Genomic DNA, 57,151 nt, shown 5'->3' with positions numbered 1-57,151 from the left:
CGCGGCGAGCAATTACGGCGGTTACCGGAACGGCTTGTCGCGCCACTACTCCCCGGTGAGCAATTGTTCGTCGTCCGGTGCCATGGAGGTCGATGAACTTCGTCGACGATCCGCCAGCACCCAACTGCCGTCGTACAACTGCAGCGGGAAACTCTCGGTCCTGCTCTGGCGTCGTTCGACAAAACCTTCGGATGTGCTCACGCCGGCTTTGGGTTCGCGCTCCATTCCCAGAAGGTCACAGACTGCACGGGCCAGTTCCGCCAATGGAAACGGCTTGAACAGGATATGGCTGACTCCCAGTTGCCGGGCCCGCTCACAGACTTCAGCGGTTGGGTGCCCGGTAATCAGCACAAAATGACAGTTCCTGTTCTGGCGGACGGCATCGAGCACCTCAAAGCCTTCCATATCGGGCAAGCGGTAATCGAACACCATCACATCGGGTGCAAACTGTTCGGCTTCGCCGATTCCCGTCGCACCGTCATGTGCAATCCGGACGTCCAGCGCTTGCGCCTGAAGGTAATCCTTGAGGTTTTGTGCAAGCAGCTGTTCGTCTTCGACAACCAGTACTTTGTTCAACAAGGTGGACTCCTTGAACCGCAGGTCCGATTTCCGAACCTGGCAGAGTGCGCGCCTTACTGAGGCTAACGCACACTTCATGCCAGGCTGAGTGGCGGTTGTATTACCGCTGCATGTAGTTGATTTCCATGGAAAAGCCTTTTCGCTCAGACACCCCGTCCCCCAAAGGCGGGGAAGCGTACGAATGTGCGTTGAAGCTTTTCCCCATTATTGGGGGGGAACCTTCAATCATCGTCAATCCGTTCGATTCGATGGCGCGATCTAAGCTGTGCCAGAACCTCAAGACGAACACGGGCCTGTTGCTGCCGGACAAGGTAGGCCCGAACCCAGTCAAGTCCCTGTTGCTCTGAGACATCGGCCCCCTCCAAGTGGTTCTGCACACTAATCAAGTGCCAGCCCAGCGGTGTGCGAACAGGCTCGCTGACCCCGCCGGGCGCCAGGGCAAAAGCTGCCGCTTCGAACTCAGGCAGCATACGCCCACGAGGAAAATAGCCCAGGTTTCCGCCTTGGCTTGCGGAAGCATCCTCGGACCCGGTCCGTGCCACGTCGGCAAAGTCGGCGCCCTGGCTGATTTTCACTTGCATCTCCACTAAGCGTAGCCGCGCCGCTTCGACTGTGGTGGTATCGGCGCCCTGAGGGACTTTGATCAGGATGTGCCGCGCCTGCACTTCTTCGGGCCGAGTCATTTCGGCACGGTGTTCTTCGTAAAACGCGCGGACCTGCTTTTCGTCCGGCCCGCTCACTTGGGTCAGCTCGGCAAACACCTGCTGCGCCGCGAGCTCACGGCGGGTGTATTCGGCAAAACCGGCTTCGTCGAAACCGGCGTCTTCCAGGCGACGAGCAAATTTTTCGGCACCGCCGATGGCTTGCCGGGTCTGTTCAACCTGGCGTTGCACCGTGGCGTCGCTGATCACCACCCCGCGCTTGAGCGCTTCCTGCCACAGCACCTCACGGTCGATCAACGCGTCCAGCGCCTTCTGGCGCAATTGCTTGTAAGCCTTGGGATTGCGAATGCTGCCCAGCGCCCGGCCCTGATCCTCCAGATACTCGGCGAAATAACGCTCGAGGCGGAACTCGGAAATTTCCTCGCCATTGACCCGCGCGGCAGCCGGGCCATTGCTGGCGAATGCCACGGGCACCCACATCGATATCAGGATCAGCAGAGTCTTGAGCTTCATGATCGAGGCCTCCGGTCAGGGTGTCGCGGCAATCGGTTTGTAAGGGGCAACCAGGTAGAAGCGCTGGTCGGGCAGGTCCACGGTGACGATATGCGCGCCGCTCAACCCCAGGCGTCGGCCCGGGCCGAAGCTGATCAGCGGGGTCAGCCCGGTATCGAAGTCATGCAGGCCTTCCAGCGCATTGATCAGCTTTTCGCGGCTGGCGTCACGCCCGGCCTGTTTCATGCCTTCGCTGAACAACAGCATCGAGCTGAACGCGCCGACTTGCAGCACCGCATGCTGGCCGCCGAGCCCCTGCTGCTCACGCACCTGGGTCAGGGCCAGGCGCCCGGCCAGCGTCCAGTCACTGGGCACGAACGGATAGGACAGGAACACCCGGCGGGAAAAACCGCTGGGCACCTGCAACAGGTCGCCGGCCACCTGATTCGACGTGGCAAACAGGTAAGGCACCTGCCCTGCTGTCTGCAAGCGTTCGGCAAGGCGGCTGAAACCACCGCCGCTGCCCAGGTAAAACACCGAGCGCGAGCCCAGCGGCAGTTCGTCTTGCATCGGCTCGTAGGCTTGCAGACTGACGTTTTGCCAGGCGCGATCTTGCAGATACCGGCTGAGGTTCTGCGCCGCCAGTCGCTGGCCGGGCTCATCCGGATAGGCGATGAGCGTCGGTCCCTGAAGCACACGCAAGCTGCCGGTGGCGTAATCGGCCAGGGCGATCAGTTGTTCACGCAAGCCCGGCAGTGGTTCGAAAATTTGCCGACTGCTCTGGGCCGTGCCTTGCAGGGAAAGCGGGCCGATCAGCGGAATGCCGGCCCGTTCCAGGCGCGTGACCAATTGCGTGTCGAGTGCCGGCACCAGTGGCGCGATCAGGGCGAACACTTGTTCCTGCTCGATCAGCCAGTCCAGCGCCTGCTCGGCACTGGCACGGTCCGGGCCCGGATCGAGGATGGTCAGGCGCAACTGCCGGCCATGAATCCCGCCGGCCTGGTTGATTCGCGCCACGCTGCCGTTGAGCACCGCCGCCACCGTCGCACCCTCCTCGGCCAACGCTCCCTGGCTGGGCAACAGCGTGCCCAGATGCAGGCTGTCCGGCGTCAGGCCAGGATCGCGCTCATCGGCCAGGCGTTTGAGGTAGGCCGTAAGGTTGCGCTGATCATTCATCGACAGCACGAACCGTGGCATCGCCGGGTCGAGACGATTGTTGCCGGGATCGCGCCCTTCCTGGATCGCCCGCGCCAACGTGCCTTCGGTGTACGCCGGATAATTGCGCCCATTGATCTGCTGCTGGCCGTAGGTGCTGGTCAGCCGCGACCAGCTCAGGTCAGGCGGTCGCACCCCGCCTTCGGGACGGCCGAGGCCATCGGTGCCGTGACAATTGGCGCACGGCAGGCTGGTGGCCGGCAGCATCATGCCCGCCGCCCCGACCCGCGCCATGATCGGCTCACCGCTGTTGGACACGCCCTCGCGATACAGCCGCTTCCCGGCACTTTCGTTGGGGTTCAAGGGCAACGCGCCGGCAGCGAAATGCACGCCACCGATCAGCAGCAAGCCAAGGATAAGGGCTGTTTTCATGGCGCAGGCTCAGCGGCCGGCCACAGGCATTGTCAGCAACTGCAAGCGCTGGGCAATGGCGGCGGCCGGGGCATCGGGACGGATTTTGCTCCAGCGCTTGTTGGCCACGTCACCCACGATCAGTTGGGTGGAATGTTGCTCGGGGGTCGGCACGATCTGACCGATGCGTCCGAGCACCAGGTCCATTTGCGCCTTGTCACCGGTGAGAAAAAGCCAGTGGGGCCCATCGACGCCCTGTTTCAAGGTGTAAGCCTTGAGTACCGCCGGGGTGTCCCGCAGCGGATCACTGGTAAGGGAGATAAAGGTGATGCCGTCCGCCTTGTCGCCCAGCAACTCACGCACTTCCTTGAGCTTGCGGGTGATCAGCGGGCAGGCATCATCGCAACGGGTGAAAATCACGTTCAGCAGCACGACGCGGTTTTGCAAGGCATCGCTGTAGAAACGCAGGGTTTCGCCGTTCTGGTCCTGCAACGGTGTGTCGGTGAACCAGGTTTTCGCATCCCGCGTACCGCTTGCAGGTTGTGCGGCAGCCACCGCAGGCGCAGGTTCTTCGTGGCCTTCGTGGGCGAACGCCATCGCGCTGAAAATCCAGAAGCACACCATCAGGGTGACCCAGTCGAGGGTTCTCATGGCTGATGCTCCATGGCGATGGCGGTGTGCTTGGCGTGCGCGTTGCGCTGGCCGCTGAGTTTTTCCACTTCACGGGTCAGCACGACCGGGTCGGTGAAGCCGTAATAGCGCGTCCAGTGGCGGCTATTGCCGTCGCCGACGAGGATCAGCGGTTGATGGTTTTTGAAGTCACCGCTGAAGTTGCCGAGGCCCTTGAGGGTGGCGTTGATCGATTGCGAACTGCCGGTCAGCCAGCTCCAGCCCGGACCGTTCTGGAAGGCGCGGGCGTAGTCGTTCAGACGCTTGGCGTCATCGCGCTGCGGGTCGATGCTGATCGACACCAGTTGCACCTCGGCGCCCACCCGCGCACCCAGCTGTTTCTGCACTTTGCCCATGATCGACGACACCACCGGGCACACCGTGGTGCAGCTGGTGTAGATGAAACTCATGACCACGATTTTGTTGTCCACCAGGTCTTTTTCCAGACGCACCGGCTGACCGTTCTGGTCCACCAGCGCCACGTCGGCGAATTTGACCTGGGCACTTTCCGAGCTGGCGTCTTTGGCCGGCATGTCGTGACCGGCGTGTTCATCCGCCGAGTGTGCCAGGGCTTGCCCGATACCGGCGGCCAACAGGCAGAACGTCAGCAGTCCACGGTGTGCGAATCGGTTCATGTCGATTTCCTCTTCAGTGGGCATCGCCGGGCAGGACCCGAACGCTGGCAAAAGTCTTGTTGTCGAAACTCGCGCCCAGGGATGCGGCGCGCACATGCAGGTACCAGGCGCCCTGCTGGTCGAGGTTCACTGGCGCTTCATAGACCCCGTTGCCGATCTCAAGGGCGGCGACTGCCCGGGCGCGCGAAGTCGGGGCGCGGAAGTAGCGCACCTGAACATCCTTCAGGCCACTGCGCTGTGCCTTCTGCTGGCCTTGAACGATGCGGAAGCGCACGGTGTAAGGACGGTCGAGGACAGCGGTGGACGTGTCGAGCATGAATTCGACTGTCGGTGCGCCGGGGAGCTTGGCAAGGCGTGTATCCGGCTCAACCAGTGCGGTGAAGCAGTGGATGATGTTTGGCTGATTCAGCAGAAACGCCACATCGAACCGGCCTGCGTCTGGCAGCCTGATACGCGCGCTGTACAGCCCCGGCTCGACTTCGCGCAGGCTGCGGTCGATGACCAGGGCCGCCCGCGCCACCTGCCCGCGATTGGGGTAACCGGACATCGGCGCGTTCATGCCTTCGGCGTAGAAATAAGTGGTGTTGTCCACCGGATTGACCACGAACACTGCGTTGTCATCACGCGACACCGCGAGACTCGAAGCCAGGGGCAAATCGCCGGCCAGTCGTGGCGCCTGCGGCCCGGCTTCGAAGCCTTGGCTGATCGGCACGCGGCCCTCGCCCAGCGACGACAGGTTGATCATGGTGACTTTGGCCGAGGCCAGGCCGCGCACGTAGGCGTAGGCCTTGGTGAACACCACCTGGTAGGGTTCGGCGGATACGTCCAGCTCATGGATCAGCGCGTCGGTGGCGGCGTCGATCACGGCAGCCTGGTTCTCCAGCGTGTTGAGCACGATGCCGAAACGACCGTCTGCGCTGAAACCCATCGGGCCCAGGCCCTGCCTGGTTTTGATCACCCGGCGCACATCAAGGCTGGCGCCATCGACCACGGTGACGGTGCCGTCCTTGCCGTCAGCGACATACACGGCCTGGGACAGCGGCGAATAGACCACCGACAGCGGGTTGGAGCCGGTTTGAAGTTTTTTGCTGATGGTCAGGCTGGCGATGTCGATGATGCTCAGCGTTCCGTCGTCACGGTTGCTGACGAAGGCGAAACGGCTGTCCGTGCTGAAGGCAATTTCGTGGTGCCCGCTACCAGTGGCCAGGTGCTTCAGGGCCTTCAGGCTCTGGGGGTCGATCACCGTGACCCCGGACTCCTCAGCCTTCGATGCGTTATTGCCGACCCACAGCAGGCGCTCGTCCGGTTGCAATGCCACGCGCACCGGGTGGCTGCCGGCGGTGACCGAGTCGATCAACTTGAATTGCTCGCTGTCGATCACCGCCACTTCGCCGGCAGTGGGCATGGAGATGAACACACGTTTGTTGTCTCGGGTGGTGACCCAATCCATTGGCGGTTGCTTGAGATCGATGCGCGCCATGGTGCTGGTGATGCCACCCACCGAAACCGAAGGATCGACCACCGAAACGCTGGCGTCGCGGTTCATCACCAAAAGGAAATAACTGTTGAGGTCGAGCAGCGGCCGCGCGCCGATGCTGGATTTGAGGAAGACCCCGACCCGGGATTTGCAGCTCTGCTCCCGGCCCTGGGCCTGATCGGCGGCGACGGTTTCCGGGTCCAGCCAGGCACCGGGATTGACGCCCGACAGCGGTTGACCCGACGCACTGTCACTGACCCGGAAGCGTACGTCGGCAAATTCGCCTTCGCGCAACACGCCGTCCTCGGCCAATGGCCGTACTTCCAGCGCGACCGACACGCCATCGCGCTGCAGCGTCTGGCCACTCCAGGTGTCCGGCAGCGCCACTTCGGTGAGCAGGGTCTGCGGTGTCGTGCGCCAGACGCCGAGCCAGACCAGCGCTATTGCGACAATCAACACACCGCTGGCGACCTTGATGGTTCTATTCATAACGCATCTCCCCTCAGTTACGCGTCACACCGGTCCTGTGGCGAGGGAGCCTGCTCCCTTGCCACACTATGTCTCGCAACTACGGCGTCGGTGCCGGTTCGGGTTCGTTGGTCACTCGCAGCAATCCCCACAACCCGGCGGTGTTGCCGTAGGCGGCGTAATCGCGGAACAGGTAATCGCCCGGTATCGCGTTGCTGCCCCCGGCGCTCGGGTGCATGAAGCTGAAGTGCGCCGCTGGCAGGATGCTTTCGTGGGCGCCGATGTACATCGACATCGGGTTGTAGCCGAACCGCACCGAACCCACGCCCGGCGAACTCATCGGGTAACCCCCGGTGTCGCTCTTCTCCGACTGGAACGGGTTGACCGACCAGACGTGCCCGTCGAGCTGGAAGGTCGTGCCGCGGCTGCCACCGGTAGGCATCAGGATGTGCGTGCGGAACGGTTGCCCCGGTTTCACATACAGCACCGGTGTCTGCGGATCGCCCCCCACCAGCGCATTGCTGTAGGCCATGTGGGCGTTGGGCACGTCACCATAACCATGGCCGTCGGCGTGACCGAACGGCGCATCCGGTGGCAGGCCGAAGCGGAACCACATTGGCTCGGTCTTGTAGTTGATGGCCATGCTGGAATTGTCCTGCGGATCGGTCGGAACCCCGGCCTCCGAGGCAATGCCTTCCACCGGACGCCCATTGGCCCAGCGCATATTCAATGCCTTCTGCCAGACCATCGCAAAGTCGCGGTAGGTAGTCTGTGCGGGCGCAGTGACGGTCGCGTTCACCTTGCGCGCATCCTCAACCCAGGTGGCGCCGACCGGCAGGACGCTCATTGCACCTCCCAGGCCTTTTTGCGGCTGCTTGATCACATCTGCCGGAGTGAAATTCAACCCGCCAAATTCCACTGCCGTAGCGTTGATGTTGTCGACACTGCGACCCAGCTGCGTGATCGGCTTGCCTTCACGTTCCAGGTGCCCGGCGTAGTACTGATAGGTACGCGTCGGGTACGCACCAACGGTGCCGACGCGTGGTGGCACGGTCTGGATCGGGTTGGTGCCGACGTTGGTGCCGTCGGACTTGGTGATGTCGTACGCCAACAGCTGCGCGTGCAGACCGACATGGCTGGACGGCCGCATCAGGTTGTTGCTGAAGGTGGTAGAGCCTTCGCCATTGTTGCGGTCTCGCTTGACCATGCCCATCACCGACGCCGTCTGGGTCAGGTCTGGCATGACCAGGGGCAGACGGTTTTCCAGGGTGATGTTGATGCAGTCCCCTGCCGTCGCGCGCAGCACCAGCGGTTCGACAGGCACACCGGGGTTGAGCTTTCCGGTGATCGGGTCAAGGTCGCCCTTGCGCACATAGAGGATTGCCGTCGGGTCATGCAACGGCCCGTTTTGCCCGCCGATGGTGAAGGTCGTTCCGTCTTCGGGGTCGTTCACTGTCACCTGAGGAATGCTCACTGGGCGTGAGTTGAACACCAGGGTGCCGCCTGCCGGGTTCAACGCCCCACCGACGTGTTGAGCGAGCCCGGCCGGATCGCCGATGGTCAGGCCCAGCGGGTTGCCGAGAATATCGTTCGCCAGTGCCGCGACCACTTCATACTTGCGTTGCACAGTTGGCCGTGTACCGATGCCGTTGGGGTTGGCGCTGTACCGTGGGCAGGAACCTTCGAACGCCACTGTGTTGCGCATCCCGGCCGGTTTCGGGTTGTTCGGCAGCGCGAACAGATCGCTGCGCTGGGCCGTGTAGTTGCGCATCACGCCCCAGATCCCGCTCCAATAGCCTTCCAGAGAAGCGTCCATCGAGTACAGGTAATCACCTGTGGTCGCCGCCGAACTGGAGAGCATCGAGACGGGCGCGATGAAGCCCATCTGCTCGGAGATCCCGATCATCTGCGACGAGCGCCAGCCGGAGTTGGAGCTGTTGCCAAATCCCGAGCCGCTTTGCAGCCACTTCACGCCGTGCAGGGTCACGTTGTGCTCTTCTTCGTGGCCACCGGCATGCACCCGCAGCCGCACGTTGTCACCGGTGTAGGTGCGCAGCATTGGGGTAAACGGATCGCCCGGTTCGGCGCCGCCACGGTTGATGTGCGGCGGGAACTGAGTGGTGCCGCCGGTCGGGCCGGTGGCAGCGGTAATCAGGTCCGGTGCCAGGTTCATCGCCGGGATCGCACGGTCGGTGCGGCTTTGCATGGCATACGCCAGGTCGCCACCGAGGCCGTCCGCCTGCATGCCGCGCTTGCCGTCCGGGCCGACCTTGTTCGGGTCATACACTCGCAGGGCCAGTGGTTCGTTGCGGTAATTGACCACAAACATGCCCGGGTCATCGACCGAGATGGCTTGTGGGCAAGGCCGGCTTGGACAGCCTGGCATCAAGCCCCCACGGGCTTCGACCACCTGCTCAAGCAGCGTCTCGGCTTCCTTGCGCACCGGCGGGTTGATCGCGTAGCGGAAACTGTCCGCGGTGGCCGGGAACGCTTGCGGGTTCGGCACGCCATTCGGGCCGGCGCCGACGTACACACCGGCTTCATAGGCGTGCTGGAAGTCGCTGTATTCGAGGAAGAACTCGCGGAAACTGTCGTTCTTGCCATCGCCGTCCAGGTCGCCGGTGGACACCACCGCTTGCCACGACGTCGGCCCGCCATCCTGCCGCGCGCCGCTGTACAACGGCTCGCCGGTTTCGGCGTGGAACCAGGTGGAACCGGCCGGTTCAGCCAGCACGGTGGCGTACAGTCCAATCTGTTGGTGAGTCGATGGGCCGAGGTGGTCGTGGGTGAAGATGGTCCCCAGCCCACGGTCGACCCCTTTGGCGTTCACCACCGGATCGACAAACCAGCGCTGCATCGCCGTGCGCGCACCGACCCAGTCAGCCCGGCCGAACTGACCGAAGTATGGGTGGTTTTTAGCCTTCGGACAGGCAGGTGTGCCCTCACGCGGGTCGCTGCCCGTGCATTGGTTGAACTCGCGAATGGCGTGGATACGCTCCTGCACAGCACCGGGGGAAAGCACGCCGTCTTCGTAGTTCCAGCCGTTGGCCGAGCCGTCGGCGGCCGTCAGGTCCCACTTCGGCAGGTGAATGTGCTGGCCGATCACGTCGGTCGGCGTGCGCACCTGATAGTCATCCATCTCATAGATGGCCGGCACCAGGTTGGTTTGCTGGTACTGGACGCAGTCGAAGGTGTTCATGCGCATCACCAGCGGTTCTGGCGGACGCTGCTTGGTGATCACCGGCCAGGCGTCTTCCCACAGCGCCAGGATGCGCGCCTGCGGGAAGTGGTAGCCGACCTTGTTGTAGACCGCGTCGAACTGGATGTTTGCCGCTTTGTAGACGCGTGGGCGGTCGGCGGTGAAGGTCGAGGCACCGGTGTAGGACATGCCGTCGATTCGCTCGCCGCTATTGAACTCGCCAGTGCCGGCGCTGCTGGTCAGGCGTTTTTGCCGGTCGTCCATGCACGGTTCGTAGTAAGGCGCACCCGCCATCGGCAAGGCGCCGTTGGTGCGGAAGTTGCGCGCAACGATTTGGTTGCCGGGCAGTAGGGCAAAGCTCGGGTGGTCTTTTTTGGCGTGGAAGGCCATGGCAGCCTGTTCGACTTCGGTGCCCTCTTCCGGCATGTAAATCGGTTTGGCGCGGGTCACCTCCTTGGAGAAATCCAGGGATGTGGTCACGGTGTGCGCCACGCCACCGGCAGAGAACCCGTCGAGGGAGTGACGCCCCAGACCGCCATCCCAACCACCGGACTGAGCCGGGTCGAGATTCGCCCACAAGGCATTGCCACTGGTCTTCAAGGCCTGCGCCTTGGTGGCGTCGAGCATGTCCAGCGGTGGGGTCGGCGGACGTTGGCCGACCGAACTTTCCATGCCACCGATCCAGAATGGATAACCCGGGTTTTTCAGGCTGCCGTCGGCATTGCGGTTGGCCTCGCTGCGATCCACCAGTGCCAGGGAACCGATGGCTTGCGGGCCACCGTTGCCGCCATGGTGTTCACCGTCGTCTTCATCATCGTCGTCATTGCCGGCGACGAGGGTCTCGCCGATTTTAGGCACCACCGCGACTTTGCCCGGCATCGGCGCCATGGCTTTGCCCGGCAACGGCACGACCGCTGGAATCGGTGTCCCGGCAACGATCTCGCCATCGGGCAAAGCCCGGGCACCAGCGGCCGGTTTGCCGCTGCGCAGTGCGTAAGGTTCGCTGTGAAAACCGTCGGCGCCTTGCTGGGAAACTTCCAGTTTGGTGCCCTCTTCAAACACGTCGTGCACTCGCCACATGCTCCACATGCCCTGGGCGAAGTGCGGGTAGAAGTGGCAGTGATAGATCGCATCGCCCGCAACACGGTTGCGGTTGCCCGAACCGCCGTTGGCGATTTCATAGGTGTAGCCGGCCCCCGGACCGATGCCTTGGGCATCCACATAGTCGGAGTTGTCATCGTTGGGGTTGAACAGCCACTGATGACCGTGCAGGTGGAAGATGTGCTGCTCGTGACCGTTGTGGGTGTTGCGGAATTTGACGAAGTCGCCGATGTAGCTGTGGTTGACGTTGGACGGCTCGGACGGATACAGCGCCATGGTCGCCTTGACCCCGACCTGATCGGCGCTCGGCACTTGACCGGGGAGAATGCCTTCCAGACCGGCGTTGGCCGGTACGTCCACCAGCATCGCTACGTCGCCGACGGTGTGTGAACTGAGGAAAAATTCTTCATAGGCACAGGACAGGCAGTCGTGCATCGGCCCGACGCCCAGTCGGTTGGCGACCACCTCGGCGCCCATGCCGCCGGAGCCGTAGTTGATCATGAACGAGTCGCGGGTCGGCTCCAGCACGTGAGCCATGACCGGGTCTGCCCAATAGGCGGGGAATGCCTGGGTCGCAGCGGTCTCATCCTGGAACTGCGAAGCGAAATCGCGGAACGGTTCCAGCCGGTTGGGCAGCGCCGGGTTGCGCTTGCCAATGGCTTCCAGCGGATAGGTCGACGGCGGGAAGCTGCCGTCGGCGTTGCTGCCCATCACGATCGCATCGCTTTCGCTGGAGATGATTTCGTTGCCGTTGACCATGCTGATGATCGGCGTGCCGGCCTTGCCTTCACGAATCCACGGTTCGCGCTGCGGGTAGCGAGCCTGGTAATCGACAATGGGTTGACCGGCCGGGGTGCGACCGCTGCTGGCCAGGCGCATTTCCTCTTCGGTCACGGTATTGCGATAGGTGCGGCCGCCCTTGGGCACCACCACCACTTGGCCGAACAGGCCGTTGGCGACGTTGCCCGCATCGCCCTCGCCACCGAACGTTGCACCGCGGCTGCTGGCGGCGAAGGCACCTTCGCGCTCGGCGTACAAGGTGTAGGAGCGGGTTGCACCCGGCGGGATCAAGGTGTTGGCATTGCGTCCGGTAAAGGACGCGATGTCATCGATGCTGTTGACTGCCTGCATCCCGTTGACCTGGAAGCCGACGTGGCGGTCGGTGACCTGCTCATCGACTTTGAAGTTCTCTGCAGCGCCGATGTTCACCTCTCCCTCAATCTCGCCCTCCTCCCCGTTGTCGTGGCTGCCGGGATTGGCCTGGTAGGCAAGCAGGTTCTGCAGATTGATGGTCAGGCAATCACCGGCAGCCACCCGCAGCACCAAAGGGCGCGGACGCTTGTCGGGCCGCAGCGAGACTTTGCCCGGTACGGCCGCACCGCCGTGGGCCAGGGACATGTCATGGTCATCGACCACGTCTCGACGCAGGGCGAACATCATGCCGTTGGCGTTCTGTGCGCCGAGGCGGTTGAACATCAGCGGCTGATCCAGCGCCACGACATTCGCCACCAGATTGCGCTCGCAGCGCAAGGCGGCTTCGGCCATCTCGACGCCCAGCATAGACGCCATCAACAGCAGCATTTTTAACAAGGACGGAGCGTGGTGCATGCCGGTCATGATCGCGGGCCTCGCTGTGGGTGCTCACAGGGAATAATTCTCGACAAATCCCCTTGAGCAATCCGCATGCCATAAATATTGTTGTTGTTTTTCATCAGGTTACATAAACGACTTGATAACTCGGGGGATATTCCCCACCCATTCCCCACTTTCCCGCCGGGGCCACCATGCCCCAGTGTTGGGGCAAGGTTCCCCACGTTCGCCAATCACAGCGGCGCATCCACGGCCAGGCCCTGCAAGCGGCGATATTGGCGCAGCACGCTCGGCACATAACGCTGGGTTTCGGCGAACGGCGGAATCACCCCGCCCCGGCTCAGCACCGCTTGCGGGCCAGCGTTGTAGGCCGCCACGGCGAGGGCGATGTCGTTGTCGAACAGGGTCATCAGCCGCTTGAGGTATTTGGCCCCGCCCTGGATGTTGGCCTTGGGGTCGTAGACGTTGGTCACGCCCATCTCCCGGGCGGTCTCGGGCATCAATTGCATCAGCCCTCCCGCCCCTTTGGCCGACCGCGCACGGGCGTCGTAGGCGGACTCGGCCTGGATCACTGCATGCAACAGCGCCGCCGGCAATTCATTGGCCGTGGCGGCTGCCGACACCAGCTCGGCATAGGGTTGCCGGGCAATCATCTGCGGCTGTTGATCGAGGCTGACCAGTGACGATTCGGGCTCGTGAATCACCCGTTCATAGGTACGACCGGGACGGTGGACATTGGACAAAACGTAGCTGCCCTTGCTGTCCACGGAAACGAACACATCGGCCTGAGCTGTACCTGCCAGCAGCACACAGCCGAGCAGTCCAGTGGTGAGTGTTTTCATTTTTTGTCTCCCCTGACCGGCCCCGAAAAATGGGGCTAATGCCCCAATGGCCGGTAGTGAACCAGCCGTACGCAAGCACTGTGCCGAATGCGCGAAGGCCGGTAATTCAGGGGTTGCAGAAGGTAGTCCGGTGGTGAGCATGGCAATTGCATGAGCGGTATGGCGACCCTTCTGCCGACTGTGTGAGGTCATCATGAATCAGCGTCTGTGTTGTGCCCCGCTTCACTGTTCACCGCGAGCCCAGCGCGGGTTCACCCTGCTCGAACTGTTGGTGGTGCTGGTGGTGCTCGGGTTATTGGCCGGCATCGTCGCGCCGAAGTATTTCGCTCAGCTGGGTCGCTCCGAAGTGAAGGTGGCCAAGGCGCAAATCGAAGGCCTGGGCAAAGCGCTGGATTTGTACCGTCTGGAGGTCGGTCATTACCCATCGACCGAACAGGGGTTGCAGGCGCTGGTCACCGCGCCCAGCGACGAGACCCGTTGGACCGGCCCGTACCTGCAGAAAAAATTGCCGCAGGATCCTTGGGGCCGTAATTACACCTATCGCTACCCCGGCGAAAACGGCGAATACGATCTGCTGTCCATGGGCAAGGACGGCCAGCCCGGCGGTGAAGGCGAAAACGCCGAAGTCACCAGTTGGCAATGACGGGAGGCAACCATGCGCTTTCATCTCAAGGCAGTCGGCAAGGCTGGCGTGGTCGCGATGACCATCGAGGCCCAAGGCGACAGCGAAGCCCGGCGCATGGTCGAGGACCAGGGGCTGCGAGTGGTCAGCCTGCACGCCGAGCGCCATTGGCGCGCGTTGCGATTGCACAAGCGCGAGACCTTCAACCTGGTGTTGTTCAGCCAGGAACTGACCACGTTGCTCAATGCGGGCCTGCCGTTGATCGATGCGCTGGAAAGTCTCGCGGAAAAAGAAACCGCGCCACAGGCCCGCAAGACCTTGAGCGAACTGGTGCGCCTGCTGTACGAGGGCAAATCGTTTTCCCAGGCGTTGGCTCAGTTGTCGGCAGTGTTCCCTCCTCTCTATGTTGCGCTGGTGCAGTCCAGCGAGAAGACCGGCGCCGTGGGCGATGCCCTGGGCCGTTACGTCAGCTATCGCCAGCGCATGGACGAGGTTCGACAGAAGATCGTCAGCGCGTCGATCTACCCCATGCTGTTGCTGGTGGTGGGCGGTGGCGTGGTGTTGTTTCTGATGGGCTATGTGGTGCCGCGCTTCAGCCTGGTGTTCGAAGGGCTGGGCAACAACCTGCCGTGGCTGTCGCAAGTGCTGATGAGCAGCGGAATGTTCCTGCATGCTCATCAGGGCGAATTCTTCGGCACATTGGCGGCAATCGTCGTCGCCCTCGCCTTCCTCCAGCGCCAACCGGCCTTTCGCCGGGGTGTGGACCGGGTGATCGAAAAACTCCCGGCGGTCCATCAACGCATCTTCATGTACGAACTGGCGCGTTTCTACCGCTCGCTGGGGATTCTGCTGCAGGGCGGCATCCCCCTTGTCACGGCCATGGGCATGGTCCGCGGCCTGCTCACCGTCGCCTCCCGCGTGCGCCTCGACCAGGCCTGCGAACGGGTGCGCGAAGGCCAATCGCTGTCCGCCGCGCTGGAGCTCAATCACCTCGTCACTCCGGTATCCCTGCGCTTGCTGCGCGCCGGCGAGCAGTCCGGCAACCTCGGGCAGATGATGGAGCGCAGCGCCGATTTCTACGACGAAGAAATCAGCCGCTGGATCGAATGGTTCGTGCGGTTGTTTGAACCCTTGCTCATGACCTTCATCGGTCTGCTGATCGGGGTCATCGTGATCCTGATGTACATCCCGATTTTCGAGCTGGCCTCAAGCATTCACTAGCCCCGGGAGCAGGACCGGGTTGTACCGCTCATCGCTCGTCGACGGTGCAACTGAATAAATCTGGACGTTGCGGTGTTCACCCACTGAATCGAGCAGCACGTTGCATTGTTCATCAACGCTCCAATCTGAATAAGAAGACGGAGAACGACATGCACATCAACAAGCTTTTACTGGCAGTAGCGATTGGCGCAGTTTTGTCGGCGTCGACCGTATTGATTCCGGACAGCCTGTCCGGAGTATCGAGCGCACAGGCCAAGGACGGCGGGAGTGGTGGCGGCGGTGGTGGCGGTGGTGGTGGCAGCGGTGGCGGTGGTGGTGGCAGCGGTGGCGGTGGCGGCGGCAGCGGTGGCGGTGGCGGTGGTCACGGCGGCTCTGGCGGTGGCCACGGCGGAAGCGGGGGCGGCGGCAACAGCGGCGGCCATGGTGGAAGCGGCAGCGGCGGCAACAGCGGCAACGGTCACAGCGGCAGTGATCATGGTTCGGGACACTCTGGCAATACGGCCTCATCCGGCCGCAATGGCACCCATGCCGAGCCGGGAGACGATCACGGCGTTCATCACGCGGGTGAAATTGGCCATAACCGTGGCGTTCATCATGCCGGCGAAATTGGCGATGACCACGGCGTTCACCGCTCCGGTGAAATTGGTGATGACCATGGAGTTCATCGTGCTGGCGAGATCGGCGATGACCATGGCGTGCATGTCGGTGGCGAGCCGGGGGATGACAAAAGGTCCTGACCGCCATTGAGAAAAGGTTCACCACAAATCCCTGTGGGAGCCGGGCATGCCCGGCTCCCACAGGGAGTGTGTGAACCGTCCTTCTACAGACCACCCTCGGTCTGATCCAGCCGCTCACGCAAAAACTCGACCAACGCCTGCACCGGTCGCGAACTCTGGCGATGCTGCGGATACACCGCCGACAACGTCAGCGGCTCGGGGCGAAACTCATCCAGCACCGGCACCAGCCGTCCATCCTTCAATGCCGCTCCGACAATAAACGTCGGCAGGTAAGTAACCCCCATCCCGGCAATGGCCGCATCCTTGAGCAACTCCCCGTTATTGACGCGCATCCGCCCGGTGACATTGACCGCCAGCGGCTTGCCCTGCCCTTCAAAACGCCATTGCACCTGACGCCCGTGGCCGTACGGCAGGCAGTCATGCGCGTGCAAGTCTTCAGGTTTGAGCGGCGTACCACGCTCGGCCAGGTAAGCCGGGCTGGCGCAATACACCCGCTGGATGGACGCGATGCGTCGGGCGATCAGCGTCGAGTCTTCGAGGGTGCCGATGCGCAACGCCAGGTCGTAACCCTCGCCGAGCAAATCCACCGGGCGATCGCTCAAGTCCACTTCCACCGTGACATCGCGATAGCGCTGCAAGAACAACGGCAGCAGGCAGCCCAGATGCGCCAGCGCAAACGACAACGGCGCACTCACGCGAATGGTGCCGCGCGGTTCAGTGGTCTGGCCGGCGATGCCCTGCTCCACCTGTTCGACTTCGCCGAGCAGGCGCAACGCGGACTCGTAGTAACTCTGGCCCAGCGGCGTGACGTCCAGCCGTCGTGTGGAACGGTTAAGCAGCCTTACGCCGAGGCGCTCTTCCAGTTGCATCAAACGCCGGCTGACGAACTGCTTGGACAGTCCCAACTGATCGGCCGCAGCGGTGAAACTGCCGGAGTCCATGACCTGGCAAAAAATACGCATATCTTCGAACGGGTTCATTGTCACACTCTGGTTGACAGTTAAACGCTTTATAGCTGCTTTTTCCCTTTTCGGCATCCCATTAATCTGTGTCCACGGTGTTGCTGAGGCCTGGATCCCGGCGCAGCAGCAACCCGAACCTTAGGTGACCAACCTCTAATCAATTAAAAAGGATTTCCTCATGAACCTCGTCAAAAAAGCCCTGACCGCGTCCCTCCTCGCCCTCTCCGTCGGCAACGCTTTTGCCGCTGGCAGCCCCGGCGTCGAACACAACACCCAAGCCTTCCTCGAAGCCCTCGCTGCCGGTGGTGGCAAGCCGCTCGAGCAACTGAGTCCGAAAGACGCCCGTGCGGTGCTCACCGGTGCGCAAAACTCGGTGAAGGTTGATCTGTCGGGTGTGGACGTCAGCGATCGTGCGATCAAGGTCGATGGTCAAACCATCAACCTGAAAATCGTACGGCCGGCCAAGGTCAAAGGTGATTTGCCGGTGTTCATGTTCTTCCACGGTGGCGGTTGGGTGTTGGGCGATTACCCGACTCACCAGCGTCTGATCCACGACCTGGTGGTCGGCTCCGGCGCCGTTGCGGTGTATGTCGATTACACGCCGTCGCCGGAAGCGCACTACCCGACCGCGATCAACCAGGCCTACGCCGCGACCCGTTGGGTGGCTGAACATGGCAAGGACATCGGCGTCGATGGCAAGCGCCTCGCCGTGGCCGGCAACAGCGTCGGCGGCAACATGGCAGCCGTCGTCGCGTTGATGGCCAAGGAACAGAAAGCCCCGGCGCTGCGCTTCCAGCTGCTGATGTGGCCGGTGACCAACGCACGGTTCGATACCGGCTCGTACCAGCAATTTGCCGAGGGCCACTTCCTGACCAAAGGCATGATGAACTGGTTCTGGGACAACTACACCACCGACCAGGCCGAGCGTGCACAGATCCATGCCTCACCGTTGCAGGCCAATGCCGAACAGCTCAAAGGCTTGCCGGCAGCGTTGGTGCAGACCGCCGAATTCGACGTGTTGCGTGACGAAGGCGAAGCCTATGCCCGCCACCTCGACGCAGCCGGGGTATCGGTCACGGCGGTGCGCTACAACGGGATGATTCACGACTTCGGTTTGCTCAATCCGCTGAGCCAGATTCCGGAAGTGAAAGCGGCGGTGCGTCAGGCAGCATTGGAACTCAAGACGCATCTGAACTGAGTCCACAGCCTTCGCCACACAAAAATGTGTGGCGAAGCTGCTTTTGTGGCGAGGGAGCTTGCTCCCGCTTGAGTGCGCAGCACTCACAAAACTTGCATCGTTGCGAAGATTTTGGGGCCGCTTCGCCGCCCAGCGGGAGCAAGCTCCCTCGCCACAATTAGTTTGCCTGCGATAAACACCCTCATTCCCGCCGGAGTTGTCCCATGTCCTTACTTCTCGGTCATCTGCTTTCCTGGAGCGTCCTGCTGCTGGTCATCGACGCCGTGCTCTGGCACCTCGCGCCGTTCAAGCATCGCGTCACACGGGTCGGTGTGCGCCTGGCCCTGTTCGTGATGTTCAGCGCGCTCATCATCGATGCCGGCGTCAGCCCCTTGCAGGCGCCGCTGTTTGCAGATGACCGCGTGGTGCAACTGGGTGCCACGGCACTGGGGATTCTCTGGTGGTTGTACGCCGCCCGGGTGCTCACCGAAGTCATCGGCCTGGTGCTGATGCGCCGCATCGGTCACAGCGGTCGCTTGCTGCAGGACGTCATCGGCGCACTGGTGTTTCTGATCGCCATCGTCGCGGCGGCCGGCTACGTGTTGGAACTGCCGGTGAAAGGTTTGCTGGCAACGTCCGGGGTGGTGGCAATCGTAGTCGGCCTGGCCTTGCAAAGCACCTTGAGCGACGTGTTTTCCGGGATTGTGCTCAACACCACCAAGCCGTATCAGGTGGATGACTGGATCATGATCGACGGCGTCGAGGGCAAAGTGCTCGACATCGACTGGCGCGCTACCCACATGCTGACCAGCGCCGGCAGTACGGCGGTGGTGCCGAACTCGGTGGCGGCCAAGGCGAAAATCGTCAACCTGAGCCGGCCGAACAACATGCACGGCGTGTCGATCAGCATTCAGGTGCCCAACCACATTCGCCCGCGTCGGGTCCTGGATGCACTGGATCGTACGCTTCAGGGCAGCAGCCAGTTGTTACTCAACCCGGCACCGAAAGCGGTTCTGAAAGAGGCCGGCGAAACCATGTCCGAATACGTGGCCAGCGGCTTCATCGCCGAGCTTGGCAAGAAAAGCGAAGTGCGTAATCAACTGTTCGACCTGGCCCATCGGCACCTCGAAGCGGCGGGCATTTCCCGTCAGCTCGACGGCGTGATCGAACCGACAACGCGCGCACGGGCGTTGCTGGATGAGGTGAAAGTTTTCCGTTCCTTGAGTGAAGAGGAACGCGATCAGATGGCGCAGTCGATGGTTGCGCAGCAGTACGCGGCCGGTCAGGTGGTGCTGGCGTTGGGTGAAGTGCCGGACAGTCTGATGGTCATTGCCACGGGTGTGGTCAGCGCCACCGTTCCCGACGGTACAGGGCAAACCGAAGCCGGTCGCATGGGGCCGAGCGAAGTGATGGGCGAACAGAGCATCCTTACCGATACGCCGTCACAGGCGACGTTCACCACGCTGACCTCGTGCATCATTTACCGGATCGACAAATCCCTGACCCGTAGCTGCATGGAACAACGGGTTGAAGTGGGTCGGGCGCTGAACAAGTTACAGGCGGTAAGGCAGCAGAACAGCCGGTTGGCGTTGCTGGCCAAACCGGTGCAAATCAAGAAAGGCGGATTCCTGAGCTGGCTGCAGAAACGCCAACAAGCCTGACTGTATCGAGGGGCCTTTTTGTGGCGAGGAAGCTTGCTCCCGCCGGGCTGCGAAGCGGCCCCTGTTTATGAGTGCTTCGCACTCAAGCGGGAGCAAGCTCCCTCGCCACAGAAGGGCTCATTGAGACAAAAAAATACCCGCACATTGGCGGGTATTTTTCATGGCCGGTCGGCTTACTTCGAGGTGAGCACCGAATAGCTGTTCATCAGATTGCGGTAGTTTGGAATGCGCGGCGACAGCAGGTTCGCCAGGCCTTCCATGTCGTTGCGCCAGTCGCCCTGCAGCTCGCACGCCACCGAGAACCAGTTGACCAGTTGAGCACCGGCCGCCGCCATGCGCGCCCAGGCGGCCTGTTGCACGGTTTCGTTGAAGGTGCCCGAAGCGTCGGTCACCACGAACACTTCAAACCCTTCGGCCAGCGCCGACAGCGTCGGGAAGGTCACGCAAACGTCAGTCACCACACCGGCGATGATCAGTTGCTTGCGGCCAGTGGCTTTGACAGCCTTGACGAAATCTTCGTTGTCCCAGGCGTTGATCTGGCCTGGACGCGGGATGTACGGTGCGTCCGGGAACTGCTCTTTCAATTCCGGAACCATCGGGCCGTTCGGGCCGTTTTCGAAGCTGGTGGTGAGGATGGTCGGCAGTTTGAAGAACTTGGCCACGTCACCCAGGGCCAACACGTTGTTCTTGAATTCGTTCGGCGAGAAGTCCTGAACCAGCGAGATCAGACCGGTCTGATGGTCGACCAACAGGACAACCGCATCGTCTTTGTTCAGGCGTTTGTACGGAACGTTGCTCATGTGAAGCTCCTCGATGGATGGGTGTTACATCAGGCGCCGACACCGCTGCATCGGCGCTTTCTTGTGATCGTCAGAACGCAAAGCACGAGCAGCCAAAGGCGCCCCAGAAACCCGCGAAATCGCTGACCGGCGCATTCGACAAACGCGCCTTTTCATGGCTGTGGGCATGCACGCCGCACGGCCCGCTGCAATGGTGAACCTGCGCCTGCATCGGCGACGTCGGGCGCCAATGACCCGGCACCTTCACCACCGGTGACCAGTCCGGCAGCACCGGCACACTGGCCGGGCCGAGTTTTTCGAAATCACCGGCGGCGTACACCACCTTGCCGCCGACCACGGTCAACACCGATTCGATCCACTTGATCGCTTCTTCGTCGACACTGAAAAAATCTGCGCTCAGGGCCGCGACGTCAGCCAGTTGGCCGACCTTGATCATGCCTTTCTTGCCCTGCTCGGAAGAGAACCAGGCGCTGCCGTGGGTGAACAGTTCCAGCGCGGTTTGACGGGACAGTCCCTCGGCGTGCAGCTCCAGGCCACCAACGGTTCGACCGCTGACCATCCAGTACAACGAGGTCCAGGGGTTATAACTGGACACTCGCGTCGCGTCGGTGCCGGCGCCGACCGGTACACCTTCGGCCAGCATGCGCTTGATCGGCGGCGTCGCTTCGGCAGCCTTGGCGCCGTAACGCTCGACAAAATATTCGCCCTGGAACGCCATGCGATCCTGAATCGCAATGCCGCCGCCCAACGCCCTCACCCGCTCGATATTCTGTGGAGTGATGGTTTCGGCGTGATCGAAAAACCATGGCAAGCCGTTGAACGGAATGTCGCGGTTGACCTTCTCGAACACGTCGAGCATGCGGCTGATGGATTCGTTGTACGTAGCGTGCAAACGGAACGGCCAGCGCTGCTCCACCAAGTGGCGCACCACTGGCTCCAGCTCGTCTTCCATGGTTTGCGGCAAGTCCGGACGCGGCTCGAGGAAGTCCTCGAAATCCGCCGCCGAGAACACCAGCATTTCCCCGGCGCCGTTGTGCCGCAGGTAATCGTCGCCCTGGTGCAGGGTGACGCTGCTGGTCCAGTTCTTGAAGTCGGCCAGTTCTTCCTTGGGCTTCTGGGTGAACAGGTTGTAGGCGATGCGGATGGTCAGTTGCCGGTCCTTCGCCAACTGCTCGATCACCTGGTAATCGTCCGGATAATTCTGGAAACCACCGCCGGCGTCGATGGCGCTGGTCAGGCCGAGACGGTTGAGTTCGCGCATGAATTGCCGGGTCGAGTTGACCTGATATTCCAGCGGCAGCTTCGGCCCTTTGGCCAGGGTCGAGTACAAAATCATCGCGTTCGGTCGCGCGACCAGCATGCCGGTCGGCTCGCCGTTGCTGTCGCGCACGATCTCGCCACCCGGCGGGTTCGGCGTGTTGCGGGTATAGCCGGCCACGCGCAAGGCAGCGCGGTTGAGCAAGGCACGGTCGTACAAGTGCAGCACGAACACCGGGGTATCGGGCGCGGCCTGGTTGAGCTCTTCGAGGGTCGGCATACGCTTTTCGGCGAACTGGAATTCGTTCCAGCCACCCACCACCCGTACCCATTGTGGCGTCGGCGTGCGGTCAGCCTGATCCTTGAGCATCCGCAAGGCGTCGGCCAGCGACGGCACGCCTTCCCAGCGCAGTTCGAGGTTGTAATTCAAACCACCACGGATCAGGTGCAGGTGCGAATCGTTGAGACCGGGAATGACGCAGCGGCCCTTGAGGTCGATGACCTGGGTGCCGGAACCGCGCAGGGCCATGGCTTCGGCGTCGGTACCGACCGCGACGAAGCGACCGTCGCTGATGGCCACGGCACTGGCGAGCGGGTTTTGACGGTCAACGGTATGAAATTGGCCATTGAATAGAATCAGATCGGCGTTCATCGCGTTTCCTTGGGCTGAGTGGAAGAGGACAGCCAAGGCGCGAACAACCGCGTCGCCATCGGCATGAACAGGTACACCACCGAGACGACGATGGTCAGCGTGATCAGGAACGTGGCGACCACGTAATTGGACAAAAATGCGTTGAGCCGCAGCAGCGGACCCCAGATCAGCGGCACCAGCAAGGTGTGCGGCAGAATCACCAACAACGTCACCACCGCCTGCTTCCAGCGCGGCGGCGGTGAACCGGCGTCAGCCTGCGGCGCGAACCAGAACTCGTTGACCGGATTGACCTCGGTCTGGTCGCCGTCCGCCAGCATCGGCGTGGCTTCGTTGACCAGTTGCAGCCGTTGCGGCGAATCAAGCCAGTGCTGCATCGCTTCGGTAGAACAAAAGCGCAGCACGCAGGTGTACAGGTCGAGGCCGGCGTTTTTGCCGCGAATCACATCAACGCCCAAGTGCCCTTCCTGCTGCCCGGCAATGCTGACGATGTTGCGCAACCAGGCTTCATAGGGCACTTCAAAACCGGCCTTGACCCGATGCTTGATGACCAGGGTCACGACTTCTTCGAAACGATTGGATTCAGGCATAACGCAAAGCTCCGGCAAATCGGACATTGAGCGCCAGCCGTCCCGGCCCGGCGATAAGAATGCTGGTGAACAGAATCAACAGCAGCCAGCCGAACTGCCCTTCATCGAGGCTCCATTGCGGGTGCACAACCAGCAACGCGACCCACAACACACACAGAATCGGCAGGCACGCCAGACGCACCAACACCCCGAAGATGATCAGCAGCGGACACAACACCTCGGCAAAAATCGCCATCATCAGCGTGACATTCGCGCCCAGGTGAAAAGGGTCTTCGATGACTTGCAGCTGAGCGCTGTAGTTAAGCAGCTTCGGCAGACCATGCACCCACAGCAAAAACAGACCACCGCTGACCCGCAAAAAAAACAGCCCGACGTCCTGGACCCGTTCATCCCATTGCGAAACGTTCATGGGTTACCTGCACAAATGAAAAACCAACGGCGTCAATGCGCCGGGAACTCGTTTGATAGTGCCGGTGTGGGGGCGGAGAAAATTGAATGTACGTGCTCTTTTTGAATGCCGTCGCTCATCCCCCCGCGAATGCGATGGGTCATTGAGCGTGATATTGACTGGCATACCGCCATCGCTGGCAGGCCAGCTCCCACAGGATTCCGGTACATCCGCAAGAACAGGTCGGCTGTCAGGCCGCCATCGCTGGCAGGCCAGCTCCCACAGGATTCCGGTACATCCGCAAGAACAGGTCGGCTGTCAGGCCGCCATCGCCGGCAGGCCAGCTCCCACAGGATTCCGGTACATCCGCAAGAACAGGCCGGCTGTCAGGCCGCCATCGCCGGCAGGCCAGCTCCCACAGGGATCGGGGGCATCAGCGGAAATCGGGTCGGCTGTCAGGCCGCCATCCCACGCAATGAATCAGCGCCCCCCACCCACCAAACCACGAGGCCGAGCGTTAGCTCGCCTTGCGCTCTTGATCTTGATCCACCCGCCCCTTCGGGAGGCTGAGTGGAGGTGTTCATCCGGGGAGTGGCGCGCAGCGCCGTTCGACGCAGTCGAACACGCTGCATGTAGGTCGTCGCGAAGCAGACCGGAGGGCAGTGTCCCCGGATGAATACCGGAGCGAAGGAACGCCGAGCCTCAGCGAGGGGCCGGACGCTCGGGGCGAGCCTTTTTTTGCTTACTTTTTTTTGGCGTTTGAAAAAAAAGTGAGTCGCCGTAAGGGCGAAACCGCCAGCCGCCGTTACCGCAGAAATGGATATGTACTCAATCAGCCAGAACCTGGTCGGCCCAAAGGCCGCCACGTTCAACCCGCAATCGGCAAAGGCCTGGACATGAACTCACTGATCCGAGACCGCAACCACCGCTCCGCCGGATCATTGTCATGCACCCCGCTCCAGGCCATCGACAACTGCGCCGCCTCAATCGGAAACGGCGGATCCTCGGCACGCAAGCCACACCCTTCAACCAACGCACACGCCGCATAATCCGGCACAGTGGCAACCATCTCGGTCCCGGCCAGCAACGCCCGCAACCCACTGAACTGCGGCACCCCCAACACCACCCGCCGACTCCGCCCGATCTTGGCCAGATCCAGATCGATATTGCCGCTCAAATCACCCGAGAACGACACCATCGCATGAGGCCGTTCGCAGTACTCGTCAAGCGTCAGCGTTCCCGGCCGTTTATCACCGCGCAGCACCTTGCACGGAATGTCCCGCAACTTCTTGCACTTGGCATTCGCCGGCAAATCCGTGGTGTAACTCACCCCCACAGAAATCTCCCCCGAGGCCAGCAACGCCGGCATCAGCAGATAGTTGGCGCGACGCACCACAACGACGATCCCCGGCGCCTCTTCCTGCAGTTGCCGCAACAACGGCGGAAACAAGCCAAACTCGGCATCGTCCGACAGACCAATGCGAAACACATCGCAACTTGTCGTCGGATCGAATTCCTTCGCCCGGCTGACCGCTCCGGAAATGACATCCATCGCCGGCTGCAACTCCTTGAGAATGGCCAGCGCCCGCCCGGTCGGCTCCATACCGCGACCGTTGCGCAGCAACAACGGATCGTCGAACAAATCCCGCAGCCGTCCCAACGCGGCACTCACCGCCGGTTGCCCCATGAACAGTTTTTCGGCGACGCGAGTCAGGTTCTTTTCGAACATCAACGCCTCGAAAATCACCAACAGGTTCATGTCGACGCGACGCAGATCGTTACGGTTCATAGGCACGGTTTCCTTGGGAGGGCATCGGACTTTACTCGATCAGCGGGACTTTCGCCGCTCGTTTGTAGGGGCCGTATTCGACCGGCACCCACTGGAAGTGCTTGCCCTCTGCCGCGATGTGACCGATACCCGGGAACGGCAAGTGCGCCGCCGTCACCCAGGTCTTGCTCGCAGCGGCATCGCTGAAAACTTTGGCGCGGCTTTTGATCGCCTGCTGACTGTTGACGTCAAATCCGATCGAGACTTCCGGGTGCGAGAACTGCACCGCAAGGTTATGCACCAGATCGCCCATGAACAGGATGCTCTGCCCCTGGGAAGTAAAACGGTACGTGGTACTGCCCGGTGTGTGTCCGGCTTCCAGCGTGGCTTCGACGCCCGGCACAGGCGACTGACCGGCGTCGAACGTTTTAAAGCGACCTGCCGCGACGTACGGTGCCGTGGAATCCTGGGCGATTTTGAAATACGGTTTGGCACCCTCGGGGGCCTTGGCGAGGGCCTGGGGATCGAGCCAGTAATCGGCTTCTGCCTTCGCGGCGTAGACCGTGGCATTGGCAAACACCGGCTTCTGCTGGCCGTCGACCAGTCCGCAGACATGGTCCAGGTGCAGGTGAGTCAACAGGATCGTGTCGACCTGCGAAGGCTCATAGCCGGCGGCTTTCATGTTGTCCGAGAGCATGCCCGCCGTCGCACCGATGCATTGGCCGGCGCCGGTATCCACCAGGATCAATTGCTTGCCGGTGTTGATCAGAAAGGCGTTGAACGCGGTCTGCACGCCCGGCGTTTCAATCGAGCGACGAGCCAGCAGCGCGCGAATCTGGCTTTGGGTCAAGCCCTTGAGCAGCTTGGGCGACAGGTCGTTGTAACCATCAAACAGTGCGGTCACCTCAAAATCGCCTACGGCCAATCGGAAGTAGCCGGGCACTTGCGAACCCACCTGTGCCGGTGCCTGAGCCGAGGAAACGCCGGACGCCAGCGCCATCGCGAGGCCCAACGCGCAAATCAGAGAATGTTTCATGCCTTCACCCTTGATCGAATCGCAAAAGCGGCCCTGCCCGGGTCCGCCACATGACATCAATCATGCACGGTCCCCGCGTCCTGAAAATTGCAGCAATGTGCTGAGTTGGCACGGTTGTCCTTAACGGCGCACAGACGAAATTAACAACGTTTAACTCGCCTGCCAGAGCGCTCGCGCCCAAGAATGACGCTCAACCGACACGGACATTTGTCATGGCTCATTCTCAGCAAAACGTCGCTCGCGCGACCGTCACTGAAACGCCAAGGAAGAACACGGGCGGCCTGACCCCGTGGCGCGAAAGCCTGGCCAAGCAACTGATCCTCGAACGTCTGGGGGAAACCATAGAAGTGACCGAACTGGCCCGCGCCTGCGCGCTCTCGCGCAGCCATTTCTCCCGCGCGTTCAAGTGCAGCACCGGCCTCTCGCCCCAGGACTGGATTCGCCAGCAGCGCATTGCCCGCGCCAAGCAACTGATTCAGAGCACCGACCTCAGCCTGACCCAGATCAGCCTCGAATGCGGCTTCTGTGACCAGGCACACTTCTGCCACATCTTCACCCGCAGCGAAGGTATCAATCCGTTTGCGTGGCGTTGCCGCGCTGTGCGCGGGCTCGACAGCAAAAGATCGCAGACTTCGCCAGCGGCTGCAGGTATGTGCATAACCCTGTAGCCGCCGCTCAAGCCTGCGATCCTGCTTTATTAAACCAACGGCACCAACCGTTCCAACGCCTCGGCCACGCCAAACCCGTACGCCGGATCAGCCTTGGTGCAATTGTCGATATGGCGCTGACGAATCGCCTGCGGCACGCCGTTCATGGCCCGCGCGGTGTTGTCGAACAGCAACTGTTTACGCACCGGATCCAGCAAACGAAACAGATTGCCCGGCTGCTCGTAATGATCCTCCTCCAGCCGATGATCATAGTGTTGCGCAAAACCTTCCAGGGGCAGCGGTGGCTCGGCCAGTTCCGGCGAATCCTGCCACTCGCCGACGCTGTTCGGGAAATAGCTGGCGGTGCCACCCAGGTTGCCGTCCGTGCGCATGGCGCCGTCGCGATGGTAACTGTGGGCCGGGCAACGCGGGGCGTTAACCGGAATGTGGTTGAAGTTCACCCCCAGACGATAACGCTGGGCATCGCCGTAGGAAAACAGCCGCGCCTGGAGCATGCGGTCCGGCGAGAAGCTCACGCCCGGCACCACGTTGGCGGGCGAGAACGCCGCTTGCTCGATCTCGGCGAAGTGGTTTTCGGCGTTGCGATTGAGCTCCATGATGCCCACTTCAATCAGCGGAAACTCGCCGTGCGGCCAGACCTTGGTCAGGTCGAACGGGTTGTGCCGGTAGTTGATCGCCTGCTGTTCTTCCATCACCTGAATGCACAATTTCCAGCGCGGAAAGTTGCCCTGCTCGATGACTTCGTACAAGTCCCGCAGATTGCTTTCGCGATCCTTGCCGACCACGGCTTCTGCCTCGGCGTCCGAGAGGTTTTCGATACCCTGCTGGCAGACAAAATGAAACTTCACCCAAACGCGTTTGTTGTCGCGGTCGATCAGGCTGAAGGTATGACTGCCGAAGCCGTGCATATGACGGAAGCTGGTAGGAATCCCGCGATCGCTCATCACGATGGTCACCTGGTGCAGCGCCTCGGGCAGCAGGGTCCAGAAATCCCAGTTGCTGGTGGCGTTACGCAGGCCGGTGCGCGGGTCGCGCTTGACCACGTGGTTGAGGTCGGAGAAACGCAGCGGGTCGCGGAAGAAAAATACCGGCGTGTTGTTGCCGACAATGTCCCAGTTGCCTTCGTCGGTATAGAACTTCACCGCGAAACCACGGATGTCGCGCTCGGCATCCGCCGCGCCACGCTCGCCGGCTACCGAGGAGAAGCGCACGAACAGCGGCGTTTCCTTGCCCACGGCGCTGAAAATACTGGCCTTGGTGTAGCGGCTGATGTCATGGGTGACGGTGAACGTGCCGTAGGCGCCCGCCCCCTTGGCGTGCATGCGTCGCTCGGGGATCAGTTCGCGGTCGAAGTGGGCGAGTTTTTCCAGCAACCAGATGTCTTGTAAAAGTGCCGGCCCTCGAGGGCCGGCGGTCTGGATATTGAGGTTGTCGACCACCGGCGCGCCGGTGGCGTTGGTCAGCTTTTTCATGGTCATGTACTCGAAGAATTCAGCTCATCAGGAGCAAAAACGGCGCGGATCTACGCCCGCGCCGGTGTGCATCAACCCTTGAGGAACGCCAGCAGATCGGCGTTGAGCTGATCCTTGTGTGTGTCAGTCAAGCCATGGGGCGCGCCCGGGTAGACCTTGAGCGTAGAACCTTTCACCAGTTTCGCCGAAGCGATCCCCGCAGCTTCAATCGGCACCACCTGGTCCGCATCGCCATGCACCACCAGGGTCGGCACGTCGAACTTCTTCAGGTCTTCGGTGAAGTCGGTTTCGGAGAACGCCTTGATGCAGTCATAAGCGTTCTTGTGGCCGGAGGTCATGCCTTGCATCCAGAACCAGTCGATCATGCCTTGCGAGGGTTTGGCGTCCGGCTTGTTGAAGCCGAAGAACGGACCGCTGGCGAGGTCGATGTAGAGTTGCGAACGATCGGCCAGGGAGGCCTGACGAATGCCGTCAAACACTTCAATCGGCAAACCGCCGGGGTTGGCTTCGGTCTTGAGCATCAGCGGCGGCACCGAGGAAATCAGCCCGGCCTTGGCCACCCGGCCAGTACCATGGCGACCGATGTAACGCGCCACTTCGCCGCCGCCGGTGGAGAAGCCGAACAGCACGGCGTCTTTCAGGTCCAGCAACTCGATCAGTTGCGCCAGGTCATCGGCGTAGGTGTCCATGTCGTTGCCGGTCCACGGCTGACTGGAACGGCCGTGACCACGGCGGTCGTGGGCGATCACCCGGTAGCCTTGGGAGGCGAGGAAGATCATCTGCGATTCCCAGCTGTCGGCGTTCAGTGGCCAGCCGTGGCTGAAGACGATGGGCTGACCGGTGCCCCAGTCCTTGTAGTAGATCTCGGTTCCGTCTCGGGTCGTGAACGTACTCATGCGATGTCTCCTTAGTGAGTGTCGGGGTGAATCAAACCGGTGAGTGGCTCATGCGATCGGCCAGCCGCGCCACGCGCTCGCCCAGGTGCGCGGCAGTGCAACGGTCTTCGGCGGGCGGTGCGAATTCGGGGGACTGTTCGACATTCGATTGCGCCATGGCGCCCAGCGAGCTGCCGAGGCGGTTGAGTTGCCCGTCGAACACGCCGACGCCGGAGCGCGCGGGCAGCAGGTCGAGACCGACCCAGATCATTGAATGCTGGGCGGCGAAAACCGCCATCTGCAGCAAGGTATTGAGTTTGTCGCCGCACAGGCAGCCGGAATTGGTGAAACCGGCAGCCAGTTTGTCGCGCCAGGGTTGAGCCAGGTAGAACGCCGCCGTGGCTTCCATGAACCCCTTGAAGCGCGCCGAGGCGCTGCCCATGTAGGTCGGCGCGCCAAAGATGATCGCGTCGGCGTTGTGCAAACGGTCCCAATGCTGGTGCACGTCCTCGACCGGAATCAGCAGGCACGTGCTGCCCAGGTGCCGTTCCACACCTTGGGCCACGGCCTCGGCCATGACCCGGGTGTGCCCGTAGCCACTGTGATAGACCACCACCACGTTGCTCATTCCGGCGTCCTCATGACGAATCATTCCCTTTGCAACAAGGCTCAGTACCAGCCAGCCAACGCCGCTCCCACAGGTTTTCACTGCAGCTGACCGGTGGATGTTGAAGAAGCAGAGTTTTGGGCGTAGACCAGACGCAGCACGAGTTAAACGTTGTTAATTTTCCCTGGCGCGCCAAAAGCCCCGACATCACCTTTGCGAGTACCGCGCCCAATAAATACGGAACTCACGAACAAAGACGGCAAACGGCCGGGCCAGATGCCCTCCGAAAACCATTGCACCGTGCATTGCACAGATCGACAAACCTGACGAATATGTTCGAGAACCGCATACCAGACGGTTGCAAGCAGGAGTGCCCCGTTGTCCCTTTCACCCGTACAGGCCATCCATTTCGGCCCCTACCGGATCTATCCCGGCCAACGCCTGGTGATGGAAGCAGAGCATCCCGTGCGTCTGGGCCGGCGTGCCATGGACATTCTGCTGATCCTTCTGGAGCACGCCGGGAATGTGGTCAGCAAACAGGAACTGATCGCCAGGGTCTGGCCCAAAAGCGTTGTCGAAGACATTAACCTTCGGGTGCACATGGCGGCATTGCGCAAGGCGCTGGGCGATGGTCAGGCCGGTCAGCGGTACATTGTCACCGTGGCCCAGCGTGGCTATAGCTTTGTCGCGCCGTATTCGCTGGGATACATCGAGCAACCCGCGGCGAGTCAGGCACCGGCGCCGAGCGTCCACAACCTGCCGGTGCGTCGAACCCGCATGATCGGGCGTCAGTCCCTCGTCGACAGTCTGGTGGTGCAGTTGTCACGCCAGCGATTCATCACCCTGGTCGGTCCCGGCGGGATCGGCAAGACCACCGTGGCCCTGCGCGTCGCCGAGCAACTGATCGGGCGTTATCGGGACGGCATTCGCCTGCTGGACCTGGCACCGATCAACGACCCGGCGATGATCACCGCGCATCTGGCGACCTTGCTCGAACTGCCCTTGCACGGCGCCGAACCGATGAGCGGCCTCGCGGCATTCCTGCGCGATCGGCAAATGTTGTTGGTGATCGATAACTGCGAACACCTGATCGACGCGGTCGCCTTGCTGAGTGAAAGCCTTCTGCGCGCCGCGCCCGAGGTGCATATTCTGGCCACGAGCCGCGAGAGCCTGCGGGCCGAAGGTGAATTCGTCCAGCGCCTTGGGTCACTGGACTGCCCCCCGCCCATCGCCGTGCTCGACCGCGCCCAGGCCCTGACGTTTTCGGCCTTGCAACTGTTTGTCGAGCGGGCGATGGCCAGCCACGACAGTTTCGAACTGACCGATGACGAACTGCCGCTGGCGATTGAAATCTGCCGGCGCCTGGACGGCATTCCACTGGCGATCGAACTGGCGGCCGCGCAAGTCAACAGCCTCGGATTGAGCGGATTGCTGACGCAACTGCAGGGCAGCTTTCGCCTGCTCACCCAAGGCTGTCAGACCACCTTGGGCCGGCATCAAACCCTGCGCGCCACGCTGGACTGGAGCTTCGAACTGCTCAGCCCCTGTGAGCAAGTCTGCCTGCGCCGACTGGGTGTGTTCAGGGGCGGTTTCACACTGGAGTCCGCTGCGGCAGTGATCGTCGGCGAACACATCGAACCCCGTGAGGTGTTTGGATCGATCACCCAACTGGTGGCCAAATCGCTGTTGAACGTTGAGGTCGGTGATGAAGAGGTGTTTTACCGTCTGCTCGACACGACCCGCAGTTATGCGCTGGAAAAACTCGACCAGGCCACCGACCTGCCCGACACCCGAAAACGTCACGCCGAACGCTGCCTGGCCTTGATGCATCAGGCCCAGCACGAATGGGAGGCGATCCAGACGTGCACGTGGATCGAGCGATATGCCCGCAGCCTGGAAGACATCCGTGCCGCCCTCGACTGGGGATTGAACGCGCAAGGGCCGCAAGCCTTGGCGATACGCCTCGCTGCGACGTCAGCTCCGCTGTGGCAGGAATTGTCGCTGCTCAGGGAGCACGGCGTGTACGTGCGCAAGGCGCTGGCCTTGCTGGACGCCGCGCCCGAGCCTTGCCCTCGGCTGAAAATGGCCCTCAAGCTGGCCCTCGGCAGCTCGTGTTATCACACCCAGGGCGGCACGGCGGAAACCGTCGAGGCTTTCGTCAGCGCCAGGACTCTGGCGAGACAGTGCGACGACCTGGCCGGTCAACTGCGAGCCGTGTCCGGCCACATGGCGGTCAACCTCAGTTGCGCCCACTATCAAATGGCCCTCGAGCAGAGCCGGCAATTTGATCGGTTGGGCGTGCACGGCGATCCGGTGCTGTCCCTCAGCACCCACCGCTTGCGGGTATTGGCCCTGCATTTTGCCGGGGACCAGCCACAGGCGCGGTTGAATGCCGAACAGGTTCTCCAACGCATGACCCAGAGCGGGCATCTCAACCGCTTCACCCACGGTTTTGGTGTGCAATACGACCAGAGCGTCGCCTCGCTGACGATTCTGGCGCGCATTCTCTGGTTGCAGGGTCAACCGGAACAAGCCTGGCGCACGGCCCGACAGGCACTGGACATTGCCCTGCAGATCAACCACGGCACCTCCATCTGCTACACCCTGGCGCTGGCCAGTTGCCTGATCGCTCACTACAACGGCGACACCCGCACCGCTCGCGAACTCTTGCGTCTGCTGCTGGAACAAGCGCAAAAACACTCGGTACTGCTGTTCTACACCTGGGCCCTGCACTACGCCCAGGTGATCGACCACGCCGAGGTGCGCTCGTCCCTCCTGCCGGGCGTGGGGCTGATCAAGGACATCATGGTCACGCTGGACACCGGCTTCGTCGATGACGCCTCCTTGCAACGGGCGGACACCGGCATGGCCGGCTGGAGCACGGCGGAAATCCTCCGCGCCAGGGCTGATGCACTGCTGGCGCAAGGTTGCCCGTTGAAAACCGAAGCAGCCGAAGCCGTGTTGATTCGGGCCTTGAACGTGGCAAAACACCAGGGCGCCCTTGCCTGGGAATTGCGTAGCGCCACTTCACTGGCACAGCTTTGGCAGCGACAGGGCCGGCACCGGCAAGCCCATACGTTGCTGTTGCCGGTCTATAACCGGTTCACTGAGGGTTTTGCCACGCCAGACCTGACCAAGGTGCGCCGGTTACTCGATGAGTTGCAACGCCACCTGCCCGCTTGATGTCCAGCGCGTCCGGCTGATGTAGCGGGCGTAACGCATTTCCAAGGTCCGCAGCTCACCGCTGTGTTCAAGTTTTTCGAGGGCGTAGGCGCGCGTGGTATTGAGAAAGCGGTATCGGCTCAATCCACCGCCCTGCTCCAGCGACAGCAGCGATTTCAGCGCCAGGCTTTCCACCACCTCAATCACACGTCCGGGCAGCAGCGCCGTGCAACCGAGCACGCCAATCGCCGCGTCCAGTGTAAAGGCCATTTTGAACACCGCCAGACGCTTCAACACGGTTTGCTCCAGCGGACTCAGGTGTTCATAGCTCCAGTCCAGCGCGGCTTTAAGGGTTTGATGGCGGGGCACGGCGGTGCGCCGGCCGTGGCTCAGAAGCTGAAAACAGTTGTCGAGTTGGGCTTGCACGCCCACCAGCGCCAACGCGTCGATTTGTGCGGCCGCCAACTCGATGGCCAACGGTATTCCATCGAGGCGACGACAGATTTCGCGCACAGCCTTGAGGTCCTGTTCGCGCAGGGCAAACCCTTGCTGACGGGCACGGGCGCGACTGACGAACAGTTGCACCGCCGAATAGCCCATGGCCTCCGCCACACTGTGCAATGCCGACGCCGGCGGCACCGCCAGTGGCGGCAAACGCTGGACCGATTCTCCCTGCGCGTTGAGCGGCTCTCGACTGGTAACCAGGATCGACAGACGCGGTGCGGACTTCAGCAGGTCCTCGACCAGCGTGCGGCAGCGTTCGAGCAGGTGCTCGCAATTGTCCAGCACCAGCAAAGCATGGCGCTGCTGTAACGTATCGAGTGTCGTCCCGACCTCCAGTTCAAGCGCCCGGGTCAGCTGATCGACCACCTGCGCCGGATCATCGATTGCCGCGAGATCGACCAGCCAGACGCCGTCCTGATAGTGCTGCAAAAGCAGTTCGGCCACGCGCAACGCCACGGTGGTCTTGCCGATGCCAGCGGGCCCCACCAGGGTCATGAAGCGTCGAACCGGCAATTGCCGGACCAGGCTGCCGACGATCGAATCGCGACCGGTGACCGGTGTGAGCCGCGCGTGCAGGTTGTGTTGAAGTTTTTGAGCCGTCTCGATCGACACCAGAGAACACGCCGGCACACGTTGCACCACCGCAATGAAGCTGTAGCCCCGTTGGGGAATGTTGACGATATAGCGCTGCCCGTTCTGCCCGTCGCCCAAGGCGCGACGCAGCGCTGCGATGTGCACACGCAGGTTGATGTCCTCGACCACCGAAGTCGGCCAGACGAGCGCGATCAATTCGTCCTTGCTGACGACAGTGCCTGCACGCTGGACCAGCACCTGCAGGATATCCAGGGCCCGCCCGCCCATGCGCAGCGGCCGGTCACCGTCCAGGATCAACCGTTGCCGCAGGTGGAGTGCGTAGGGGCCGAATTGCAGCACTGCATCGCTGTTCAAATTTGTCATGCTGTTCATGCACGTTCACGTGCGCAAACCCGGGGCGGCTAAAAGGACTGCACATTCATCGCGCGCCAGGCTCACGCACCTCCATTGCAAAGAGTTCAGCAGTATCTTGGCAGGCATCGGTGAAGGTACAACTGCGAAGATGGGAGCATCACGGCCATCACAGTGCGCAAGACGGACAAGAAGGCTCTAGCTCGACTGTTCCCGGTACAGGGTCGGCGTCAATCCAAGTTTTTCACTGAACAGGAACCGCATGTGCCGAACACTGCCGAAGCCACTTTTGAACGCCACGGTCTTGAGCGGCAAGTCAGTGGTTTCCAGGAGATTCCTGGCGCAGTCGATGCGCGCGCTTTGCAGGAATTCCATCGGGGTCATGTTCACTTCCCGGGCGAACACCCTGGCGAAATGACGGGGACTCATGGTGGCCAGGCCCGCCATGCGTTCAATGCTGAATGCCTCATCCAGATGCTCAAGCACATAATTCTGCACGCGGGTCACTGGCGTTTCATGGGGCGCGATGGTGGCCATCAACGGACTGAATTGCGCCTGGCCGCCCTGGCGCTTCATCACCACCAGCAACACCTTGGCCACGTCCTGGGCGACTTTCTTGCCGTGGTCTTCGGCGACGACTGACAACGCGAGGTCGATGCCGGCCGTAACGCCGCCGGAGGTGATGAGGTTGCGGTCCTGCACGTAAATCCGGTCGGTCTCCACTGTCGCCTTCGGGAAGCCCTTGATCAGCCGTTCTGTGTAATGCCAATGGGTGGTGACGCGGTAACCGTCGAGCAAGCCGGCGTGCCCAAGCACGAAGGCGCCGGTGCAAATCGAGCCATAGCAGCCTGCGCGGCTGACGGCGTTTTGCAACCAGTGGAGTAACGGCGGGTGCTTTTCGTTGTAGGCACCGGGACCGCCAGGCACCAGCAAGAGATCGTAGGCCTGATCCGCCTGATCAATGTGCATGTCGGGGTGAACGTTGACGCCGTTGGACGCACGCAATGCCCCGTGTGCGGTGCCAATGGTCATCAGCTCATAACGCTGTGCCGGCTCCAGGTAGCGATTGGCGATGGAAAACACCTCCATGGGCCCGGCCATGTCGAGCAGGAGAAAGTCGGGAAACAGCACCATTGCTACGGTTTTCATGGGTTACATCACTGAAGTCAAAAAAGGATTACTGGCTGAACACCCACCCTGCAGGAACCGGCTTGCTGGCTCCTGCACGTTATGTGCTCGGCATTAAGGCAGTGATATGCATTATGGCCAATGGAACAGGAACAGCCTACCCATTATTGTCAACCTGAACGAGACAGTATTTCAATTTTCATCTACTTATTGCACAAACCGATAAACATTAACCTTCTCCTCACTCGGACGAATCAACGTCCCAACAGGAGATTTCATCATGCTGACCCTTCGCAAAGCTTCCGATCGCGGCGCGGCCAATCACGGTTGGTTGAAGTCGTTCCACACCTTTTCCTTCGCCAACTACCGCAACCCGAAAGAGCAGGGTTTTTCCGACCTGCTGGTGATCAACGATGACCGCGTCGCCGCCGGCAAAGGCTTCGGCCAGCACCCGCATCGCGACATGGAGATCTTCTCCTATGTGCTCGAAGGTGCCCTTGAACACAAGGACACCCTGGGTACCGGTTCGGTGATCCGCCCCGGTGACGTGCAATTGATGAGCGCCGGCAGCGGCGTGGCGCATAGCGAGTACAACCACTCGGCCACCCGTGGCGTGCACTTCCTGCAAATCTGGATTGTGCCGGACGTCAGCGGCGCCAAACCGCGCTATCAGCAAGAGCACTTCAGCACGCAGAAAAAACGCGGCCGCCTGCAACTGATCATCTCCCCCGAGGGGAAAAACGGTTCGCTACAGGTGCGCCAGGATGCACGGGTGTATGCCGGGCTGATCGACGGCAAGGAATCCGCCACCCTGGAACTGGCCGCCAATCGGTACGCCTATGTGCATGTGGCTCGTGGCAGTGTCGAACTCAACGGCATGGTATTGCAGGAAGGCGATGGCGTACGGGTTCGGGATGAACAATTGTTGAGCTTGAGCAATGGCGTCGATGCCGAAGTGTTGGTGTTCGACCTGCGTCCTCAGGAATTGCCGGAAATGCCATAACCCTGGGATAACAGCCTCGCTCCGCTCGACAGCTCCTACATGTCAATCCCTGTAGGAGCTGTCGAGCGGAGCGAGGCTGCGATCTTTCAAGCTTTACTCACCCGTCCCCGAAAACACCGCCACAATCTCATCAATGACCACACGAACCCTGGCGGTATGCCGCAAATCCTCGTGGGTCACCAGCCACACGTCATACGGTACCGGTCGCGTGCGCTCTGGCCACAGCCGGACCAGCCCGTCCCTCTCCCCCATGTACACCGGAATTTCCCCCAGTCCGATTCCGGCGGCAATGGCTCGGCGCACCAGCAGGCCGGAACTCAAGCTCGACACGATGCGGCCGCGCCCCAGCGGTTCCGAAACCAGCGTCATGTCCTTGTGGCCCTGCAAATACGGCTGATACACCACCAGATCATGCCCCTCGAACGCGGAGCCCGGCGCCGGCACGCCGTGGGCGCCCACATAGTCTCTGGAAGCAAACAGTCCCACCGGCCAACGCGCAATGCGCCGGGCGATCAGGTCCGGGTTATCCGGTCGGGTGTTGCGCACGGCGATGTCGGCTTCGCGTTTCGACAGGCTGATAATTTGCGTCGAAGCGTCCAGTTGCACTCGCACGTCGGGGTGCTGCTCATGCAAGCGGGCAATGGCCGGGATCAGGAAGTCGATGGCCATGGAGTCCGTGGTGCTGACCCGAACGGTGCCCGTCAGTCGATCATCAAGCCCTTGAATCCGTCGTTCGAGCTCCAGTGCGGAATGCTCCATTTTTTCCACAGCTTTCAACGCCGCCTCGCCCACCGCCGTCAGCGCGTACCCCTCGGACGTGCGCAGAAACAGCGTCGCACTCAAGGACTTTTCCAGTGCCGTGATTCGCCGCCCGACGGTGGCCTGATCAACGCCCAGCACTCGCGCTGCGCCGCGTAGCGTCGATTCCCGGCAAACCGCCAGAAAGACTCGCGCGTCATCCCAATTCATACGGACCTCCACTGATGCATATATGCATCACGATAGCGCAAACTCGCTGCGCTAATGAATCAGTAAACCTGGATAAGCTGGGCACCTGAAATAAACCTGCAGGACAGCCCCCATGCTCAGCACATCATCCACTCCGCGCAGCGCGATATGGCTGCCTATATTCGCCGGTCTTTGCGCCAGCTTGGTCAGCATCGGGCTGGCGCGGTTTGCCTACACGCCGTTGATTCCTTCGTTGATCCAGGCGCACTGGTTTTCCACCAGCGACGTGGTGTACCTCGGTGCCGCCAACCTGGTTGGCTACCTGATCGGCGCACTGATCGGCCATCCGCTGGCCCGCCGCACCTCCAACAAAACCGCGCTGCGCCTGATGATGCTGGCGGTGACGCTGTCGTTTTTCGCCTGTGGCTTTCCGCTGTCGGTGAGCTGGTTCTTCGGCTGGCGCCTGCTGTCGGGCATCGCCGGTGGCGCGATCATGGTACTGGTCGCCGCGACCGTGCTGCCGCATGTGCCGGTCACCCGCCGAGGATTGGCCAGCGGCGCGATTTTTCTGGGTATCGGTTTGGGCATTGCCGGATCGGGGACGATTGTTCCGCCGCTGCTGAGCCTGGGTTTGCAGAACACCTGGTTCGGTCTCGGTTTGATTGCGCTGGTGCTGACCGCCGCAAGCTGGTTCGGTTGGCCGTCAGCTGCGCATCCGGCAACTGTCATGCCGTCTGACGAAGAATTCAGTGCGCCGACCGATCCACGGGTTTATCTGTTGTTTGCCCAGTACGCATTCATGGCGGCCGGCCTCGTACCCGCCATGGTGTTTCTGGTGGATTATGTCGCTCGCGGGCTCGGTGCCGGGTCGCATGTGGGTGCGCTGATTTGGGTGATGTACGGTATCGGCGCGATTATCGGTCCGGTGAGCTACGGTTTCCTGGCCGACAAACTGTGCGCACGGTTGAGCATTCGCCTGGTGCTGGTGGTACAGGCGCTTGCCGTGGGTCTGCTGTCGATTTCCAGCTCATTCACCGCCCTGGCCTTGCTGGCAGTGATCCTCGGCTCGTTCCCGCCGGGCATCGTTCCGCTGGCACTGGCCCGCGTTCACGAACTGATCCCGCACCATCACCCGCAGCAAATTGCCTGGAGTCGCGCCACCGTGTCGTTTGCTACATTCCAGGCAATTGCCGGGTTTGCCTATTCAGCATTGTTCAACGCCAGCGGCGGGCATCACGGGTTGTTGTTCATCATCGCGGCGGGAGCCATTGTCGTGGCGCTGCTGCTGGAACCGGGCATGCGCCTGCTGAACCGCCACGATCGGCTGCAATCGGCATTGAACTGAGTCACTGCCACCTTGAAGTGGTCCCATTTACTGAACACCTCCAGACAGGACGCGCCCATGAATCTGCCCCAAACCATGACCCTGATTGAAATCACCGAACCCGGCGGGCCCGAGGTGTTGAAGCCGCGCCAGGAAGCGGTCCCCACCGCCGGTGTGGGCGAAGTGCTGATTCGCGTGCATGCCGCCGGGGTCAATCGCCCCGACGTGATCCAACGGGCCGGCAAGTACCCGATGAAACCCGGCATGAGCCCGATCCCCGGCCTGGAAGTGGCCGGCGAAGTGGTTGCAGTCGGTAAAGACGTGAGCGAATTCATCGTCGGCGACAACGTCTGCGCGCTGACCAATGGCGGCGGCTACGCACAATACTGCGTCGCACCGGCCAGCCAGACATTGCCGATTCCTCAAGGCATGGATTGGGTGCAAGCGGCGGCGGTCCCGGAAACGTTCTTCACGGTGTGGGCGAATCTGTTCGACATGGGTGGCGCCAGCAAAGGCCAGCGAGCATTGATTCACGGCGGCACCAGCGGCATCGGCACGACGGCCTTGATGTTGTGTCGCGAGTTCGGCGTCAAGGCATTCGCCACGGCAGGCAGTGAGGAAAAGTGCGCGGCGATCCGCAAGCTGGGCGCGGAGGCGATCAACTACCGCGACCAGGATTTCGTCCAGGTGATTCAGGAAAAAACCGCCGGCAAAGGCGTCAATGTGATTCTCGACATCATGGGCGGCTCGTACCTGAACTCGAACATCGCGGCGCTGGGCATGGAGGGTCGACTGGTGATGCTGGGCTTTCTCGGCGGCGCCCACGCCAAAGACGTCGACCTGATGGCGATCATGAGCAAACGCGCGACGATCACCGGCTCACTGATGCGCTCGCGGACCCGCGAAGAAAAAGCCTCGATCGCCGAGCAACTGCGCGAGTACGTCTGGCCGGTATTGGCTGCCGGGCGTTGTCTGCCGATGATCGACAAGGTCTATCCACTGGCTGATGCGGCACAGGCTCATGCGCGGATGGAAGGTGGCGATCACATTGGCAAGATTGTGTTGCGGGTGGATTGATCTGCCACAGGGGGCCGTGAACGACTGTCGAAATTATTCCCGCCCCCGCTGCGCTTCTGTTAAAAAACGAACTTCAGTTTTTTACCGATGGACCACCCAATGGCCTCCTCCCTGCTCACCCGTCTTCGCCGACGCTGGCTGCCCTTGCTGTGCATGGCCGGGCTGGTTGTCGGTCTGCCCGTGAGTTGCGGGGTGCTTGAGCACACCGAACGCGAGCTGCTGTTTCGTATCGAGCCGGGCACCGCTGGCTGGTATCGCGGCTTGCCAAAGGACGTTCAGGAGTTCGACATCAAGTCCGCAAGCTTCAAAGGCGGGCAAAACCTGCATGCCTGGTGGTGGCCCGCCGCGCGGCGGGATGCACCGTCGATCCTCTATCTGCATGGCGTGCGCTGGAATCTGACGGGGCAGGCGTTCCGTATCGAGCAATTGCGCGCCATGGGCTATTCAGTGCTGGCCATCGATTACCGTGGGTTTGGTCAGAGCAAGGGGGACCTGCCATCGGAGGCCAGCGTGTATGAAGACGCCCGAGCCGCCTGGGAGCGCTTCAAGACGATGCAACCCGACGCCGGCAAGCGCCTGATCTACGGCCACTCCCTCGGCGGTGCCGTGGCCATCGACCTGGCGGCTGACCTTGCCGCACAGGCGAAAAAAGACCACGCCGCCGTTCCGGTGCGCGGTCTGGTCATCGAGTCCACCTTCACGTCGCTGGGCGATGCCGTGGCGCAGGTGGCCGAAAGCAACCTGCCGGTGAAATGGCTGCCCGTGCGCTGGTTGCTTTCGCAGAAATTCGATTCCATCGACAAGATCGTCGACATCGATATGCCGCTGCTGGTGGTCCATGGCCTGGCCGACGCGTTCATGCCCTCGCGATTCAGCCAGCAGTTGTTCAATGCTGCCAGCGAACCCAAACGCCTGCTGCTGGTGCCGGGCGGTACGCACAACAACAGCATGAGCCTGGGCGGCAACCAGTATCGCCAGGCACTTGAAGGCTTGATGAAGGCAAAGCCGCCGCAGATGGCCGGGCCGGCGCTGACTCGCGGTACTCAGGATTCCTGAAGACTATCGATAACCTTGCGCCTGCAGCTTGAACAACTGCGCATAACGCCCGCCCGCCGCCACCAGACTGTCATGGTCGCCGCGCTCGAGGATCGCCCCCTGATCCAGCACGATGATGTGGTCGGCGTTGCGCACGCTGGAAAACCGGTGGGAAATCAGCAGCGTCATGCGACCTTCGGTGTGCTCGCTGAAATGTTCGAACACCGCCGCCTCCGCCGCCGGATCGAGGGCTGAAGTCGGCTCATCCAGAATCAGTATGTCGGCATCACGGCGCATGTAAGCGCGGGACAAGGCGATCTTCTGCCATTGCCCGCCGGACAATTCCTGGCCCCCCGCAAACCAGCGGCCCAATTGCGTGGCATAGCCGCGATCCAGACGCTCGATGAAAGGCGCAGCCATGCCCTCGGCGGCGGCCGCCTGCCAACGTTGTTCATCGTTGAACGCCAACGTATCACCGACGCCAATGTTCTCGCCCACGGAGAACTGGTAACGGATGTAATCCTGAAAAATCACACCAATACGCCGACGCAGTGCACCTTCTTCCCACGCCTGCAAATCGCTGCCGTCCAGTAGAATTCGGCCCTTATCGGGACGGTACAGACGGGTCAGCAACTTGATCAGCGTGGTCTTGCCTGAACCGTTCTCCCCCACCAGCGCCACACTGTGCCCCGGCACGAGGTGCAGATCGATGCCCTCCAGCGCAGGGCGGCTCGCGCCCGGATAACAGAACCCGACGTTCTCGAACCGCAAACCATCGCCGGGCAGTGCACCCTCGGTGAGATGCCCGGTATCCACGACGACGGGTTCAGCCAGGTATTCATAAAGACTCGACAGGTACAGGCCATCTTCGTAAAGACCGCTGATGGCGCTCAAGCTACTGCTCACCGCGGTCTGCCCTTGCTTGAACAGCACCAGGTACATGGTCATCTGGCCGAGGCTGATACTGCCGTGAACGGTGTCGACCACCACCCACGCGTAAGCCAGGTAAAACGCCCCCGTGCCCAGCAACCCCAGCACAAAACCCCAGCCATCCCGGCGCAAGGTCAACCGGCGGTCCTCGGCGTAGAGTCGCGCGAACGTCTCGCGATACCGCTTCAACAGCAGCGGCGCGAAACCGAACAGCTTGACCTCCTTGATGTACGCCTCGTGGGAGAGCAGCGTCTCGATGTAGTTCTGCTGCCGACTCTCCGGCGCACGGCGGGTGAAGAGCCTGAAAGCGTCACCGGAGAAATGCGCTTCGGCAAAAAATACCGGCAATGCGCCGACCACCAACAGCACCAGCGCCCACGGCGAAAAATGCACCAGCAACACGCCGAAGCTGATCAGCACGATCAGGTTCTGGATCAGCCCCAGCGACTTCATCACCAGCGCCAGCGGCCGGGTCGACGCCTCGCGCCGCACCCGAACCAGCTTGTCGTAGAACTCCGAATTTTCGAACTGCACCAACGACAACGTCTGGGCTTTCTCCAGAATCATTGTGTTGACCTTTTGCCCCAACTGCACCCGCAACAACGACTGCTGCACTGACAGCGCCCGTTGCGCCCCGGACAGCAAAGCAAGCACACCGGCTTCAAACAGCACGTAACGCACGACCGGCCATAATGGCGCACTGCCCTGCTGCGCATGCAACTGCATGGCGAACACCACGGCATCGACGATGCGCTGGCCCAGCCAGGCGGCCAGCGCGGGGAGCATGCCAGCGATCAGGGTGGCCAGTACCAGGCCCAGAAACAACCCGCGAGAGGTTCCCCAGACAAGGAGCAAGGCGCGTCTGGCCTGGTCGAGCAAGGAGGTGATGCGGGAGAGGCTCGCAGGCATGTTTATCTGCTGCGCTTGCGTGGTTTCTCGAAGGGTCTTCTTGAAGGTGGAGGACCGAGGGGAATAACCAGCCCGGGGGGTGGAGGGCCACCATTGTGCCACTCCTCCATTAACCGCCGAAGTTCAGCCGGCATTTCTTGCGGTGCTTTGCTTGTCATTTAATCACCCTGTTGTTTTTGTGAACTCGACCCACTGTACCTTTGAAACATCAATAACAATGACTTCGATCCCGGTGTGAAACGGTTTGTTTGCACCATCAATCCAGCTAGGGTACTCGAGAACGAATTGTCCTCGTGCAGGTTCCGACGGCCATTCTGTTGGCCAGCCAAACAGGCGTTTGCTATCTACCAAATGCAGCACTACATATCTTTTCCGCGATAAAAAAGCGCTGTACCACTCGCAAGGATATGAAGATTGCGTGGTGATTTTCAGCTTCCGCAGTAAAGCGTGAAGCTTGTCGCTGCTAGCGATGTGACAGGATAGAAAGCCCAACAGCACCGCTATCACAGCAGACCACAGAGCCTCCGATTTCCTGTCCCACGCGCCGACTGAGAAAAAACGCTCCCCCGTTAAAAGCAGCAACGCTCCCAAACCGACAACCAGCGACTGAATCACAAACGTAAAAATCAACGCCTGGACGATCTGCCCAAAGGTATCCGGCCGTTTGAACGCCGTCAGCGAGTAAAAAATCCAGGCCGCCAAAAAACCCGGGAGCAAATACTGAAGTAACGGAATCACTTCCTTGACCAAGCCATCCATGCCATTCCAATCCATTGAAAAGTTCGAGCTGGCGCAAATAAATACAGCACTACAACAGCCTGTGTCATCCATTGAAAATGGAGGCTCGTCACAAGAAATGTCGGGACTACAAGCGGGACTACAAGCCGAAAATCCTCCTACATTTAACAAAGAAAAACTGGACAAAAACTCAATCCAGATCCGACGTCATGTGCTCCTGAAACCGCGCCCGATACCGCCCCGGACTCTCCCCCGTCCACTTCTTGAACGCCCGATGAAACGCACTCGGCTCCTGAAAACCCAGTTGTTCGGCAATGTCACCAATGCTGGCCTTGCTCTGACGCAACTGTTCAAACGCCACGCCGCGGCGCACTTCGTCCTTGATCTCCTGATACGAACACCCTTCACGCTCCAGCTTGCGACGAAAGGTGCTGGGGCTGAGGTGTTGTTCCAGGGCGAAGGCTTGCAGGGTCGGCCACTGGCTGTAATGACTGTGGCGCAAACGCTGATGAACCTGCGACGCCAGGCCATGCTGGTTGCGGAAGCGGATCACCAGCCATTGCGGCGCGGTACGCAGAAACACTTTCAGGGAGGCGAGGTCCTGAACCACCGGCAGGCGCAGGTAGTGGCTGGCGAATTCGATTTCGGTGCGCTCGGCGCCGAAAGTCAGGTTGGGGCCCCAGAGCAAACGATCATCGCTGAGGGCCACGCGTTCATGACGAAAATCCGCACGATCGATGGGGATGCGCCGACCGCCCAGCCAGCACAGCAGGCTGATCATCAGCACCAGAAACGTCTCTTCGCCCAAACGCGCCACATCATCGTTTTGCGCGCAGGTATCCAGGCTGATGACCGCACGTTTGCCGCGCACCGCCAGCGTGCCGCGAAAGTCGCGAAGGAACAGCGCAAAGTTGCTCAGGCACTGGCGCAGGGCTTTGTGCAGATCGGGCTCCTGAATCAAGGCTCGGCATATCAGGGCGAAGCTGCCCGGCGGCATCCCGTGGGAGTCGAGCCGGAAGAACTCGTCGTCGAGCTCGCGGATCTGGATCAGCCAGAGTGCAGCGAACGCACTGGCCGGCACCCGCGCCACGGGCTGTTCGATCAACGCCGGATCGATGCCTGCCTGCTCCAGCGCAGCCCGCCGTCGCTGCGGGTCGTCCCCCAGCCCATGGATCATCGCCTGCACAAAGTAGGCGGCCACCGAGTCCTTTTCCCGCATCTGAACGCTTCGCTCCCCAATTACCCGAATGGCAAAAAACACCAGCACCGTTGAACAGTTTCGGCATAGGACAACCGCCCCGCCGGTTCTAGACTCGCGGCCAATAGTACGCCTTCGGCCGTTGCCTCGGCCAAGGTATCGCAGGGTTTGACCGGAAGGACGTGTGACATGAATCTGCAAAACATCGGCGTGATCGGCGCTGGCACCATGGGCAACGGCATCGCGCAAGTCTGTGCCCTGGCGGGTTTCAATGTGACCTTGATCGACATCTCCGAGAGCGCTTTGCAAAAGGCACTCGCGACCGTCGGTAAAAATCTCGACAGGCAGGTCAGCAAAGACACGCTGACCCAGGAGCAAAAGCTCGCCGCCCTCGACAAGATCCGCACCAGCACCGATTACGCTAGTTTGCAGAACGTGCAACTGGTGATCGAAGCCGCCACCGAAAACCTTGATCTGAAACTGCGTGTGCTGCAACAGATCGCCGCGCAGGTCAGTACCGAGTGTGTCATCGCCTCCAACACGTCATCGCTGTCCATCACCCAGCTCGCCGCCAGTGTCAGCCAGCCTGAGCGTTTCATTGGCCTGCATTTCTTCAACCCGGTGCCGGTGATGGGCCTGATCGAAGTGATTCGTGGCCTGCAAACCAGCGACGCGACCCACGCGCTGGCGCTGGACATGGCCACGACCCTGGGCAAAACCGCGATCACCGCAGGCAATCGTCCGGGTTTTGTGGTCAACCGGATTCTGGTGCCGATGATCAACGAAGCGATCCTGGTGTTTCAGGAAGGCCTGGCCAGTGCCGAGGACATCGACGCCGGCATGCGCCTGGGTTGCAACCAGCCGATCGGCCCGCTGGCACTGGCGGACCTGATCGGCCTGGACACCGTACTGGCGATTCTCGAAGCCTTCTACGACGGTTTCAACGACAGCAAATACCGTCCCGCGCCACTGCTCAAGGAAATGGTCGCCGCCGGCTACCTGGGACGTAAAACGGGGCGCGGCTTCCATGCCTATGCCTGAGCGTTGCTCACGTTTCGCCGAATACCGGGACAAGGTGCTGGAGCTTTTTGCCAGCAAGGGGTTCGGGCAGGTCGGCATGCGTGAGCTCGCGACGTGCCTGGGGCTCGCCCCGGGCTCGTTGTATCACCATTACCCCAGCAAGCAGCACTTGCTGCTCGACCTGATCGAGGAGTTCTATGAAGAACTGCTGTCGACGCTGGGGCGTATCGATCAAAAAGCTTCAGCGAAACGCGACAAACTGCAAAACCTGATCCGCGCACACCTGAATCTGCATCAGGAAATGCCCTGGCATTTCCGCCTGGCAGAACGCGACAGCGGTTGCCTGAATGATGAGCAGCAGGCGCGCGTTCAGCAGTTGCGCGAACAGTACGAACGCAAATTACTGCTGATGCTCGGCACCCGCGCCCGCCTCAGCGAACAGGCGCAACGTGCCGCCGCACATGCTATCGCCAATCTTCTCAACAGCGCGCCGAGCTGGCTGGCGCACCAGGCGCTGGAGGAACATGAGCGGGTCGAGATGCTGGAAAATCTCGTGGGCGGGGCCATTGAACGTTTGCTGCGTCCCTCGGCGCCACGCGCAGTGGCCTGAAAGCGCAGTTGCGCAAAGCCATAAGCCGCGTCGGCCCAATAGGAAAAACATCTAAACGAATGTTGCGAATTACCACCTCTAACGCTTTGCTGATGGAGCCCAACCATTGCAGAGCCGCAGGTGAATAGCGCCTCCCTCTGTCTCCTTTATCACCGGGAGTAAAACATGAAAATCAATCCCTACCTCATCTTCAACGGTGACTGCAAAGCCGCGTTCACCTTCTATGCCCAGGCCCTCCAAGGCCAGCTCGAAATGATGATGACCTTCAGCGAAAGCCCGGCGCGCGAGCACTTCCCGGCAGACCTGCACAACCTGATCATTCATACCCGTCTGTCGGTGGGCGACCAGGCGATCATGGGGTCGGATACCACCCCTGATCGCCCCACGGATGACATGGCCGGCTGTTCGGTCTCGCTGAATGTCGACAGCATTGCCGAGGCGGAGCGCGTCTTCAATGCGTTGGCGGAAGACGGCAGCGTGCAAATGCCCCTGGAAGCGACCTTCTGGGCCGCACGTTTCGGGATGCTGGTCGATCGGTTTGGTGTGTCATGGATGGTCAATTGCGAGAAGGATCAGTGACTTTTCAGGCAAGCAAACGCCCAACCTGAAAAAGTCGGGCGTTCTGGAACCCCCCGGGCCGTCTGCTACCGTCAACAGGCCACCCCGCCTCGCCGCGGCCCTTCGGAGGAAATCCGCCATGCCTGTTCATGACGCGCCCCCTTCGTCCGCCATGGGCGCCTATGTCAATGGGCCGCTCTGGGCTCGCGATGTAAGAACCATCGAGGGGCGCAAACTCAAAGGGATCGTGATCAAGTACCGCTAGCGGTCGGCTACCCCTTCACGCATACCACCTGACGCAAGGTATGCAGCACTTCCACCAGTTCGCGCTGGGCGTGCATCACGTGGTCGATGTTTTTGTAGGCCATCGGTATTTCATCGATCACCGCCGCATCCTTTCGGCACTCGACGTGGGCGGTGGCGCGGATCTGATCTTCGACGGTGAACAGGCTTTTCGCTTTCGTACGGCTCATGGTGCGGCCAGCGCCGTGGCTACAGGAGCAGAACGATTGCTCGTTGCCGAGCCCGCGAACGATGAAACTTTTCGCCCCCATCGATCCTGGAATGATCCCCAGCTCACCCTTCTGCGCCGACACCGCACCTTTGCGGGTCACCAGAACATCCTGACCAAAATGCCGCTCTTTCTGCACGTAGTTGTGGTGGCAGTTCACCGCCTCCAGGGCGACGTCGAACGGCTTGCTGATCACCTTCCGAGTCGCCTGAATCACCGATTGCATCATCAGCGCGCGGTTCTGCCGGGCGAAATCCTGAGCCCAACCGACGGTTTCAACGTAATCATCAAAATGCCGACTGCCTTCTTTGAAGTAGGCCAGGTCACGGTCCGGCAGATTGGCGATGTGCTGGCGCATGTCGCTCTGAGCCAGCTGAATGAACAGGTTGCCAATGGCGTTGCCAACCCCGCGTGAACCGCTGTGCAGCATGAACCAGACCCGGTTGGCTTCATCCAGGCATACCTCAATGAAATGATTACCGCTGCCCAACGTGCCCAGGTGCCCGCGATTGTTGGTGCTGGCGAGTTTCGGGTACTTGTCGGTGATCGCCTTGAACCGTGGGTTCAAGGCAGCCCAGGCTTGATCGGCCTCTCTGGGAACGCTGCCCCAGGCACCGGTGTCCCGGACGCCACGACCGACGGTGCGCCCATGGGGAACCGCCTTCTCGATCGCGCACCGCAAACCATGCAGGTTATCCGGCAGATCAGCGGCGGTCAGCGACGTGCGCGCGGCGATCATGCCGCAGCCAATATCCACCCCGACAGCGGCCGGGATGATCGCGCCCACGGTAGGAATCACACTGCCGATGGTCGAGCCCTTGCCAAGGTGCACGTCGGGCATCACCGCCAGGTGTTTGAAGATAAACGGCATCTTCGCGGTGTTGATCAACTGTTGCCGGGCTTCGTTTTCTACCGGAACGCCTTCGGTCCAGAGCTTGATCGGTTTGCCATTGGCGACTTCCAGCAATTGATAGGTACGGTCTTGCATGATTCGCTGCTTTCCAGTGGCCGATGTTTCGGCCCTGTTCTGATGACTGAGCCGTACATTGAGTCCTCATAGTATCCCAGCGAACGCGAACATTCCCTCGCGTCGAACATGTCTGTCAGACATGTAACGCCAGTTTAGGAACCGTCTGACATCAATTCCCAAGCCCCCTTGATAGCCTCGCACAGAACCCGGCTACGGGACGTTCTATTGTGATCTGACCAGGGAAGGTCATTTACGCACGTTGCATCAACGTCCCGGAGCCTGTGCCACGTCACAGGAAAAGGAAACCTGGATGGTTAATGCAAACCCTCGTGCCCGTTTCAGCCTTGCGATCAACGACATTCAACATGACCTTCAGGTGCTCAAGTTCACCGGCAAAGAGCTCATCAGCCAGCCTTTCGCCTTTGAGATCGAGCTGGTCAGCGACAGGCGAGACCTGGACCAGAATGAGCTGCTGCACAAACAAGCCTTTCTCGCTTTCAACGGTTCCGGCGACGGCATTCACGGGCAAATTCATGGCGTGGTCAAAGGCAGTCTCGGTCATGGCCTGACCCGCTACAGCGTGACACTGGCGCCCAGGCTGGCGTACCTGGACCACCGCACCAATTGCCGTATTTTCCAACAGATGACCGTTCCGCAAATCATCGCGCAGGTGCTCGACGGCCACGGCATCCATCGTGACTTTCACCAGTTTCAACTGGGCAGCGTTTACCCGGATCGTGAGTACTGCGTTCAGTACAAAGAGTCCGACAGAGCGTTCATAGAGCGACTCTGCCAGGAAGAAGGCCTGCACTACCACTTCCAGCACAGCCGCGAAAAACATGTGATGGTGTTCGGCGACGACCAGACAGTGTTTCCCCGGCTCGAGCGTCCGACACGCTTTAGACACGACAACGGCCTGGTCGCCGACACACCGGTGATCAAGCACTTTGACGTGCAAGTGCGAGTCGGCACCCACCGCACCACTCGCCGCGATTACGACTTCAAAAAAGCGCGCATCTTGCTGGAGGCCGAGAGCAGGTCCGATAGGTCCGGGACTCAAGCGGATCTGGAGGATTACCAGTACCCCGGTCGTTTTACCCAGGGAGATCGCGGCAAGCTGTTGAGTCGACGCGAACAGGAACGTCACGGCGCCGCGTGCCGGGTGGCACGGGGTAAGAGCGATCAACCGATGCTGCTCTGCGGGCATTTCCTGCCGCTGGCTGAACACCCGGACGAAGAATGGAACGACCTGTGGTTGCTGACCGAAATCGAGCATGAAGGTGCACAACCGCAAGTCTTGCAACAGTACGCGGCCTACACCGGCACCGGCGATGACAACGGCTTTCAGGGTTATCGCAACCAGTTCCTCGCCACGCCTTGGGACGTGATCTACCGCTCGCCGCTGACCCACGACAAACCACGAATCGCCGGCGTTCAAAGCGCCGTGGTCACAGGACCGAAAGGCGAGGAAATCCACTGCGACGACTTCGGTCGGGTCAAGGTGCAATTCTTCTGGGATCGCGAAGGTCGCTACGACGATAAAAGCAGCTGCTGGCTGCGGGTTTCCTCCCTTTTGGCCGGCAACGCCTTTGGCGGGGTCGCCTTGCCGAGAGTCGGCATGGAGGTCCAGGTCAGTTTTCAGGACGGCGACCCCGACCATCCCGAGATCAGCGGCTGCCTGCACAACAGTGCCAACCCGGTGCCCTACGAATTACCCGCCAACAAAACCCGCAGCGTATTCCGCTCCCGCAGCTCGCCAGACAGCACGGGGTTCAGCGAACTGCACATTGAAGACCGCGCCGGTCAGGAATTGATTTACCTGCGCGCCCAGCGGGACATGGAACAACGGATAGAAAACGACAGCCGCCTGGAGGTCGGCAACGAGCTGCGCACCACCGTCAAGGGCGACAGCGTTACCGTGCTGCATGCCACGGAACACCGCACCACCAGCGGTGATCGGCACACACAGCTCAAGGCCAACGACTACCTGCAAGTTGCCGGCAACAGCCACACTCACGTAGATCAAACCCAGGCACTCAGCGCTGGCCGGGCGGTTGTTATTGAAGCCGATCTGATCATTCTGAAGGCCAGGACCCAGTTCTCGATCGAAGCCGGTGGAGAACATTTACAGGTAGGCGGCGGCGGAATTTTCGGCAGCAGCGAACTCCAGATCGGTGGCGCTCCGATGCGCGCGCCAGCCGCCTCGATAGCAATGCCGCGCTCAGTCGATGGCTTGTCCGTGCCACCTGAATTGCCGCCCATGCTCGCGTCGTCCCAGCCCGCACTGATGGCGGCAAGCAACGCGTTGGCGGCGGACCTCTGCCCCCTTTGCGAAGCGTGTCGTGATGGCTTCTGCCCAACGGAAGGAGCTGCCGCATGACCCACACACTCCCCCGCCAATGGATGAACGAACAGCGCCGCCTGGGCCGCGAACTGTGCCTGGTGCTGGACTCGCAGAACGAGCGTGAAACCCGTCAGCTGTTGTTGAAGTCCAGCGGACATGACCAGTATCTGAGCGTCTACAACGCAACAACCCTCGCGAACCTGGCCGATGCCGGTCCGTTCATCTTCACCCTGGAACAGTCCGGCGACCGGCGCTTCGACGAACTGCTGGATCATCCCGAACGCAACTGGGGCTGGCTCGCGAGCGTCGAAAAAGGTGCGTTACGCGGGTTGGTCAATCACTGGCAACAGCGATTGATTGTCGGGACGCGTCCCTATCAGGCGCTGTATCGCTTTCACGACAATCGAGTGCTGAGTCGAGCGCTGAAACACCTGCCGCCTGAAGAATATCCAGCCTTTCTTGGGCCGGCGATCAGCGTCTGCTACTGGGACGGCGCTGCCTGGAACACAGCTCACAATCCTATCCCCGGAACGTACCCCGTGCCGGACCAGCCGCTCTGGTTGCGCACACCCCTGCCCCAGCCGCAGGCCTCGGAAATTCGCCGGCTCAACGCCCATCGTTATTTGCTGGCCGAGCATGTTGAGGCCTACGTCAATCTCGCCGAAGAGCATGACCCTGATGCGTGGTTGCGTGAGCGTTTAGCGCTGGCAGACACGTGGGGCTGGTTGGAGCCAGAGCAACTGGAATTTCTGTTGATTCAGAGTTTGCAAGCGCCGGGTTTTACTTTGCCCCCGGAGTGGGAGGTGCGGGGTGATGAGAGTCCGGTGGAGCACTTTGAGCGGGTGCGGCAGTTGGTGGGGTTTTGGCGGGGGGATGTGCCGATATGAAATGGATATCAGAAATCGCAGTTGTGGCTTGTTGTCTTGGGTTGGTCACGGGTTGCTCTACCGGGCAGCCGGACACATTCACTTTCACTGCTGATTTGCCACCCAACTTTGCCTACAAGGCCATCGCCGAGTATGTGCCGGCCAAAGGAGAAACCTGCACCGTGCCGGGCGGAAGAAATACAGCTGTCGGGTACAACATGAAGTGGCGTGAAAGTTACACGCCGAATTCTGAAATTGCCATGTACCGGACAATCAGTGGCTGTCCGCTGGTGATCAGGCGTATCAGGCTGGATATCAACGCTTCCTATTGGACACATCGGGGGGACTTCGGTGGGGACAGCGCAATGGTCATCATCCGCGATGATCTGGAGGAACAATACAAAGGCACGTTCAGTGACGCCGGCGAAAGCACTTTCTACGGCCATTGTCAGTGGCTGTTTCGCACTTCGGGTGCGCAGCGACGCATTGTCAAAATTCTCGATTGCAAAGCAGCGAACGCCCGAGGAGAGCCGGAACAAGGCCACCCAGTTTCGGGGTACAGCCTTGATCAGCTACCGGGTAAGACCGTGAAGATGAAGATTACGTTGGCTGGCGAGGAAAGACCTTATATGGGCGATACCTGGGTAAAACTTCCCAAAGGTTGGAAGCGCTGTATGGGAGACAACTTTGAAGACCAGTACGCCTTTTGCTTCGGCAACTTCAAAGACTTCAGCAGTTTCCGGATGCCGGATGGAAGGCAATGCACCATTTACCCGGGCTGCACAGAATAAGGACATTAATCACATGCCGATTTTTTCTTCACCGGCGAAGTCAACGCTGAAATTTGCTCCGTTGGCTTGCTGCATCACATTAATCACCGGCTGTGCCAAGAGTCAGCCGAACACATTCACCTTCACCGCCGATTTACCGCCTGATTTTGCATACGTCGCAGCGGTTTACTACGTACCCGCCGAAGGTGAGGCCTGCACTGTTGCAACAAAGGACAACTTGGCGCCGGTTTTCAATGACCAATGGCGAAAAGAATACAAACCCGATTCCGAAATAGAGATTCATATAACGCGCAAGGGCTGCCCGTTGGTCGTTAGGCGCATCGAACTGGAGATCAACTCGGCGTATGGAAAAGATCGAGGCGACTTCGGAAGGGAAAGCGCCATGGTTGTTATTCGCCATGAACTGAAGGAGCAATCCAAAGGCATTTTTAGTGAAGCGGGTGAAAGTGTCTTTTACGGTCAGTGCCAGTGGCTGTTTCGCACTGCGGGTGCTCAGCGACGCATCGTTAAAATCCTCGACTGCAAAACGACCGACGCACAGGGCCAACTAGGGCGTGGGCGCCCATTTGCGGCGTACACCCTTGATCAGCTACCTGGGAAGACCGTGAAGATTAAGATCACGTTGGCCACGAAGGAAAGACCTGGCTGGGGTGACACCTGGGTCGAAGTGCCCGGTGGCTGGAAGCGTTGCATGGGGAAAAATTTTGAAGATCAGGATGCTTTCTGTTTTGGAAATCACTCTGATTTCAGCACTTTCAAAATGCCAGATGGCCGCATCTGCACCATCTACCCCGGCTGCACGGAATAAGGACATTAATCACATGCGTATTTTTTCTTCACAGCAAAAGTTGACGCTGAAATTTGCTGCGTTGGCTTGCTGCATCACATTAATCACCGGCTGTGCCAAGAGTCAGCCGAATACATTCACCTTTACCGCCGATTTACCGCCCGATTTTGCATACGTCGCTGCGGTTTACTACGAACCCGCCGAAGGTGAAACCTGCACTGTCGAAACGAAAGACAACTTGGCGCCGGTTTTCAATAGCCAGTGGCGAAAAGAATACAAACCTGATTCTGAAGTAGAGATCCGCATTACGCGCAAGGGCTGCCCGTTGGTCGTTAGGCGCATCGAGTTGGAGATCAACTCGGCGTATGGAAAAGATCGAGGCGACTTCGGTAGGGAAAGCGCCATGGTTGTTATTCGCCATGAACTGAAGGAACAGTCCAAAGGTACCTTTAGTGAAACGGGTGAAAGCGTCTTTTACGGTCATTGTCAGTGGCTGTTCCGCACTTCAGGCAAGCCGCGCATCCTCAGAAAAATCCTCGACTGCAAAGCAGCTGATGAAAAGGGAGAGCGTAAACGTGGCCGTCCATTTTCGGCTTACACCCTCGATCAACTGCCAGGCAAGACCGTGAAAATGAAGATCATGTTGGCCAAGGAGGAAAAACCCGGCTGGGGCGACACATGGGTGGCAGTGCCCGGTGGCTGGAAGCGTTGCCTAGGCAAAGGCTTCGAAGACGAACGTGCTTATTGCGATGGTAACTACACCGATTTCAGCACCTTCAAAATGGTGGATGGGCGCATCTGCACCATTTACCCCGGCTGCACGGAATAAGGAGATTTTGACATGACATCATTTGAAAAAGAGATGGAGTCACGATTGAGTAATCGCGTGCTTGCCTGCCCGGCTCAAGGTAAGTGGAGTAGTTTTCAGTTGGTTGATGAGAGCGGCTCGGGCGAGCCTTACGCAGGATTGGCTTACGTTGTTACCGATTCAGAGGGGAAGAAATACACGGGATATCTTGACGCTAACGGTGCTGCCAAAGTTGATAACCACTTTGCAGGGCCTGTTTCGCTGACGTTTGATGAGAAATACCAAGGTGCTAATCAACTTTATAAAGACCTCAGAAAACGACCACACTACCCGCTCGAGATAACCGAACTTCAAGTACGAGCCGAAGGAACCCGTTATCTAAATCAAGACTCAACCCGTACCAAAATGAATCCTGCACAAGCCTGCGCCGACGCATTCTTCCAAGTGGAAGTGCGGCATCTAGTCATGGAGATCGCGCATCTACCTCCAGAGGTTTATCGCCATTATCATCACCGTGAGGGCACGGCCAAGCTCATGGGCAAACACGGTGAATTTGGCGTCGCTCTGATACCGCAAAAAAACAACGTATTGGAAGTGCGGCCTATGCGGGCGCTTCGGCCGATGTTGTCGACCAGCCCCGAATTCTGCGCATTGAACCTTTATCAATTGGCGCTGATGGCCACCTTAAGTTATTGCCCATTTGGCCAGCAGCCCGAAAAACACCCTGTGAAATCGCGAACCGTCACCTTCCCGAAACAGCCCAGCGTTGGGAATTGGTTCGGCGATGCGCTGGCAAAGTCTGATGAGCTATGGCGTGTCGATGCGGCGCAAAACAAAGTCTTCTACCCACTGTATGAGGATGTGCCGTACTCCAAACGTTTTGAAATCGTGCCGTTTGATCCGAACCTTTATGAAGTAAACGACCCTGAACGAAATGACGAGCAGGAACACCCCGCAAAACTTCACTTTCTCGACGATAGAGCCAAGCAAGGAGCCACCGATACCCAGGCTTTCATTACCCACAATGACGAACTGATTTTGATCGCGGTACGTGGCACCTACGAGCTTATCGCGGATGGACTGCGCGATGCCGATGCACTCCAAGTGCCGTTTGAAGCCACAGACAGCAAAGTGCACCGAGGTTTTTACGAAGCTGCGCAGAAAGCCTACGAATTTGTTGTTAACTATCTTGAAAAATTCTATGTCGGGCAGAAGCTCATCATTTGCGGCCACAGTCTAGGTGGTGCGGTTGCCTTGATACTTTCGGAAATGCTGCGTCGCAGAACTGAGGGCTACACCCTCCAGCTCTACACCTACGGCGCCCCCCGCGCGGGCGATGCCAACTTCGTTGCAGGCGCGAAGGACTTGGTGCATCACCGCGTCGTCAATCACAACGACCCGGTGCCGAGCGTGCCGGGCACCTGGATGGACACCAAGCCCGGTGTCTTCGCGACGGGGTTGGCTTTGACGCTTGCTAACGTGCCGGTCGGGATGTCGGTGTTTTTTACGGGCATCACGAACTGGACGGGTGAGCCCTACGATCACCATGGCAAGTTGCAGCACTTCATGCCGGTGGATTTTGAACGAGGGAAAAAGTCCGCGTTCATGTGGGAACCCGGTTGCGACACCATCACCCAACATGCGGCGTGCACCTTGGCCATTCAGCAGAAAAACGGGCTGCCGGACCGGCCGCCATTGCTGGCGCAGATATTCCAGGCAGGGAATCATTCAATGACCGGTGGCTACGTTCCCGCGTGCTGGGCGGTTTTACTGCGATGGAAGCAGGCGCACGACGAGAAACGTACGCGGATCACTGATAGCGAGTTTGAGTGGGTCAAGAATTCACTGGCACAGGCCACCACTGACCTGCGGGCGATAGAACGTGATTTAAGAGGACGTTCGGAGGCTTACGCTCGCACACAGGAGAACAACATTCGCGCACTCGTCCTTGAAAAGAGCAGGATTGAGACCACCGTCGCACGCCTGAAAAGCATTCATCCTCAGAGGATTAGCGCACAAGCGCTTTACGGATCGCTGTCAGAACAACCCGAAGATCTGAGGAAAAACGTCGATCGCTGGCTGGCGCATCCCGAAAACAAGGTCCAGGATCCGTTCGCCATGGCGCCGGAAGACCGTGAGGGGGACGCGCTGACGGCTTCGATCTATGGGCACACCATCGGTGCACCGCACACGCTGGATATCGATTCGTTCTGTTAAACACGCCTGTGTTTAAAAGCCTTACCGGTTACTTCGCGAAAGCTACAGCGTCTTGCGTCATTGCCTACGGTTACGCCAGAATCCGCCGGCTTGTGCGCCTTGGGCCCGGGTTCTATCGTTGGTCGGTCGCTGAAAATCAGTGATCGGGTTTGGTAGCCCGGAGTACTGCGTACAATGCTCCAATATGCTGGCGCCCATTTAGGTCGTGGCTTTTATGGTGGTCGTGCGCAGGGCCTTTTCGAAGGCGCCGGTTCCAGTACTCCGGTCTACCAACCTGTGCATGGCCACCACCCTTCGTTTGGTAGCGAGAGTGATGGCTCCATTTAGATAGTACTGGAGCTCCATCAAATGCCTAAGCCAACACCCAATCCGCCGGAAACCGATCCGACATCCCCCTCCGAAAATTTCAAACCGGAAAAACCCGACGAAACCTCGGAGCGCATTCCCCCCTATGCCGACCTCCGTGCCACCCCACGAACACCGAGCACGATGTACACCCTCGATCCACACATCAACACCGAAGACCTTTTGGGACACGCTTGCGAATCACTGGCCTCGGCCCATGTCATGACCATGGATCTGGCGGACCGTACGCTCGGGCCGAGTCGCAATACCCTGCTGGGCATTGCCCAAGTGATCATGCTGGGCGAACTCAACGTGAACCGGGCGCTGGATCAACTCGATCCAATCGAGTAGTCCTATCCTGTGGTGAGGGCCTGCGCCCTCGTCACCACCACTGACCGAATCACTTGATCCGATAATGAAAGGTATTGCGCACCGCCGGCACCGAAACCACCTGGCCGTCGACGACTTTCGGCTGATAACGAAAGGTGTTGGCCGCCGCCAACGACGGACGCATGAACAGCGGATGACAGCCGTCGAGCACCTTGGGATTCTCAACCTTTCCTTGGGGGTTGACCGTATATTCCACGGTGCAATCGCCTTCGATGTTCTTGTCCAGCGCCCGTTGCGGGTAGTCCGGCGCTTCCTTGCTCAAG

At 60.6% G+C, this 57,151-nt stretch carries 48 protein-coding genes (1 of these 48 only partly in view); 22 read left to right on the top strand and 26 right to left on the bottom strand.

Translation table 11 applies throughout. The features are described from left to right. Window positions 1-45: 45 nt before the first annotated feature. From ACM6IQ_RS12015 to ACM6IQ_RS11980, 8 genes are all read right to left on the bottom strand, one after another. On the bottom strand, window positions 46-579 hold the full coding sequence (locus tag ACM6IQ_RS12015; RefSeq protein ID WP_414878866.1) for a response regulator: 534 nt from the start codon (window positions 577-579) through the stop codon (window positions 46-48). 221 nt (window positions 580-800) lie between these two features. Continuing rightward, window positions 801-1,754, bottom strand: coding sequence for a peptidylprolyl isomerase (locus tag ACM6IQ_RS12010; RefSeq protein ID WP_414878865.1), 954 nt, complete (start codon window positions 1,752-1,754; stop codon window positions 801-803). Window positions 1,755-1,769: 15 nt separating this feature from the next. Continuing rightward, window positions 1,770-3,320, bottom strand: coding sequence for an ABC transporter substrate-binding protein (locus ACM6IQ_RS12005; RefSeq protein ID WP_414878864.1), 1,551 nt, complete (start codon window positions 3,318-3,320; stop codon window positions 1,770-1,772). A 9-nt stretch (window positions 3,321-3,329) separates the two neighbouring features. Continuing rightward, window positions 3,330-3,950 (bottom strand): SCO family protein, encoded by a 621-nt coding sequence (locus ACM6IQ_RS12000; protein ID WP_414878863.1) that lies wholly within the window; start codon window positions 3,948-3,950, stop codon window positions 3,330-3,332. Next, window positions 3,947-4,603, bottom strand: a complete 657-nt coding sequence (locus ACM6IQ_RS11995) for an SCO family protein (protein WP_017337944.1) — start codon at window positions 4,601-4,603, stop codon at window positions 3,947-3,949. The genes ACM6IQ_RS12000 and ACM6IQ_RS11995 overlap by 4 nt, the downstream gene beginning before the upstream one ends. A gap of 13 nt (window positions 4,604-4,616) precedes the next feature. Beyond that, a complete protein-coding gene (locus tag ACM6IQ_RS11990) occupies window positions 4,617-6,569 on the bottom strand; it encodes a YncE family protein (RefSeq protein ID WP_414878862.1) in 1,953 nt (650 codons plus the stop codon). 79 nt (window positions 6,570-6,648) lie between these two features. Continuing rightward, complete coding sequence (gene mnxG / locus ACM6IQ_RS11985) at window positions 6,649-12,465, bottom strand: manganese-oxidizing multicopper oxidase MnxG (protein WP_414878861.1); 5,817 nt, start codon at window positions 12,463-12,465, stop codon at window positions 6,649-6,651. A gap of 206 nt (window positions 12,466-12,671) precedes the next feature. Beyond that, on the bottom strand, window positions 12,672-13,280 hold the full coding sequence (locus ACM6IQ_RS11980; protein ID WP_414878860.1) for a lytic transglycosylase domain-containing protein: 609 nt from the start codon (window positions 13,278-13,280) through the stop codon (window positions 12,672-12,674). Between the two features lie 193 nt (window positions 13,281-13,473). On the opposite strand from ACM6IQ_RS11980, the gene gspG reads away from it, so the two are divergent. The 3 genes from gspG (at window position 13,474) to ACM6IQ_RS11965 (ending at window position 15,860) form a co-directional block, all read left to right on the top strand. Beyond that, on the top strand, window positions 13,474-13,923 hold the full coding sequence (gene gspG / locus ACM6IQ_RS11975; protein WP_017337940.1) for a type II secretion system major pseudopilin GspG: 450 nt from the start codon (window positions 13,474-13,476) through the stop codon (window positions 13,921-13,923). A gap of 12 nt (window positions 13,924-13,935) precedes the next feature. Next, window positions 13,936-15,123: a type II secretion system F family protein gene (locus tag ACM6IQ_RS11970; RefSeq protein WP_017337939.1), complete on the top strand. Its 1,188-nt coding sequence runs from the start codon at window positions 13,936-13,938 to the stop codon at window positions 15,121-15,123. A 149-nt stretch (window positions 15,124-15,272) separates the two neighbouring features. Beyond that, window positions 15,273-15,860 carry a hypothetical protein gene (locus tag ACM6IQ_RS11965; RefSeq protein WP_414878859.1) on the top strand — a complete coding sequence of 196 codons (588 nt, stop codon included), beginning with the start codon at window positions 15,273-15,275 and terminating at the stop codon, window positions 15,858-15,860. An 83-nt stretch (window positions 15,861-15,943) separates the two neighbouring features. Here ACM6IQ_RS11965 and ACM6IQ_RS11960 read toward each other — a convergent pair whose 3' ends face one another. Beyond that, window positions 15,944-16,840 carry a LysR family transcriptional regulator gene (locus tag ACM6IQ_RS11960; RefSeq protein WP_017337937.1) on the bottom strand — a complete coding sequence of 299 codons (897 nt, stop codon included), beginning with the start codon at window positions 16,838-16,840 and terminating at the stop codon, window positions 15,944-15,946. 160 nt (window positions 16,841-17,000) lie between these two features. Here ACM6IQ_RS11960 and ACM6IQ_RS11955 point away from each other — a divergent pair, with 160 nt between their 5' ends. Continuing rightward, window positions 17,001-18,020: an alpha/beta hydrolase gene (locus ACM6IQ_RS11955; RefSeq protein ID WP_414878858.1), complete on the top strand. Its 1,020-nt coding sequence runs from the start codon at window positions 17,001-17,003 to the stop codon at window positions 18,018-18,020. 203 nt (window positions 18,021-18,223) lie between these two features. Next, window positions 18,224-19,660 carry a mechanosensitive ion channel domain-containing protein gene (locus tag ACM6IQ_RS11950; protein WP_414878857.1) on the top strand — a complete coding sequence of 479 codons (1,437 nt, stop codon included), beginning with the start codon at window positions 18,224-18,226 and terminating at the stop codon, window positions 19,658-19,660. Window positions 19,661-19,833: 173 nt separating this feature from the next. Here ACM6IQ_RS11950 and ycaC read toward each other — a convergent pair whose 3' ends face one another. The 6 genes from ycaC to ACM6IQ_RS11920 form a co-directional block, all read right to left on the bottom strand. Continuing rightward, window positions 19,834-20,460: an isochorismate family cysteine hydrolase YcaC gene (gene ycaC / locus ACM6IQ_RS11945; RefSeq protein WP_008032694.1), complete on the bottom strand. Its 627-nt coding sequence runs from the start codon at window positions 20,458-20,460 to the stop codon at window positions 19,834-19,836. Between the two features lie 70 nt (window positions 20,461-20,530). Further along, window positions 20,531-22,369, bottom strand: a complete 1,839-nt coding sequence (locus ACM6IQ_RS11940; protein ID WP_414878856.1) for an amidohydrolase — start codon at window positions 22,367-22,369, stop codon at window positions 20,531-20,533. Continuing rightward, window positions 22,366-22,956, bottom strand: a complete 591-nt coding sequence (locus ACM6IQ_RS11935; RefSeq protein ID WP_414878855.1) for an antibiotic biosynthesis monooxygenase — start codon at window positions 22,954-22,956, stop codon at window positions 22,366-22,368. The genes ACM6IQ_RS11940 and ACM6IQ_RS11935 overlap by 4 nt, the downstream gene beginning before the upstream one ends. Continuing rightward, a complete protein-coding gene (locus ACM6IQ_RS11930; protein ID WP_017337932.1) occupies window positions 22,949-23,365 on the bottom strand; it encodes a DoxX family protein in 417 nt (138 codons plus the stop codon). Before ACM6IQ_RS11930 ends, ACM6IQ_RS11935 begins: the two co-directional genes overlap by 8 nt. 847 nt (window positions 23,366-24,212) lie before the next feature. Next, window positions 24,213-25,133, bottom strand: coding sequence for a LysR family transcriptional regulator (locus ACM6IQ_RS11925; RefSeq protein ID WP_017337931.1), 921 nt, complete (start codon window positions 25,131-25,133; stop codon window positions 24,213-24,215). A 31-nt stretch (window positions 25,134-25,164) separates the two neighbouring features. Next, window positions 25,165-26,148 carry an MBL fold metallo-hydrolase gene (locus ACM6IQ_RS11920; protein ID WP_017337930.1) on the bottom strand — a complete coding sequence of 328 codons (984 nt, stop codon included), beginning with the start codon at window positions 26,146-26,148 and terminating at the stop codon, window positions 25,165-25,167. Between the two features lie 212 nt (window positions 26,149-26,360). Between ACM6IQ_RS11920 and ACM6IQ_RS11915 the strand changes: the two genes are divergently transcribed. Next, window positions 26,361-26,816 (top strand): helix-turn-helix domain-containing protein, encoded by a 456-nt coding sequence (locus ACM6IQ_RS11915; RefSeq protein WP_017337929.1) that lies wholly within the window; start codon window positions 26,361-26,363, stop codon window positions 26,814-26,816. Window positions 26,817-26,845: 29 nt separating this feature from the next. On the opposite strand, the gene ACM6IQ_RS11910 is transcribed toward ACM6IQ_RS11915, so the two are convergent. The 3 genes from ACM6IQ_RS11910 to ACM6IQ_RS11900 form a co-directional block, all read right to left on the bottom strand. Next, window positions 26,846-28,288: a catalase gene (locus ACM6IQ_RS11910; RefSeq protein ID WP_144425245.1), complete on the bottom strand. Its 1,443-nt coding sequence runs from the start codon at window positions 28,286-28,288 to the stop codon at window positions 26,846-26,848. A 71-nt stretch (window positions 28,289-28,359) separates the two neighbouring features. Then, the gene (locus tag ACM6IQ_RS11905; RefSeq protein ID WP_017337927.1) at window positions 28,360-29,184 is read right to left on the bottom strand and encodes an alpha/beta fold hydrolase; all 825 of its coding nucleotides are present in this window, start codon (window positions 29,182-29,184) and stop codon (window positions 28,360-28,362) included. Window positions 29,185-29,215: 31 nt separating this feature from the next. Next, on the bottom strand, window positions 29,216-29,791 hold the full coding sequence (locus ACM6IQ_RS11900) for a flavodoxin family protein (protein ID WP_017337926.1): 576 nt from the start codon (window positions 29,789-29,791) through the stop codon (window positions 29,216-29,218). A gap of 357 nt (window positions 29,792-30,148) precedes the next feature. Here ACM6IQ_RS11900 and ACM6IQ_RS11895 point away from each other — a divergent pair, with 357 nt between their 5' ends. Then, window positions 30,149-32,953, top strand: coding sequence for an ATP-binding protein (locus ACM6IQ_RS11895; RefSeq protein ID WP_414878854.1), 2,805 nt, complete (start codon window positions 30,149-30,151; stop codon window positions 32,951-32,953). Here the strand turns inward: ACM6IQ_RS11895 and ACM6IQ_RS11890 are convergent. Further along, entirely contained in the window at window positions 32,918-34,402 is a 1,485-nt protein-coding gene (locus tag ACM6IQ_RS11890; RefSeq protein WP_414878853.1) for an ATP-binding protein, read from the bottom strand. The two genes, ACM6IQ_RS11895 and ACM6IQ_RS11890, sit on opposite strands and share 36 nt — an antisense overlap. 177 nt (window positions 34,403-34,579) lie before the next feature. Further along, window positions 34,580-35,530, bottom strand: a complete 951-nt coding sequence (locus ACM6IQ_RS11885; protein WP_414878852.1) for a GlxA family transcriptional regulator — start codon at window positions 35,528-35,530, stop codon at window positions 34,580-34,582. 259 nt (window positions 35,531-35,789) lie between these two features. On the opposite strand from ACM6IQ_RS11885, the gene ACM6IQ_RS11880 reads away from it, so the two are divergent. Then, complete coding sequence (locus ACM6IQ_RS11880) at window positions 35,790-36,512, top strand: pirin family protein (RefSeq protein ID WP_017337922.1); 723 nt, start codon at window positions 35,790-35,792, stop codon at window positions 36,510-36,512. Between the two features lie 93 nt (window positions 36,513-36,605). On the opposite strand, the gene ACM6IQ_RS11875 is transcribed toward ACM6IQ_RS11880, so the two are convergent. Next, the gene (locus ACM6IQ_RS11875) at window positions 36,606-37,481 is read right to left on the bottom strand and encodes a LysR family transcriptional regulator (protein ID WP_414878851.1); all 876 of its coding nucleotides are present in this window, start codon (window positions 37,479-37,481) and stop codon (window positions 36,606-36,608) included. 112 nt (window positions 37,482-37,593) lie between these two features. Here ACM6IQ_RS11875 and ACM6IQ_RS11870 point away from each other — a divergent pair, with 112 nt between their 5' ends. From ACM6IQ_RS11870 to ACM6IQ_RS11860, 3 genes are all read left to right on the top strand, one after another. After that, a complete protein-coding gene (locus ACM6IQ_RS11870; RefSeq protein WP_414878850.1) occupies window positions 37,594-38,805 on the top strand; it encodes a YbfB/YjiJ family MFS transporter in 1,212 nt (403 codons plus the stop codon). Between the two features lie 57 nt (window positions 38,806-38,862). Continuing rightward, entirely contained in the window at window positions 38,863-39,861 is a 999-nt protein-coding gene (locus ACM6IQ_RS11865; RefSeq protein ID WP_017337919.1) for an NAD(P)H-quinone oxidoreductase, read from the top strand. Between the two features lie 99 nt (window positions 39,862-39,960). Continuing rightward, on the top strand, window positions 39,961-40,917 hold the full coding sequence (locus ACM6IQ_RS11860; RefSeq protein WP_017337918.1) for an alpha/beta hydrolase: 957 nt from the start codon (window positions 39,961-39,963) through the stop codon (window positions 40,915-40,917). 3 nt (window positions 40,918-40,920) lie between these two features. Here the strand turns inward: ACM6IQ_RS11860 and ACM6IQ_RS11855 are convergent, their stop codons facing one another. The 3 genes from ACM6IQ_RS11855 to ACM6IQ_RS11845 form a co-directional block, all read right to left on the bottom strand. Beyond that, window positions 40,921-42,735, bottom strand: coding sequence for an ABC transporter ATP-binding protein (locus tag ACM6IQ_RS11855; RefSeq protein ID WP_414878849.1), 1,815 nt, complete (start codon window positions 42,733-42,735; stop codon window positions 40,921-40,923). A gap of 162 nt (window positions 42,736-42,897) precedes the next feature. After that, on the bottom strand, window positions 42,898-43,494 hold the full coding sequence (locus ACM6IQ_RS11850; RefSeq protein ID WP_414878848.1) for a DUF6338 family protein: 597 nt from the start codon (window positions 43,492-43,494) through the stop codon (window positions 42,898-42,900). 169 nt (window positions 43,495-43,663) lie between these two features. Beyond that, on the bottom strand, window positions 43,664-44,692 hold the full coding sequence (locus tag ACM6IQ_RS11845) for an AraC family transcriptional regulator (protein ID WP_414878847.1): 1,029 nt from the start codon (window positions 44,690-44,692) through the stop codon (window positions 43,664-43,666). Window positions 44,693-44,860: 168 nt separating this feature from the next. Here ACM6IQ_RS11845 and ACM6IQ_RS11840 point away from each other — a divergent pair, with 168 nt between their 5' ends. The 4 genes from ACM6IQ_RS11840 (at window position 44,861) to ACM6IQ_RS11825 (ending at window position 47,124) form a co-directional block, all read left to right on the top strand. Beyond that, window positions 44,861-45,712, top strand: a complete 852-nt coding sequence (locus ACM6IQ_RS11840) for a 3-hydroxybutyryl-CoA dehydrogenase (RefSeq protein ID WP_017337914.1) — start codon at window positions 44,861-44,863, stop codon at window positions 45,710-45,712. Beyond that, window positions 45,699-46,301 (top strand): TetR/AcrR family transcriptional regulator, encoded by a 603-nt coding sequence (locus ACM6IQ_RS11835; RefSeq protein ID WP_414878846.1) that lies wholly within the window; start codon window positions 45,699-45,701, stop codon window positions 46,299-46,301. The genes ACM6IQ_RS11840 and ACM6IQ_RS11835 overlap by 14 nt, the downstream gene beginning before the upstream one ends. A gap of 165 nt (window positions 46,302-46,466) precedes the next feature. Next, window positions 46,467-46,880 carry a VOC family protein gene (locus ACM6IQ_RS11830; RefSeq protein ID WP_414878845.1) on the top strand — a complete coding sequence of 138 codons (414 nt, stop codon included), beginning with the start codon at window positions 46,467-46,469 and terminating at the stop codon, window positions 46,878-46,880. Between the two features lie 118 nt (window positions 46,881-46,998). Then, window positions 46,999-47,124 (top strand): hypothetical protein, encoded by a 126-nt coding sequence (locus ACM6IQ_RS11825; RefSeq protein WP_414878994.1) that lies wholly within the window; start codon window positions 46,999-47,001, stop codon window positions 47,122-47,124. Between the two features lie 7 nt (window positions 47,125-47,131). On the opposite strand, the gene ACM6IQ_RS11820 is transcribed toward ACM6IQ_RS11825, so the two are convergent. Next, window positions 47,132-48,358, bottom strand: a complete 1,227-nt coding sequence (locus tag ACM6IQ_RS11820; RefSeq protein WP_414878844.1) for an RtcB family protein — start codon at window positions 48,356-48,358, stop codon at window positions 47,132-47,134. A 292-nt stretch (window positions 48,359-48,650) separates the two neighbouring features. Between ACM6IQ_RS11820 and ACM6IQ_RS11815 the strand changes: the two genes are divergently transcribed. The 7 genes from ACM6IQ_RS11815 to ACM6IQ_RS11785 all read left to right on the top strand — a co-directional run bounded on the left by ACM6IQ_RS11815 (window position 48,651) and on the right by ACM6IQ_RS11785 (window position 56,849). Then, a complete protein-coding gene (locus ACM6IQ_RS11815; protein WP_414878843.1) occupies window positions 48,651-50,720 on the top strand; it encodes a type VI secretion system tip protein VgrG in 2,070 nt (689 codons plus the stop codon). Next, the gene (locus tag ACM6IQ_RS11810; RefSeq protein WP_414878842.1) at window positions 50,717-51,571 is read left to right on the top strand and encodes a DUF4123 domain-containing protein; all 855 of its coding nucleotides are present in this window, start codon (window positions 50,717-50,719) and stop codon (window positions 51,569-51,571) included. Before ACM6IQ_RS11815 ends, ACM6IQ_RS11810 begins: the two co-directional genes overlap by 4 nt. Continuing rightward, on the top strand, window positions 51,568-52,341 hold the full coding sequence (locus tag ACM6IQ_RS11805) for a hypothetical protein (RefSeq protein ID WP_414878841.1): 774 nt from the start codon (window positions 51,568-51,570) through the stop codon (window positions 52,339-52,341). Before ACM6IQ_RS11810 ends, ACM6IQ_RS11805 begins: the two co-directional genes overlap by 4 nt. A gap of 13 nt (window positions 52,342-52,354) precedes the next feature. After that, window positions 52,355-53,149, top strand: coding sequence for a hypothetical protein (locus ACM6IQ_RS11800; protein WP_414878986.1), 795 nt, complete (start codon window positions 52,355-52,357; stop codon window positions 53,147-53,149). A 13-nt stretch (window positions 53,150-53,162) separates the two neighbouring features. Next, the gene (locus tag ACM6IQ_RS11795) at window positions 53,163-53,957 is read left to right on the top strand and encodes a hypothetical protein (protein ID WP_017337904.1); all 795 of its coding nucleotides are present in this window, start codon (window positions 53,163-53,165) and stop codon (window positions 53,955-53,957) included. A gap of 12 nt (window positions 53,958-53,969) precedes the next feature. Beyond that, window positions 53,970-56,153 carry a lipase family protein gene (locus ACM6IQ_RS11790; protein ID WP_414878840.1) on the top strand — a complete coding sequence of 728 codons (2,184 nt, stop codon included), beginning with the start codon at window positions 53,970-53,972 and terminating at the stop codon, window positions 56,151-56,153. A gap of 348 nt (window positions 56,154-56,501) precedes the next feature. Further along, a complete protein-coding gene (locus tag ACM6IQ_RS11785; RefSeq protein ID WP_414878839.1) occupies window positions 56,502-56,849 on the top strand; it encodes a DUF6124 family protein in 348 nt (115 codons plus the stop codon). A 49-nt stretch (window positions 56,850-56,898) separates the two neighbouring features. Here the strand turns inward: ACM6IQ_RS11785 and ACM6IQ_RS11780 are convergent, their stop codons facing one another. Further along, on the bottom strand, window positions 56,899-57,151 hold the final stretch of the coding sequence (locus tag ACM6IQ_RS11780) for a TonB family protein (RefSeq protein ID WP_414878838.1). Its footprint extends 554 nt past the window's final position; the window shows 253 of its 807 coding nt (coding positions 555-807); its start codon lies off the right edge, out of view; its stop codon occupies window positions 56,899-56,901.

This window comes from Pseudomonas sp. IT-P100, assembly GCF_949767185.1.
GTDB lineage: Bacteria > Pseudomonadota > Gammaproteobacteria > Pseudomonadales > Pseudomonadaceae > Aquipseudomonas > Aquipseudomonas fluorescens_B.
This window is presented reverse-complemented; position numbering and strand designations above follow the sequence as displayed.

What these genes read in the sequence shown, in the direction of transcription:
- ACM6IQ_RS12010 (WP_414878865.1), bottom strand. Translation starts at nt 1,754, where the DNA reads ATGAAGCTCAAGACTCTGCTGATCCTGATATCGATGTGGGTGCCCGTG.
- ACM6IQ_RS12005 (WP_414878864.1), bottom strand. Translation starts at nt 3,320, where the DNA reads ATGAAAACAGCCCTTATCCTTGGCTTGCTGCTGATCGGTGGCGTGCAT.
- ACM6IQ_RS12000 (WP_414878863.1), bottom strand. Translation starts at nt 3,950, where the DNA reads ATGAGAACCCTCGACTGGGTCACCCTGATGGTGTGCTTCTGGATTTTC.
- ACM6IQ_RS11995 (WP_017337944.1), bottom strand. Translation starts at nt 4,603, where the DNA reads ATGAACCGATTCGCACACCGTGGACTGCTGACGTTCTGCCTGTTGGCC.
- ACM6IQ_RS11990 (WP_414878862.1), bottom strand. Translation starts at nt 6,569, where the DNA reads ATGAATAGAACCATCAAGGTCGCCAGCGGTGTGTTGATTGTCGCAATA.
- mnxG (WP_414878861.1), bottom strand. Translation starts at nt 12,465, where the DNA reads ATGACCGGCATGCACCACGCTCCGTCCTTGTTAAAAATGCTGCTGTTG.
- ACM6IQ_RS11980 (WP_414878860.1), bottom strand. Translation starts at nt 13,280, where the DNA reads ATGAAAACACTCACCACTGGACTGCTCGGCTGTGTGCTGCTGGCAGGT.
- gspG (WP_017337940.1), top strand. Translation starts at nt 13,474, where the DNA reads ATGAATCAGCGTCTGTGTTGTGCCCCGCTTCACTGTTCACCGCGAGCC.
- ACM6IQ_RS11970 (WP_017337939.1), top strand. Translation starts at nt 13,936, where the DNA reads ATGCGCTTTCATCTCAAGGCAGTCGGCAAGGCTGGCGTGGTCGCGATG.
- ACM6IQ_RS11965 (WP_414878859.1), top strand. Translation starts at nt 15,273, where the DNA reads ATGCACATCAACAAGCTTTTACTGGCAGTAGCGATTGGCGCAGTTTTG.
- ACM6IQ_RS11960 (WP_017337937.1), bottom strand. Translation starts at nt 16,840, where the DNA reads ATGAACCCGTTCGAAGATATGCGTATTTTTTGCCAGGTCATGGACTCC.
- ACM6IQ_RS11955 (WP_414878858.1), top strand. Translation starts at nt 17,001, where the DNA reads ATGAACCTCGTCAAAAAAGCCCTGACCGCGTCCCTCCTCGCCCTCTCC.
- ACM6IQ_RS11950 (WP_414878857.1), top strand. Translation starts at nt 18,224, where the DNA reads ATGTCCTTACTTCTCGGTCATCTGCTTTCCTGGAGCGTCCTGCTGCTG.
- ycaC (WP_008032694.1), bottom strand. Translation starts at nt 20,460, where the DNA reads ATGAGCAACGTTCCGTACAAACGCCTGAACAAAGACGATGCGGTTGTC.
- ACM6IQ_RS11940 (WP_414878856.1), bottom strand. Translation starts at nt 22,369, where the DNA reads ATGAACGCCGATCTGATTCTATTCAATGGCCAATTTCATACCGTTGAC.
- ACM6IQ_RS11935 (WP_414878855.1), bottom strand. Translation starts at nt 22,956, where the DNA reads ATGCCTGAATCCAATCGTTTCGAAGAAGTCGTGACCCTGGTCATCAAG.
- ACM6IQ_RS11930 (WP_017337932.1), bottom strand. Translation starts at nt 23,365, where the DNA reads ATGAACGTTTCGCAATGGGATGAACGGGTCCAGGACGTCGGGCTGTTT.
- ACM6IQ_RS11925 (WP_017337931.1), bottom strand. Translation starts at nt 25,133, where the DNA reads ATGAACCGTAACGATCTGCGTCGCGTCGACATGAACCTGTTGGTGATT.
- ACM6IQ_RS11920 (WP_017337930.1), bottom strand. Translation starts at nt 26,148, where the DNA reads ATGAAACATTCTCTGATTTGCGCGTTGGGCCTCGCGATGGCGCTGGCG.
- ACM6IQ_RS11915 (WP_017337929.1), top strand. Translation starts at nt 26,361, where the DNA reads ATGGCTCATTCTCAGCAAAACGTCGCTCGCGCGACCGTCACTGAAACG.
- ACM6IQ_RS11910 (WP_144425245.1), bottom strand. Translation starts at nt 28,288, where the DNA reads ATGAAAAAGCTGACCAACGCCACCGGCGCGCCGGTGGTCGACAACCTC.
- ACM6IQ_RS11905 (WP_017337927.1), bottom strand. Translation starts at nt 29,184, where the DNA reads ATGAGTACGTTCACGACCCGAGACGGAACCGAGATCTACTACAAGGAC.
- ACM6IQ_RS11900 (WP_017337926.1), bottom strand. Translation starts at nt 29,791, where the DNA reads ATGAGCAACGTGGTGGTGGTCTATCACAGTGGCTACGGGCACACCCGG.
- ACM6IQ_RS11890 (WP_414878853.1), bottom strand. Translation starts at nt 34,402, where the DNA reads ATGAACAGCATGACAAATTTGAACAGCGATGCAGTGCTGCAATTCGGC.
- ACM6IQ_RS11885 (WP_414878852.1), bottom strand. Translation starts at nt 35,530, where the DNA reads ATGAAAACCGTAGCAATGGTGCTGTTTCCCGACTTTCTCCTGCTCGAC.
- ACM6IQ_RS11880 (WP_017337922.1), top strand. Translation starts at nt 35,790, where the DNA reads ATGCTGACCCTTCGCAAAGCTTCCGATCGCGGCGCGGCCAATCACGGT.
- ACM6IQ_RS11875 (WP_414878851.1), bottom strand. Translation starts at nt 37,481, where the DNA reads ATGAATTGGGATGACGCGCGAGTCTTTCTGGCGGTTTGCCGGGAATCG.
- ACM6IQ_RS11870 (WP_414878850.1), top strand. Translation starts at nt 37,594, where the DNA reads ATGCTCAGCACATCATCCACTCCGCGCAGCGCGATATGGCTGCCTATA.
- ACM6IQ_RS11865 (WP_017337919.1), top strand. Translation starts at nt 38,863, where the DNA reads ATGAATCTGCCCCAAACCATGACCCTGATTGAAATCACCGAACCCGGC.
- ACM6IQ_RS11860 (WP_017337918.1), top strand. Translation starts at nt 39,961, where the DNA reads ATGGCCTCCTCCCTGCTCACCCGTCTTCGCCGACGCTGGCTGCCCTTG.
- ACM6IQ_RS11855 (WP_414878849.1), bottom strand. Translation starts at nt 42,735, where the DNA reads ATGCCTGCGAGCCTCTCCCGCATCACCTCCTTGCTCGACCAGGCCAGA.
- ACM6IQ_RS11850 (WP_414878848.1), bottom strand. Translation starts at nt 43,494, where the DNA reads ATGGATGGCTTGGTCAAGGAAGTGATTCCGTTACTTCAGTATTTGCTC.
- ACM6IQ_RS11845 (WP_414878847.1), bottom strand. Translation starts at nt 44,692, where the DNA reads ATGCGGGAAAAGGACTCGGTGGCCGCCTACTTTGTGCAGGCGATGATC.
- ACM6IQ_RS11840 (WP_017337914.1), top strand. Translation starts at nt 44,861, where the DNA reads ATGAATCTGCAAAACATCGGCGTGATCGGCGCTGGCACCATGGGCAAC.
- ACM6IQ_RS11835 (WP_414878846.1), top strand. Translation starts at nt 45,699, where the DNA reads ATGCCTATGCCTGAGCGTTGCTCACGTTTCGCCGAATACCGGGACAAG.
- ACM6IQ_RS11830 (WP_414878845.1), top strand. Translation starts at nt 46,467, where the DNA reads ATGAAAATCAATCCCTACCTCATCTTCAACGGTGACTGCAAAGCCGCG.
- ACM6IQ_RS11825 (WP_414878994.1), top strand. Translation starts at nt 46,999, where the DNA reads ATGCCTGTTCATGACGCGCCCCCTTCGTCCGCCATGGGCGCCTATGTC.
- ACM6IQ_RS11820 (WP_414878844.1), bottom strand. Translation starts at nt 48,358, where the DNA reads ATGCAAGACCGTACCTATCAATTGCTGGAAGTCGCCAATGGCAAACCG.
- ACM6IQ_RS11815 (WP_414878843.1), top strand. Translation starts at nt 48,651, where the DNA reads ATGGTTAATGCAAACCCTCGTGCCCGTTTCAGCCTTGCGATCAACGAC.
- ACM6IQ_RS11810 (WP_414878842.1), top strand. Translation starts at nt 50,717, where the DNA reads ATGACCCACACACTCCCCCGCCAATGGATGAACGAACAGCGCCGCCTG.
- ACM6IQ_RS11805 (WP_414878841.1), top strand. Translation starts at nt 51,568, where the DNA reads ATGAAATGGATATCAGAAATCGCAGTTGTGGCTTGTTGTCTTGGGTTG.
- ACM6IQ_RS11800 (WP_414878986.1), top strand. Translation starts at nt 52,355, where the DNA reads ATGCCGATTTTTTCTTCACCGGCGAAGTCAACGCTGAAATTTGCTCCG.
- ACM6IQ_RS11795 (WP_017337904.1), top strand. Translation starts at nt 53,163, where the DNA reads ATGCGTATTTTTTCTTCACAGCAAAAGTTGACGCTGAAATTTGCTGCG.
- ACM6IQ_RS11790 (WP_414878840.1), top strand. Translation starts at nt 53,970, where the DNA reads ATGACATCATTTGAAAAAGAGATGGAGTCACGATTGAGTAATCGCGTG.
- ACM6IQ_RS11785 (WP_414878839.1), top strand. Translation starts at nt 56,502, where the DNA reads ATGCCTAAGCCAACACCCAATCCGCCGGAAACCGATCCGACATCCCCC.